This window comes from Parafrankia soli (assembly GCF_001854695.1).
Lineage (GTDB): Bacteria > Actinomycetota > Actinomycetes > Frankiales > Frankiaceae > Parafrankia > Parafrankia soli.
Genome location: NZ_MAXA01000001.1, coordinates 346,027 through 399,968, shown reverse-complemented (window position 1 = coordinate 399,968; position 53,942 = coordinate 346,027). Strand labels below are relative to the sequence as shown.

The following is a 53,942-nucleotide window of genomic DNA, read 5'->3' as shown; positions in this document are numbered from 1 at the left end:
CGAGCGGACGCAGGACCCGCGGGAGTGGAAGCGCCTCGGGCGGCGGATCCGGGAGCTGACCGGTGGGGAGGATCCGGACATCGTGTTCGAGCATCCGGGGCGGGAGACGTTCGGGGCGTCGGTGTTCGTGGCACGTCGCGGCGGGACGGTGGTGACGTGCGCGTCGACGAGCGGGTTCATGCACGAATACGACAACCGGTACCTGTGGATGAACCTCAAGAGCATCATCGGGTCGCATTTCGCGAACTACCGGGAGGCGTGGGAGGCGAACCGGTTGGTGGCGCGGGGGATGGTGCATCCGACGTTGTCGAAGGTGTATCCGTTGGAGCGGACGGGGCAGGYGGCGCTCGATGTGCACCGCAACGCCCATCAGGGGAAGGTCGGGGTGCTGTGCCTGGCGCCGGAGGAGGGGCTGGGGGTTCGTGACGAGGAGACCCGGGCTCGTCACCTCACCGCCATCAACCGCTTCCGCGGCGTGTAGGACCCACTGTCCGGACCGTCCGTTGCCGCAGCTCTCGTCACCCAACGATTGCCCGTCTGGGATGCTGAGGCCCTATGACAGAGCACAGTGACCTCATCCCGATGTCCGGCGAGGGTGACGGTGCCCCCGGCTTCGACCTGGTGCGCCGCGGTTACGACCCACACCAGGTGAATGCGCACGTCAACTGGCTGGTCGAGCAGCTGCGCGAGGCCGAGTCGCACCGCGCCGCCGCCGAGGCGGCCGCCTCGGAGGCCGCCGCCGAGGCGGCGCGGGTTCGCGACGACCTGGCCGCGAACCGACCTGCCTGGGAGGAGTTCGGCGGCCGGATCACCCAGATCCTGCAGCTCGCCGAGGAGGAGGCGGCGACGGTTCGCGCCGAGCGGACCCGCGACGCCGAGTCCCAGCTCGAGGAGGCCCGGCGCATCGTCACCGAGGCCGAGCACACCCGCGACCGCACCCTGCGGGAGGCCGACGAGCAGGCGCAGAGCATCGTCTCCTCGGCCCGCGCCGAGGCGGAGCGCGTCGTCGAGGCGGCCCGGTCGGCCGCGGCCCAGACCGAGGAGGAGTCCGCGCGGCGCCTCGCCGAGCTGGAGCACCAGCGCGACCAGGTCACCGCGCAGCTCGGCGCGCTGCACGACCAGGTGACGGCCCAGCTCGGCGCGCTGCGCGACCGGCTCACCGCGGCGACCGCCCCGATCGAGGCGCCGTCGGCCTCCGAGCCGAGAGCACTGACTCAGGGCGAGAGCACCACCGTCCAGACGGCGGGTTCGTCCCGCGGCTGACGCCGCCGCCGGTGAGGTCAGCGGCGGCAGCCGTCAGCGGCGCCGCCAGGGCCAAAGCAGTCACCAGGGCCAAGCAGTCCACCTGGGCCTCGCCGTGGTGCCGAGGTCTAGCGATGGCGCCAGGGCCGTCGACGTCGGTTCGCGCTGACGTGCCGCCGGGTCCAGCACGGGGTGTGCCAGTGCCGCCGTTCGCCGATGTCGCCGACCGGCCACACCACCCGATGCGGCGTACCCGCGGCTATGAGCTGGTCGCAACCCGGGCACCGGTATGCCTTCGTCGTCGCGGCGCCGGTCACCGGCCGCACGACCCAGTCCTCGTCCCCGCCCGCGCTTTCCCCCGTGCCCGGATTTCCGCCCGCGCCCATGCCGTCGACCGGGCCTCAGTGACCGCCGGAGCCGCCGTCCGGCCCTGAACGGCCGATGACCTCGCCGTCCACGACCCTGACGGTTCTCGGCTCCGCGCCGGTGTCACCCGCCCGCCCGCCACGGCCGACCCGGTGGATCGCCGCGCCGGCCAGCGTACGGGCCACCTTCGCCCGCCGGAGCATGCCCGCCGGGCTCGCCAGCGCCGACGACGCCCCGATGAGCGCGTGGAACGAGCGGTCGCTGCCGCGCCAGTGCTCCCGCAGGATCGGCTCACCCGCCCCGACCACCAGGCGACGGAACGCGAAGGCCACAACGGCCACGTCATCGAGCTGGCCGATCACCGGGATGATGTTCGTCAGCCGGTTCTTCGGTGACACCAGGTAGGCCAGCGCCGCTCCCGCCTCCAGCTTCGCGGACTGCGGCACCCGCGGGTCGGCGACCACCCGGCGCAGCATCACGACCAGGTCGGGCAGGAAGGTCGTCACCTCACGGCCGAATGCGCGCAGCGCGTCCTTGTCCACCGTGGCCATGGGCGTCCTCCTCGGGGCGTACGGGCTGCCGGCACGGGCGCCGACCGCCGGGGGGCGTCCCGGCGCCCGGCGACATCCTAGACACGACCGCCGACCCGCCCCGAAGGGTGATCAACGTCGGCTGCCCGTCCGGTACCCCCCGGAGGGGTCACGAACCCCCTCCAACCGGACCCCCGCCGCCTCAGCGCGAGTGGTCGCGGAAGCCCCGGCCGGTCTTGCGCCCCAGGTAGCCCGCCTTCACGAGGTGCTCGAGCAGGGGGGCCGGGGCATAGCCCGGCTCCCGGAACTCCAGGTACAACGTCCGCTGGATCGCCAGTGTGACGTCGAGACCGACCACGTCCGCCAGCGCGAACGGGCCCATCGGATGTCCGCAGCCCACCGTCATCGCGGTGTCGATGTCGTCGACGCTGGCGTAGTGCGCCTCCAGCATCCGCACGGCGTCGTTGAGGTACGGGAAGAGCAGCGCGTTCACGATGAACCCGGCGCGGTCCGCGCAGACCACCGGGTGCTTGCCGGCGGCCCGGCTGACCGCGAGCACCGTCGCGGTGACATCGGGAGCGGTCAGCACCGTCGGCACGACCTCGATCAGGCGCATCGCGGGCGCCGGGTTGAACCAGTGCATCCCGACGACGTCCCGCGGACGGGTCGTCGCCGTGGCGCACTCGACCACCGGCAGGGAGGACGTCGTGGTCGCGAGCACCGCCCCCGGCTTCATCACCTCGTCGAGCGCGGCGAACAGCGCCCGCTTCACCGAAAGCTCCTCGACGACCGCCTCGACGACGAGATCGCAGCCGGCGAGCGCGTCGAGGTCGGTCGTCCCCGTCACCCGGGCGAGCGCGGCGTCACGCTCCTCGGCGGACAGCCGTCCGCGCTGGACGCCTCGCTCCAACGACTCCACCAGCCTCTTGCGGACGGCCGACACCTTGTCGTCGGACCGCGCGCGGAACACCACGTCGAAACCGGAGCGGGCCAGGACCTCGACGATGCCGCAGGCCATCGTCCCGGTGCCCACGACGCCGACGGAGCGCACCGGCCTGGGTTCGACCCCGGCGACCACGCTCGGGGCGGCGTCGTCGACGACGTGCGGCGAGTCGGCCTCGGCGTAGGTGTAGAAGCCCCGACCGGTCTTGCGGCCCAGCATTCCGGCCGTGACGAGCTGCTTGAGCAGCGGCGCGGGAGCATGCAGGTGATCGCGGGACTGGTGGTACATCGAGTCGAGGATCTCGTACGCGGAGTCGAGCCCGATCAGGTCGAGCAGGGCCAGCGGCCCCATCGGGTGACCGCAGCCGAAGCGCATCGCCGCGTCGATGTCCTCCCGGGTCGCGTAGTGCGCCTCCAGCATCCGCACCGCGTTGTTCAGGTAGCCGAACAGCAGCGCGTTGGCGATGAAACCGGCCCGGTCGCCTGCCCTGACCGCAATCTTCCCGACGCGGCCGACCAGGTCGCGGACCTCGTCAAGGACGACAGGATCCGTGACGACCGTCCCGACCACCTCAACGAGTTCCATCACCGGCGCCGGGTTGAACCAGTGCGTGCCGAGCACCCTGGACGGCCGGTGGGTGCCAGCGGCAAGCTCGGTGACCGACAGTGAGCTGGTGTTGCTGGCGATGATCGTCTCGGCGGGACAGATCTCGTCGAGACGCGCGATGAGCTCCTGCTTGGCGTCCAGCCGCTCGTGGATGGCCTCGATGATCAGCGGACAGTCCGCGACGGCCGTCAGGTCGACGCCGCTGCTGATGCGGCCGAGCAGCTCCTCGCGCTCGGCCGGGGTCAACTTGCCGCGCTCGACCGCCCGATGCGTGGAGTGCTCCAGATGGCCCCGACCGCGGGCCAGCCCGGCCTCGTCCCGTTCGACGCCCACCACGTCGATACCGGCACGGGCCAGCACCTCCGCGATGCCGGCTCCCATGGTGCCGAGCCCGATGACCCCGATCCTCGTCAGCTCACCGAGGGTGCTCTCCTGGCCCATGCCCAGCGCTCCTTCCTCCGGGTGGTCTTTCCCGTGGTCTGGCCGCCTGTCACCGCCGAGTACGCGGCGTGCGGCGTGCGACGTCCCGGGCACCGGTGTGGCGTTGGGACCGGCACCGGCAGTGGAGCGTCCACTCCGCGAGTGCCCGAATCCTCCCAGGTTCTCGACGCATGAGCTTGTGATCGTGATGAAAGCTGCCATGCAGTGCGCGGGGACAGGATGCTACGCGCGCCGCCCCACCCACCGCGACCGCACGAGCCCGCCAACGGACCACGGACGGCGACAGCCAAAAAGGCGTGGCGGCTCAGTGGCAGGGGAGGACTCACCCAGCAGCCACGCGTCGTCCGGGAGGGACGGAACCGGGTCAGAACAGGGTGGGGATGGAAGGCTCGAGGCCGCGCAGGGCGTCGTAGTCGACCACCGAGCAGGCGATGCCGCGGTCGGCGGCCAGCAGGCGTGCCTGCGGCGTGATCGACTGGGCGCACAGAATGCCCCGCACCGGATGCGGAAGGGCCGGATCATCGTCCAGGCGGGAGAGGTAGCGGGTGAGCTGCTCAACCCCGTCGATCTCACCCTTGCGCTTGATCTCCACGGCCACGGTGGAGCCGTCGGCGTCGCGGCAGAGCAGGTCGACCGGGCCGATGCCGGTCTCGTACTCCCGGCGGACCAGCGTCAGGCCCTCGCGGACGGCGTCCGGCCGGTCGGCCAGCAGCACCTGCAGGTGCGCCTCCACGCCGTCCTTGCGCAGGCCGGGGTCGACACCGAGCTCGTGCGTGGAGTCGTGCAGGATCTGCTCGATCGAGATGACGAGCTGTTCCTCGGCCTTGTTGGTGACCCGCCAGACGCCCTCCTCCTCGGCGATGACGCAGGGCGGGCTCATCCAGTTCAGCGGCTTGTAGGCACGTCCGTCGGCGTGGATGGAGACAGAGYCGTCGGCCTTCACCAGGAGCAGCCGGACGGCGCTGGGCAGGTGCGCCTTGAGCCGGCCGATGTAGTCGACGCTGCACCGAGCGATAACGAGCCGCATGTCGCGACCGTACCGTGCCCGGTCACCTCACCTGGCCCGGGTACCCGCGTTCCGCAGGACGAGGTCGTCGAGCAGCCGGCGGCGGCCCGCGTAGCGGGTGGTGAGCCGCTGGGCGTCCTCGGCGGGGAGCCGTCCGAGGCGGCGCGGGTCGGAGTTGTCGGCCATGTCGGCCCGCTTGACGACGACGGCGATGCGGTCGGCGGCGACCCGGGCCAGGTAGGCCTCCTGCGGCTCGCCCTCACGGTGGGAGAGCGCGTCCACCGCGGCGACGACCGCCGGCGGGTACCCGGAGGCGGCGAGGTCGTCGAGCGTGACCTCGCTGTCCTCGACCACGTCGTGCAGGATGGCGGCCATCTGCGCGAGGGACGGGTCCACCCCGGCGGCGGGGGCCGTGCGGCCGACGGTGTCCATCACCCGCAGCGGGTGGCCGATGTACTCGTCGCCCGCCTTGTCGAGCTGGCCGGTGTGGGCCCGGGCCGCCAGCGCCACCGCGTCCTCCAGCGACGGCCGCGGCGGAGGCTGCGGCTGGGGAGTGGGGGCGGCCGCCGGTTCAGGCACTCGCGAGGCCGTTTGAGGTGCGCACGATGTTCACGATGCCACGCATGATGTCGGTCAGCCCGTAGTCCTTCGGTGTGAAGACGGCCGCAACACCGAGCGTCGCCAGGCGTTCCGCGTCCGCGGGCGGAATGATCCCGCCGACCACGACCGGGACGTCCCCGAGACCAGCCGCACGCAGCCCGTCCAGCACCTCGGGCACCAGGTTCATATGCGAACCGGAGAGCACGGACAGCCCGACCACGTGGACGTCCTCCTCCACCGCCGCGGCGACGATCTGCGCCGGCGTGAGACGGATCCCCTGATAGACCACCTCAAAGCCCACATCACGGGCCCGTACCGCGATCTGCTCGGCACCGTTGGAATGCCCGTCCAACCCGGGCTTACCCACCAGCAGCCGCGGCCGGCGACCCAACTCACCGGCGGTCACGGTCACCAGGTCACGCACCTCCCCCAGCCCGGCGCCCGCGGCGGCGGCCGACGGCGCCGCGGACACCCCGGTCGGCGCACGGTACTCACCGAACACCTCACGCAGCACACCCGCCCACTCCCCCGTCGTCACACCGGCACGAGCACACGCCAGCGTCGCCGGCACCAGGTTCGCATCCGTCTTCGCCGCCTCACGCAACCCCAGCAGCGCCTCGTCGACAACGGAGGCATCACGGGCGGCCCGCCACGCCGCGACCTGGACCCGGGCCGCCTCCTCACCCGCCGGGTCCACCGTCTGCACGGCCGCGTCCAGGTCGGCGAGCAGCGGATTCGGCTCGGTCTCGGTGAACCGGTTCACCCCGACAACAACGTCCTCACCAGACTCGATCCGCGCCCGCCGCATCGCCTGCGAGGCCACCAACTGGGACTTCATGTAGCCGCTCTCCACCGCGGCGACAGCCCCACCCATCGCCTGCACCCGGTCGATCTCCTCGGTCGCGGCGGCAACCAGCTCCTCGACCCGCCGGGCCACCACCACCGAGCCCTCGAACAGATCCGGGTACTCCAACAGATCCGTCTCATAGGCCAGGATCTGCTGGATACGCAACGACCACTGCTGATCCCACGGACGCGGCAGACCGAGGGCCTCGTTCCACGCAGGCAGCTGCAACGCGCGGCACCGGGCATCCTTCGACAGCGTGACCCCGAGCGCCTCCAACACAATCCGGATCACGTTGTTCTCCGGCTGCGCCTCGGTCAACCCCAACGAGTTGACCTGCACCCCGTAACGGAACCGGCGGTGACGCGGATCCGTCACCCCGTAACGAGTCCGCAGCAGATCATCCCACAGGGCGACGAACGCCCGCATCTTGCACATCTCCTCCACGAAACGCACCCCGGCGTTCACGAAGAACGACATCCGGGCACACACCTCGCCCATCCGCTCCGCCGGCACCTGACCGGAAGCGACCACCGCGTCGAGCACCGCGATCACCGTGCACAACGAGTACGCCAACTCCTGCACCGKCGTCGCACCCGCCTCCTGCAGGTGATAGCTACAGATGTTGATCGGGTTCCAGCGCGGGATCTCCGTCACCGTGTACGCCACAATGTCCGTGATCAACCGCAACGACGGCCCCGGCGGGAACACATACGTCCCACGCGACAGGTACTCCTTGATGATGTCGTTCTGGKTCGTGCCGGTCAGCTCCTCGGCCGCGACACCCTGCTCCTCCGCCACCACCTGGTACAACGCCAGCAACCACATCGCCGTCGCGTTGATGGTCATGGACGTGTTCATCCGACCCAACGGGATCTGCTCGAACAACGCCCGCATGTCACCCAGATGCGCGACCGGCACACCCACCTTCCCGACCTCACCACGCGCCAGCACATGATCCGGGTCGTACCCGGTCTGCGTCGGCAGATCGAAGGCCACCGACAGACCCGTCTGCCCCTTCGCCAGATTCCGCCGGTACAGAGCGTTACTCTCCGCCGGACTCGAATGACCCGCGTAGGTCCGCACGATCCACGGCCGGTCACGCTCCGACCTGGCCACATCCGTCATCGCCGCCTCCTAGCGCTCCGTGCGACGCCCAGGAACCGGCAGCCGGACGGACGCCGCCCCCGCGCGCAGAGCCACAGGCACGGGCCGTGCGCACGGACCTCGGGGCACATCCGACGCCGGGCCAGGACGGGGATCAATGGCCGCCGATCCTCGCGAGATCCGGCGACGGCAGCAGCGTAGCCGCCGATGCCGGTCAGGCGCCCCCAGTGCGCAGGGCCCGGGCCGGCCGAGAGCTCCACGGAGAGTTACCCGGAACAGGGCTACCCAGACGCTGGACGTCCAGGCGGCTGCCGTTCAGCGGCGGACGTTCAGGCGACGGAAGGGCTCGACGGCGGCGGACGCGGGTGGCGGCGGGCCTCAGGCGGAGGAGCAGGCGCTCGGGCCCCAGATGTTCTTCAGGTCGGCGGGGATCAGGTCGCAGGCCGCGGTGCCGCGGCCGACCAGGGTCCACGGGGCGCTGCCGACGCGCTTCCACACGTGCGGGTCGGGGGCGTCCGTCTCGGCGACCCCACGGATCTCGGTCATACCGACGGCCCAGAACTCGTCGCGTTCCTTGTCGACGCCCTCGACGGCGCCGTAGAACATCCCGTTGGGGATCGTGACGTCCGACGCGACCGGGGCGGCGGCACCGGTCTTCTTGCGCACCTCGTAGGCGGCGAGCCACATCAGCGGCTGGCGCAGGGTCGTGGGCTCGTTGCCCTTGAGCGCCAGCGTCCGCGCCCTGCCGGCGACCCGGCTGGTCTCCCAGGGGACCGAGGGCAGCGGGGGGCTGAGGATCGCGTCGTCGGGCTGCTCGACGGCGACGGCGCCCGGCGTGGCGGAGTCGTCGGAGGCCCAGACGAGCCCGATGACCACCCCGAGCACGACCGCGACCACGAAGGAGGCGGCCACGAGGAGCGGCCGCTGCTGCTGGGTCCAGGCCGCGGCCCCCGGCCGGGCCGCCCGACCACCGGCTGGGTCCACCCCCGCGGGCACCTCCACGTCCAGCATGTCTGTGTCTTACCTCCACCATGCCACGACCCGGCCCGATTATCGGGAAAGCATGCCCTATGCCGGCTCGGCGCCCGCCAACGGGGACTTGCCGATCACTCAGCGTCCACGGACGATCGTCGCCGGTGACGAATCTCACGGGACGAAGCCGCACCCCCGGGGGCGCTCTCTCAGGCTGCGGGCACGCTCAGGACACGGACCCGGTGGGGACTTCAGGCTGCGGGGACGCTCAGGCTGCGGGCGCGGCGGGCGTGGCCGACCGTGCCGTGCCCGCCAGCACCGGGAGGCACGGCAGCGAGCTGGTCGGGCGCGATCTGGACGCGCAGCAGACGTCCAAGGCGGTCGACCGCGAGCAGGCGTCCGAGGGCCGCGGAGGCGTCCACCAGGACGAGCGTGCGGCCGAGGGCGCGGGCCCGGCGGGCGCCCCCGAGCAGCACCCCGACACCCGCGTGGTCGCCCAGCTCCAGCCCGCCGACGTCGACGTGCAGTGGGCCGCGACCGGCGTCGATCGCGTTGTGCAGCAGCATCCGGAGCTCCCCGACGGATCGGACGTCCACCGTCCCCACCAGTCGGAGGGTCTGGTTCCCGCCCTCGCCGGGACAGTCCGCCTCCACCGCCCGCACCGTCGACGACTCGCCCATCGCGGCCTCCGATTCCCCATGCACCGGCAGGCCGAGACTGTCGCGTCGGGCCCGCCGTTGGGCACCTGCACCTGCGCTCGGCTTGCCGCACACAGCTGGACGAGTCCCGCGGACAGCCGATCGCAGTGGGGGGCTACTCGGAACCCACCCATGGCGATGGTCTCACCAATCTCTCCCATATGTTCCATTTGACTGGTGTGACGATCCAGCTCAGGCCCAAAGACCCATCCGAACGTCGGTGTCGGTGCGACGATGGACCTGGCGGGAAACGAACCTGGGACCAGGGCACCGAAGGCCCCCGGGCGCCCCGCGACAGACCAGACGGACCAAGGGGTGATCATGGAGACCACCGCTCTCGGCTTCCTCTATGGACCCACCCTGGTCCTGATCGCCGTCGGTGTGCTGGTCGCCGTCTGCCGGCTGACCTCGACGCCGGACGCGCACACCGATCACGACGCCGACCACGACCCGGACGCGGATGGCGGCGCCGATGGCGGTACCGGTCATCCGGGCGGCGACCGGCGCGCGGATGACTTCGGCCTGCTGGTCGCCGTCGCCACCGTGCCCAGCGAGCGGGCCGAGCGGCTGCGGGCGACCCTCATCGGCAGCGGCGTGCGCGCCACCCTGGCGCCCGCGCGGCCGGTGCCCGCCCCGGTGAGCCCCCGCGGCGACCTGCTCTACCTGGCCGGGGAGCTCCAGCACGTGCTCGTCTTCGCCGCCGACCTGCCCAGGGCCGTGCGCGCGCTCGCCCAGAGCCGCCGCGAGCCCACCGACGGCGCCTGACCCGCCCGCCGACACCCGTACCAGTCCTGGCCCAGGTCCGCCGGTCGGTTGTCGCGGTCAGCTCGGCCGCGGTCGACTCAGGCCGCGGCCACCGAGGACGGCTCGCGGCGGATCTCGGCGCCGAGCGCGGTGAGGTTCTCCACGAAGTGCGCGTACCCGCGGTCGATGTGGTGGACGTCACGGACCACGGTCGTGCCCTCCGCCATCAGGCCTGCCAGCACCAGCGCCGCGCCGGCGCGGACGTCCGAGGCGAGCACGGAGGCGCCGGTCAGCCGCGGGGTGGGCCGGACGACCACGTGATGGCCGTCGGTGCGCAGGTCGGCGCCGAGCGCGTGCAGCTCCCGGCAGAACACGAACCTGCTGTCGAAGACGTTCTCGGTGATCAGCGAGATTCCCTCGCTGACCGCCTCCAGTGCGATCACCTGCGGCAGGAGGTCGGTCGGGAAGCCCGGGTAGGGCAGCGTGACGACGTCGATCGAGCGCGGCCGCCCGTCCGCGCTCACCCGGAAGCCGTCCTCGACGAGCTCGACGACCGCCCCCGCGCCCACGAGCTTCTCCAGGACGATCCCGAGGTGCTCGGCCCGGCCGTGCCGGATGGTCACGTCGCCACCGGTCATCAGCGCGCCGATCGCCCACGTACCCGCGACGATCCGGTCCGGGACGGTGCGGTGCAGCACCGGCCGCAGCCCCTCCACCCCCTCGATGACGAGCGTGGACGTGCCCGCGCCGTCGATCCGGGCGCCCATGGCGGTGAGCAGCGCGCACAGGTCGGCGATCTCCGGCTCCTGGGCCGCGTTGTCGATCACGGTCGTGCCCTTGGCGAGCGCCCCGGCCATCAGCAGGTTCTCGGTGGCCCCGACGCTCGGGAAGTCCAGCCAGATCGAGGCGCCCTGCAGCCGCCCGGAGCAGCGGGCCACCAGTACCCCGGCCTCGACGTCCACCACGGCACCGAGCTTCGTCAGGCCGTTCATGTGGATGTCGAGCGCGCGCGAGCCGATCGCGTCGCCACCGGGCAGCGCCACCCGGGCCTCCCCGCGGCGGGCGACGAGCGGCCCCAGGATGGCCACCGACGCCCGGATCCGGCGGACGAGCTCGGCGTCCGCGGTGGCATCGACCACCTCGGGTATGTCGATGACGATCCGACCCCCGGCCCGGTCACGCTCCGCCCCGGCCCCGAGGCCACGCAGGACGTCGGCCATCACCGAGACGTCAAGGATGTCGGGTACCGCGTCCAACGTGGTGCGGCCGGGCGCGAGCAGGCTCGCCGCCATCAGCTTCAGCACCGAGTTCTTCGCGCCCGGAACGGCGACCTCGCCGACCAGCCTGGTCCCGCCTGTCACGACGAAGCACTCCACGGGCTCCGATGCTAGGTGCTCCGTGGAAGATCTTCAGCGCGGCCTCGGCAAACGGCGCGCCCCGGCCACAACCGGACACCAACGAAGACCTCCGGGGACCACCGACATCCATCCGACGATCTGACCGGATTGCTATGCATGCGGCGCCGAGGCGGAGTCCACGRCAGCACCGGGCGAACCGGCGACGCCCAGCACGCGCACTCCGTCGTGGTGACGCAGGAAAGGCTCCGGCTGGCCGGCGAGCGCGTCGGTGACCCGCACGGCGAACGCGGGCACCGACCGCTGGACGACCTCGTCCACGGTGAGCCAGTCGACCGCCACGGACTCGTCGGTCTGGGAGCTGATCACGGCGGAGACCGCACGGCAGAGGAAGACCATCGCCACGACGCCCATGGRCAGGTTGAGGTAGATGCCGGTAAGGCGAACCGGCTCCACGAGCGCCCCGGTCTCCTCCCGCACCTCGCGGCGAAGCCCGTCCTCGAAGGTCTCACCACGCTCGAGGACTCCGCCCGGAATCTGCCACGCGCCGGTGTCCCGCCGCTGGATGCAGAGCACGCGACCGTCATCTCTGCGTGTCACACCGGCTACGCTTACGGAATGCATGCGCGGAACCTACCAATTGGGTTACGTCGACTTGGATTACCTGGACCTGACCTGGACTTCGGTTTCGGTGCTCCTAGCGCGCCTTGAGTCCCTGCCGCCGGAAACCCACGCCTCGTACGGGACCGAGGCCCGGGCGTTGCTCGAGGATCCGATCGCCACGGATGACGCGCTCGCCGTGATTCTGGGCGACCCGTCCAATCCGAACAGGTGCGATTCAACGCGTTCTATTGCGTGCAGGCCGAGTACTACTCCTCACTCGACGGCGAGCCGGCGAACAGACAGGCGGCTCTCACTTTCGCGCTCGAAGCGGTGCGCCGGCTGTCGTCGATCCCAGGGGTCCTCCATCTGGCGGCCTCGATCATCGCGGATCAGTACGAAGCGGACAGCTCGGGAGCCGAGTACGCGCTGCGAATCGGTGACTACCAGTTGATCCGCGCCCGCATCCAGTACGCGCAACAGGCCGATCTGCTCCGGATAGGACAGAACGAGACGACCACGGAGCTGCGCGGTATCCGGACCCAGATCCTCGAGATCATGGGCCTGCTCGCGGCGGTGATCGCGTTCATCACGACCGCCRCCAACATCGCGGCCGGGCAACCTCCGGGACCGGCGTCGGGCCTCCTCACCTGCGCCGGAGGCGTGACGCTCCTGGTGTTCTGGGGCTTCCACATCCTGGTCATCGGTGGCGGAGACTCCCGACGGCGCCTACTTCCCCTCCTCCTGGGGGCGATACTCCTCGGCGTCGGCCTGGCACTCGCCGGACACTGACCGACGAAGCAGGGGCGAGAGGGGAAGGTGACTGGCGGAGATGCAGGTGACGGTGGCCTCGAGCTGGTCGGCAAAGGCCCACAACGAGGACGCTTGCGGATTTCGAGCGGACGGCGCCTGGGTGGTCGACGGAGCGACAGCCCTCGAAGCCGGACCGCCGATCGAGGGCCTTCCCGCCGCCGCCTGGCTGAGCTCGGTGGCCGACGACTACCTGTGCAGCGTCGACTGGGACGGTGCCGAGCTCGCGGACGTCCTCGCACGGCTGGTCGGACACGTGGCGGCGCGGGCGCGGCTCGCCGGGCTGCCGTACGCGGGCACGTGCCGCTCCACCGGGTTCCCCACCGCAGCGATCTCGGTGGTGCGGCAACGCGGTGACCTGCTGGACCTGTGCCTTCTCGGCGACGTCCCCGTCGTGCTGGCCCCGGCCGGCGGCCGGCCGTCTCCAACCGTGTTCGTGGATCCTCAGTTCGCGACGACCGAGCGGACGATCCTCGATGCCATCCGGGCGGACATCGACCACGGCGACGATCCGGCGGCAGCTTATGGACGGGCACGCGGGACCCTGCTGGAGCGCCGCCGGCGGCGTAACACGTCGCGCGGGTCGTGGATCCTCGGGGACGTCCCGGAGGCCACCCGTCACGCGCACTGCCGCACTCTTCGCCTGACCGGCGGCGAGGACCTGCTGCTGCTCTCGGACGGCTTCGCCCGGCTTGTCGAGCCGTTCGCCCTGGTGGACGGGTACGGGGCTCTCGTTGACGCGGTGCGCCTCGGAGCCGCGGAGGAGCTGGTGCACCGGCTCCGCGAGACCGAACAGGCGGACCCCGAGTGCCGGCGCCATCCGAGGTTCGGGGTCAGTGACGACGCGAGCGTCGTGCATGCCGTGATCTGAAGGTCTTCACGGGCACCGGGACGGCGGCGCCCATACAGTGACGCCATGGCGGTGCACCTGACCCGGATCTACACCCGTACCGGCGACGACGGCACGACGGCGCTGGGTGACATGTCGCGGGTGGCGAAGACGTCGCCACGGCTGGCCGCCTACGCCGACGTCGACGAGGCGAACGCGGCGATCGGGGTGGCGCTGGCGCTGGGCGAACTGGGCCCGGACATCCGCGAGACGCTCGGGCAGGTGCAGAACGACCTGTTCGACGTGGGTGCCGACCTGTGCACCCCGGTGGTCGCCGAGCCGAAGTACCCGCCGTTGCGGATCACCGACAGCTACGTCGACCGTCTTGAGCAGGCCTGCGACCACTACAACGAGAACCTGGCGAAGCTCAGCTCGTTCATCCTGCCCGGTGGCACGCGCGGGGCGGCCCTGCTGCACGTGGCGCGCACGGTGGCGCGCCGGGCCGAGCGGGCCTGCTGGGCGCTGGTCGAGGCGGAGCCGGAGGCGACGAGCCCGTTGCCGGCCCGTTACCTGAACCGCCTGTCCGACCTGCTGTTCATCCTGTCCCGGGTCGCGAACCCGGACGGGGACGTCCTGTGGAAGCCGGGCGCCGGCGGCTGAGCAGAGCCCCGGCGACGGCCTGGGGCCGACGGAGCCTGGGGCTCTGCCGGCCTCTGGAGCCGCCGTCTCGGCTTCGGCGCCGACAGGTGTCAGCGCCGAAGCCGGGGTGTTCCGGCGAACCGCGTCAGGCGATCGTCGCGCTTTCGGCGAGGATGCTGACGCCCTCCTTGGTGACGGAGACGAAGCCCCCGTCGACGGCGGCCGAGATCTCCTGGCCGCCGACCTTCACCCGCACGGTCTGGTCGCGCACGAGCACGGCCAGCATGGGGATGTGTCCCGGCAGGACACCGATGTCGCCGTCGACGGTCCGGGCGACGACCATGTCGGCGTCGCCGGACCACACCTCCTGCTCGGGCGAGACGATCGCCACCCGCATCGGCATTACAGGTTCTCCGCGTTCTTCTCGGCGTCCTCGATCCCGCCGCACATGAAGAACGCCTGCTCGGGCAGGTGGTCGTAGTCGCCCTGGGTGAGCCGGCGGAACGAGTCGATCGTCTCGTCGAGCGGGACGAACTTGCCGGGGATGCCGGTGAACTGCTCGGCGACGAAGAACGGCTGGGACAGGAACCGCTGGATGCGGCGAGCCCGGTTGACGAGGATCTTGTCCTCTTCGGAGAGCTCGTCGATACCGAGGATGGCGATGATGTCCTGCAGGTCCTTGTAGCGCTGCAGGATCCGCTGCACCTCGCGGGCGGTGTCGTAGTGCTCCTGCCCGATGTACCGGGCGTCGAGGATCCGGGAGTTCGAGTCCAGCGGGCTCACGGCCGGGTAGATGCCGAGGTCGGAGATCGCCCGGTCGAGCACCGTGTTGGCGTCGAGGTGGGTGAACGTCGTCGCCGGGGCCGGGTCGGTCAGGTCGTCCGCGGGGACGTAGATCGCCTGCAGCGAGGTGATCGAGTGACCGCGGGTCGAGGTGATCCGCTCCTGCAGGGCGCCCATCTCGTCGGCCAGCGTCGGCTGGTAGCCGACGGCGCTGGGCATCCGGCCGAGCAGCGTCGACACCTCGGAGCCGGCCTGGGTGAACCGGAAGATGTTGTCGATGAACAGGAGCACGTCCTGCTTCTGCACATCCCGGAAGTACTCGGCCATGGTGAGCGCGCCGAGGGCGACCCGGAGCCGGGTGCCGGGCGGCTCGTCCATCTGGCCGAAGACGAGCGCGGTGTCCTCGATGACGCCGGCCTCGGTCATCTCCAGGAACAGGTCGTTGCCCTCACGGGTGCGCTCGCCGACGCCGGCGAACACCGACACGCCACCGAACTCCTTGGCGACCCGGCGGATCATCTCCTGGATGATGACGGTCTTGCCGACGCCGGCGCCGCCCATCAGACCGATCTTGCCGCCTCGCACGTACGGGGCGAGCAGGTCGATGACCTTGATGCCGGTGGTGAACATCTCCGTCTTCGACTCGAGTTGGTCGAAGGCCGGCGCCGAGCGGTGGATCGGCCAGTAGGTCTCGGCGTCGACCTTGTCCACGTCGAGCGGGTTGCCGAGCACGTTGAACACGTGGCCCTTGGTGGCGTTCCCGACCGGGACGGAGATCGGCGCGCCGGTGTCGCGGACCGGAGCCCCGCGCACGAGGCCGTCGGTCTGCTGCATGGAGATGGCGCGGATGGTGTTGTCGCCGATGTGCTGCGCGACCTCAAGGGTCAGGACCGCGGTCTCGCCGTCGATCGTGCGGTCGACGTGCAGCGCGGTGTAGATCTCGGGAAGCTCGTCGGGGGCGAACTCGACGTCGACGACCGGTCCGATGACTCGGGCGACTCGGCCGATCCCCGGAGTCCGGCCCTCCGCCGTGGTCGGCGAGCTGGTGGTGACGGTCATGGCGTCCTCGGTTTCACTGTCGTTGCCCGCCGCCGCGGGCTTCGGCTTGACGTTCGTCGGTGTCGACGCCGGCAGCGGAGTCGATGCCGGCTGTGAGCCCAGTGTCCACACCGGTCCGCCCGCCGCCTAGTGCGTCGGCCCGCCGCGGTGCACGCCGGGGCAGGGGTGGCCGGAAGATCACAGGTCTCCTACGCGCCGGACGCCAGGGCGTTCGCGCCACCCACGATCTCGGAGATCTCCTGGGTGATGGCGTCCTGGCGGGCCCGGTTGGCCGCGCGGGTGTAGGTCTTGATGAGGTCCTCGGCGTTGTCCGTCGCCGACTTCATCGCGCGCTGGCGGGCCGCCGACTCGGAGGCCGCCGACTCCAGCAGCGCCGCGTAGAGACGGCTCTCGACGTACCGCGGGAGCAGCGCGTCGAGGACGGCCTCGGCCGACGGCTCGAACTCGTAGTTCGGCAGCGGCCCACCGGCCGGCGGCTCGTCGTGCTCGCGCAGGACCATCGGGAGCAGGCGGTGCGCCACCGCGTTCTGGGTCATGGCGCTGACGTACTCGGTGAAGACGAGATGGATCTCGTCGACACCGCCCTCCTCGGTGGGCGTGGTGAAGGCCGTGATGAGGGCGTCCGCCACCGCCTTCGCGTCGCTGTAGCTCGGCTGCTCGGAGAAGCCGGTGTAGTCGCCGGCCAGCGCCCGGCCGCGGAAGCGGTAGTACGTCCCCGCCTTGCGGCCGACCGCGTAGAGCAGCGGCTCCTTGCCCTCCTCACGCAGCAGCTCGACCAGCTCCCCGGCGCGCTTGAGCGCGTTGGAGCTGTAGCCGCCGGCGAGGCCGCGGTCGCTGGTGATCACGACCACGGCTGCCCGCGTCGGCTCCGGGCGCTCGGTGGTGAGCGGATGAGCGATCGTCGTCTGCGACGCCACGGCACTGATCACTCGCGTGATCTCCTCCGCGTACGGCCGGGACGCGGCGACCCGCGCCCTGGCCTTGGCGATCCGCGAGGCGGCGATGAGCTCCATCGCCTTGGTGATCTTCTTGGTGGACTGGACCGTCTTGATCCGCCGCCGATATTCGCGAAGCTGGCCCGCCATGGGTCAGTGACCCGCGGTCTCGTCGGACGGCTTGCGGTGGTGGACGGCGATCTCCTCGCGCTCCACCGCGGACGGGTCGAGCGCCTCGGGGACCGCCTCGTTCACCAGCTGCTTGCCGCTCGACAGCGTGAACTGCTCCTTGAACTCGGCGATGGCCGACTCCAGGGAGGAGACGAGGTCGTCGCCGAGCTTCCCGGTGTTCACGATGGTGTCGTAGATGGCGCTGTGGGTTCGCCCGACGAAGTCGAGGAACTCGGCCTCGAAGCGGCGGATGTCCTCCACCGGCACGTCGTCCAGCTTGCCGGTGGTGCCGGCCCAGATCGACACGACCTGGCGCTCGACGGAGAACGGCTTGTTCTGGGGCTGCTTGAGCAGCTCCACCAGCCGGGCGCCGCGGGCGAGCTGGTCGCGGGAGGCCTTGTCCAGGTCGGAGCCGAACGCCGAGAAGGCCTCCAGCTCGCGGTACTGGGCGAGGTCGAGGCGCAGGCGGCCGGCGACGGACTTCATCGCCTTGACCTGCGCGCTGCCGCCCACTCGGGAGACCGAGGTACCGACGTTGATCGCCGGCCGGACGCCCTGGTTGAACAGGTCCGACTCCAGGAAGATCTGGCCGTCGGTGATCGAGATGACGTTCGTCGGGATGTAGGCCGAGATGTCGTTGGCCTTGGTCTCGATGATCGGCAGCCCGGTCAGCGACCCGCCCCCGAGCTCGTCCGAGAGCTTCGCGCAGCGCTCCAGCAGACGGGAGTGCAAGTAGAAGACGTCGCCCGGGTAGGCCTCACGGCCCGGCGGGCGGCGCAGCAGCAGCGAGATCGCGCGGTACGCCTCGGCCTGCTTGGAGAGGTCGTCGAAGACCACCAGCGAGTGCTGGCCGTTGTACATCCAGTACTGCCCGATCGCCGAGCCGGTGTACGGGGCGATGTACTTGAAGCCCGCCGGCTGGTCGGCCGGGGCGGCGACGATCGTGGTGTAGGCCAGCGCGCCGGCCTCCTCGAGGGTGTTCACCACCTCGCGGATGGTCGTCTTCTTCTGGCCGATGGCCACGTAGACGCACTTGACCTGCTTCTTCGGGTCACCGCTCGCCCAGTTGTCACGCTGGTTGATGATCGCGTCGATCGCGACGGTGGTCTTCCCGGTCTGCCGGTCACCGATGATCAGCTGACGCTGACCCCGGCCGATGGCGGTCATCGCGTCGATGGCCTTGATGCCGGTCTGCAGCGGCTCCTTGACGGGCTGGCGCTGCACCACCGACGGGGCCTGCAGCTCGAGCGCCCGGGTGCCGGCCGCGGCGATGTCACCGAGGCCGTCGATCGGGCGCCCGAGCGGGTCGACGACCCGGCCGAGGAAGCCGTCGCCCACCGGGACGGCGAGGATCTCGCCGGTCCGGCGGACCTCCTGGCCCTCCTCGATGTGCTCGGCGTCGCCGAGGATGACGCAGCCGATCTCGCCGACCTCGAGGTTGAGGGCCAGTCCCAGCACGCCGCCGGAGAACTCCAGCAGCTCGTTGGTCATGGTGTGCGGAAGGCCCTCGACCCGCGCGATCCCGTCACCGGTCACGACGACACGGCCGACCTCCTCCCGGTCACCGGAGGTGGCCTGGAAGGAGTCGACGTACTCCCGGAGGGCGTCGCGGATCTCCTCCGGCCGGATGGACAGCTCAGTCATCGCGTTGGTCCTTCATGGCTGGCGTGGATCTGGTCATCGGTCGTCTCTGCCGGTCCGGCGGTCGGACCCGGCTTCAGCTCGCCCATCGCGCTCCGCGGCCTAACGGGTCAGCCCGCGGCGGGCTGCCGCGAGGCGGCGCAGGACGGTGCCGTCCACGACCTCGTCACCGACCCGTACGGCGACACCACCGAGGACAGCGGGGTCGAGATCGATCTGGAGCTGGATCTGCCGGCCGAAGAAGCGGCTGACCGCCACCTTCAGCCGCGCGATCTGGTCGTCGTCGAGCACGGTCGCGGTACGGACGACGGCGACCACCCGCCCGCGGCGGGCGGCCGCGATCCGGCTGAGCTGCTCCAGGCGCCGCTCGATGTCGCCCTGCTCGCGGTCGGCCACCGCCTGCTCGGCCAGCCGCAGGGTCACCGGGTGGGCGCGGCCGGACAGCAGCCGCGTCACCAGTCCCACCTTCGCGGACGTCGGCGCCGCCGGGTCGGTGAGGGCGAGCGAGAGCTGCGGGTTCTGGCCGAGGATCCGGCCGAACCGGAACAGCTCGTCCTCGACCTCGTCGAGGGCGTCGGCCGCCTCCGCCTCCGCCAACGTCGCCTCGACGGCGAGCTCCTCGAGCGCGTACCTGAGGTCGACGGGACGCGACCAGCGACCGGCGACGGCCGCCGAGACGACGGCGAGCGCCCCCTGGCTGATCTGCCCGCCGAGCAGACGGGCCGCGAGGCCCGTCCGCGACTGGGGCGGCGCGCCCGGGTCGGTGAGGGCGCGCCGAACCGTCGGCTCGCCCCCGACGAGGGTGGCGACCGCGCTGAGATCGCCGGCGATCCGACGGACCTCGGGCGCGACCGTACCGGCGGTTGCGCCGATCGGCACCGCCGTCACCTGGTCGAGGACCGACCTGGCGGCGGCGAGCGACTGCCGGCTGGCTCCCTCCACCGTCAGACTCCCGGCCCGGCCGGGACGGCGTCAGGCTGCGGAGCCTCGTCGAGACCCGCGATGAAGTCGTCGACGAGCTGCCGCTGGCGGGTGTCGTTCTCCAGCTCGCGGCCGACAATCCGGGTCGCGAGCTCGAGCGCGATCTCACCGATCTCACGGCGCACGGAGGCCACGACCTGGGCACGTTCCGCGACCAGCGCCGCGTCCGCCCGCTCGCGGATCTCGGCGACCTCCTGCTGCACCTGCGTGCGCAGCTCCTCGACGATCTGCCGCCCCTGTGCCTGGGCGTCCTCGCGGATGCGAGCCGCCTCCGAGCGTGCTTCGGCGAGCTGGGAACGGTACTGCTCGAGCAGGGCCTGTGCCTCGCGCTCCGCCCGTTCGGCGCGGTTGAGACCACCTTCGATACGTTCGGCCCGCTCGGCATAGGTCTTACGGATCTGTGGGTAGATCTTCCAGAAGAAGAATCCGACGAGAAGACCGAAGGCCAGCAGGCCGACGATCAGCTCGGCGAGCGGCGGCACAAGGACGCTGTCCTCGTGTTCCGCGCCTTCTTCGGCGGCGGCTAGAACTAGATTCTGCAGCACAGGGCGCCCCGGATCAGGTGAAGACGAACGGCACGACGAAGCCGATGAGGGCGAGCGCCTCGACGACGGCGAAGCCGATCAGCATGTAACGGAAGGCCACCTGCTCGGCCTCGGGCTGGCGGGCGATGGCCTGGATACCCAGACCGAAGATGATGCCGACGCCGATGCCAGGGCCGAGGGTCGCGATGCCGTAGGCCACCGTGCCGATGTTGCCGCTGATCGCGTCATCAGCGGCGAGCAACGTGGCCGCGGAAAGAGACATCGTAGGGATCCGTCCTTCTGTGGTCGGTGCACCGGGGCTCTCCCACGGTGCGCGTGGGTCGATTCAGGTTCAGGCCCGCGCCACCGCGCCAGCGGCGGTGACCGGCGCACTTGTTTCGTGGCCGTGGATCGGGGAGTGGTCCGCCGCGTGGTCTCCGCCGCCGTGCGAGGAGATCGCGCCGCCGATGTAGGCGGCTGTGAGGACCGTGAAGATGTAGGCCTGCAGCACGTCGATCATCAGCTCGAACAGCGTGAGAGCGATCGCCATCAGGCCGGAGACCAGCCCGAACACGAACTGGGGCTTCGGCAGCAGGTAGTCGGCGCCCAACGCGAAGACCAGCAGCAGCATGTGGCCGGCGAACATGTTGGCGAACAGCCGGATGGCGAGGGTGGCGGGGCGGGCGATCATCGTCGAGACGAACTCGATCGGAGCCAGGATGACCTTCACGAACAGCGGCGCGGTCGGCGCCGGCACCAGCATGTCCTTGAAGTAGGTACCGGCCCCGTGTTCGCGGATACCGACGATGTTGAAGATGAACCAGCTCACCGCGGCCAGGATCATCGGCAGCGCGATCCGCGACGTCGTCGGGAACTGCGCGACCGGAATGACCGCCATGACGTTGGAGAGCAGGATGAAGCAGAAGAGAATTGTCAGGTACGGGGAGAACGTCCTGCCTCGCTCGCCGATGACGTTCTGAGCGATCTGGAGATCGACGAAGTCGTAGATCGACTCGCAGAAGTTCTGGAGCCCGCGCGGCACCAGCGTCGCCTTGCGGAACCCCAGCCAGAGGAAGCCGCCRACGAACAGCGCGACGAACAGAGTCAGCGCGGACCACTTGTTGAAGTAGAAGTCGATCGGGCCCAGGTCGAACTCGAACCAGCTCTTCGGCTTGAAGACATCGGGAGTCGGCCCGTGGAAGCCGTCATCGGCCGCCAAGAGCACCGATCCGCTCGGCACTTCCGATACCTCCAAGATCATTTATGCTGACAAAGTTCGCGATCCCCCCGGGGTCGGATCGACCTCACCCTATACGGGATGGGCCGCCGCTCCGGGCAATCGAAGACACGCGGATGACCGTCGGACGCGACCCGCCCACAGCCCCGGTGGCAAGGGACACGCTGTCCCGGACCCGGCGCGTTCGACGCGGGGACGTCCTGTGTCGAAGGCATCTTCACGACGCTCTTCGACAGGGCAGATGCTATCTGCCCGGGCGCTGGAGAGCACTGGTTGCAGGACTAAGATCTCCGACAGACAGTCGAACGTTCATCTTCCGTTGGGTTTTTGGACATGTTGTCACACTACGTCATCGACACACTGCCCTGAGCACCGTCAGCGGCGGGCTCCGAACCGGTAGATGACCAGATAGAGCGACGCGATGATGCCGACGATGAGCCCGATCGGGAAGAACAGGGCGTCGAAGCCGGCGAGCCGATCGATCCCCAGACCGACCAACCCCCAGAAGCCGCCGCCGGCGATGAGCGTGCCGATGACGCCCCAGGCTTCGCCCGGCGGTGGATTCGGTGACGCGGCCGAGCCCGAGCTTAGTCTTTCTTCCCTTTCACTATTGTCCTTTTTGCCCGAATCTTCGCGATCGGGCCCGTTGGTGCCGTTCGCCATCACGTTGTTCCTAATCCTGGATCACCGCTGATCCGCTGATCCCCGGCCGCCCCGAGGCTCGTCCTCACCGGTCCGGCGGCCTGTCCTCGCCGGTCCCCCGACTGGTCCGCACCGGCCGCCGGCCGATCCGCACCCGGCTCCCGGCTGGGCGCACGGCCACCGGTCATCGCGGTGGCGGCCGCCACGGTCTACGGCTGTTCGCCGGACGCCCGCGGCGGGCGCGCGGCCGCGGATGACGGATTCCCCCGGACGGGGCCGCCGGGGCGAGCGACCCGCGACGGATCGAGCGGAGCGACGCGGGACGGATCGAAGGTCGCCGGATCGTAGAACGGCACGCGCAGCCTGGTGGCGGCCCAGACCTCGGCGCCCACCCAGCACAGTGTCGCGGCCATGATCGACCAGGCGAAGCTGGGCAGGTCGATCGCCGTCGCGTCGCGCAGCGCCACCAGGACGACCCCCAGAGTGGCGACCTTCGCCGCGTAGATCCCGAGCGCGGCCGGCAGCAGCATCGTGGTGGCGCCGCGCCGGGCGACCGCGACCAGGGCCAGCTTGCCGAGCGCGAAGAACGCCGCCACCAGGCCGACCGCGAGGGCTCCGCCCGCGATTCCGGCCGCGCCCCGAATGGCGCCGGTCAGCACAAGGACCACAGCCAGCAGCACCGCCATCGTGCACAACCCGGCGCGCAGCGCCGGGCGAGCCGCGGCGATCATGCGCGCCGGGCCGCGCGCTGGCCCGTCAGAAGAAGGGCGAGCAGCGCGAGCAGCCCCACGCCGACTGTGGCGACGAGGATCGGCAGCGGCGAGTCGGAGAAGGAGGCCGCCACTCCCCCGAAGCCGACGAGCGCGGCCCAGAAGTACATCAGCAGAACCGCCCTGACGTGGGAGTTGCCAATCGAAAGAATTCGATGATGCAGGTGCATCTTGTCCGCCGCGAACGGCGAGCGCCCCGCCTTCGTCCGCCGGATGACCGCGAGCCCGAAGTCGAGCACCGGGACGGCCAGCACCGCCAGCGGGATGGCCAGCGGAATCAGCGACGGAAGCTGTTGGGAGGGTCCAGCGTAACCCCCGTACGCGACCTGACCGGTCACCGAGATCATCGAGGCGGCCGAGAGCAGCCCGATGAGCATCGAGCCGGAATCCCCCATGAACAACCGGGCTGGGTTGAAATTGTGCGGAAGGAAGCCGACACACACCCCGGCGGTGACCGCGGCGAGCAGCGCGGCCGGTGAGGCCCGGTAGAAGCCGTTGGTCACCGCGATCTGGTAGGCGAAATAGAACGTGGCACCGGCCGCGATCGCGGCGACCCCGGCGGCCAGGCCGTCCAGGCCGTCGATGAAGTTCATCGCGTTGACCAGGATGAGCGTGGCGAAGATGGAGAGCGGGACGGCGGTCTCCGGCCCGAAGCTGAGTGTGGTCTCGCTGTTCCGGTCGATCGCGAAGGACCACTGCACGCCGAGCAGGACCATGACGCCGGCGGCCGCGACCTGACCGGCGAGCTTGGTCAGCGAGTCCAGCTCCCAGCGGTCGTCGGCCGCCCCCAGCAGGCAGATCAGCGTGCCGGCGACCAGGACGGCACGAGTCTCCGACCAGTCCTGGGAGACCACGGAGAGGAACGGCAGTTGATCGGCCACCTCGAGGCCCGCATAGAGCCCGGCCAGCATCGCCAGGCCACCGAGCCGCGGGGTGGGCGTCGCGTGCACGTCCCGGGCCCGGGGCCGGGCGACCGCCCCGACACGGAAGGCGACCCAGCGGGCGATCGGCGTCGTGAGGAAGGTGACCGCCGCCGCCACCGCGAAGACGAGCAGATACTCGCGCATCCCTACCTGTTCCGCCGTTTCATCCTGCGCCGTTCCGGGCTCTCATCGTGCGCCAGCCGGCGCGGTCGCCCGCCGCCACCCGCAGCCGCGAACGGGCCGTGGCCCGCGGCCGCCCGGCTATCTCGGATAGGCCGGGTGGCGGTTGACCAGCACGGACACCGCGGCGGAGACGTCGGCCGCCGCGGACGGGTCACGCACCGCACGGGCGATCAGACCGGCGATCTCCTTCATTTCGCCCTCCCGCATGCCCTGCGTCGTCACCGCGGGAGTGCCCACCCGGATGCCGGAGGAGATCGCGGGCGGCTGCGGGTCGTACGGGATGGCGTTCTTGTTGAGCGTGATGCCCGCCGCGTCGCAGCGTGCCTCGGCGTCGCGGCCGGTCACGCCGAGCTCCCGCAGGTCGAGCAGGGTCAGGTGGGTGTCGGTGCCGCCCGCCACCGGCCGGACGCCCTCGGCCGCCAGCCCCTCGGCGAGGGTCTGCGCGTTCGCGATCACCTGGTGGGCGTAGGTGGCGTACTCGGGGGTCGCGGCCTCCTTGAGCGCCACCGCCTTCGCCGCGACAGCGTGCATCAGCGGCCCGCCCTGGCTGAACGGGAACACCGCCTTGTCGATGCGGGCGGCCAGCTCCTCCCGGCAGAGGATCATGCCGCCGCGCGGGCCGCGCAGCACCTTGTGCGTGGTGAAGCTGACGACGTCGGCGTGCGGCACCGGGCTCGGCAGCGCGCCACCGGCGACCAGCCCGATGAAGTGCGCCGCGTCCACCATCAGCCAGGCGCCGACCTCGTCGGCGATCGAGCGGAACGCGGCGAAGTCGATGCGGCGGGGGTAGGCCGTCGCCCCGCAAATGATCATCTTGGGCCGGTGCTGCAGGGCCAGCTCACGGACCTGGTCGTAGTCGATGAGCTCGGTGTCCTCCCGGACCCCGTAGGCCACGACGTCGAACCACCGCCCGGAGAAGTTGACCCGGCTGCCATGCGTCAGGTGCCCGCCGTGCGGCAGCGACATCGCCAGGACGGTGTCCCCCGGTGTGAGCAGGGCGGCGTAGACGGCGAAGTTCGCCTGCGTGCCCGAGTGCGGCTGCAGGTTCGCGTGCTCGGCGCCGAACAGCTCCCGGGCCCGCGCGATGCCGATCTCCTCGGCGCGGTCGACCACCTGGCACCCGCCGTAGTAGCGGCGCCCCGGGTAGCCCTCGGCGTACTTGTTCGACAGCGTGGAGCCGAGCGCCGCGAGCACCGCCGGCGAGGTGAAGTTCTCGCTCGCGATGAGCTGGAGGCCGCCGCGCAGCCGCTCCAACTCGTCGACCACGACGGCGGCGATGTCCGGATCGGTGGCCCGCAGCTGGTCGAAGTCCGGGCCCCAGAACGGAGTACTCACGATGACCCACCTCCCGCCGGCTCGATGCCCAGGATATGACCGGCCGCCCCGGGCCCGCGCGTCGCCCGCCGGCTCAGCCGCCGGCTCGCGCGGGGCCCAGCCGGCGGCCAGCCCGGGACGGCGGCCGGCCCGCGCAGGTCAGCGGGCGGCGCACAGCGGTCCGCGCGCAGGTCAGCGGGCGGCCGGTTCCCGCACGAGGGGCAGCACCGAGCGCAGCGCCGCGAGGTCGACCGCCCCCTCACGGACCACAGTGGGAACCGGCCCCGTGCAGTCCACGATCGTCGACGCGGTGCCCACCGGGGTGGTCCCGCCGTCCAGGTAGACCGCTGCGGCACCGCCGAGCTGCGCCACCGCGTCGATCGCGCTCGTCGCCGGCGGACGTCCGCTGATGTTGGCGCTGGAGACGGCCATCGGCCCCGTGCGCCCGAGCAGCTCGATGGCCACCGGGTGCAGCGGCATGCGGACGGCGACCGTCCCCCGGGCGTCGCCGAGATCCCAGCGCAGGGACGGTGCGTGGTTGACGACCAGCGTCAGCCCACCGGGCCAGAACGCCCGGACGAGATCCCGGATGTGCCCCGTTACCTGCTCGGCCAGGCCGTCGAGGGTCCGCCACGAGCCGACCAGCACGGGCACCGGCATGTTCCGCCCGCGCCCCTTCGCCGCGAGCAGCGCGGTGACGGCGTCCCGGTTGAACGCGTCGGCGCCGATCCCGTAGAGGGTGTCGGTCGGCAGCACGACGAGCTTGCCGCGGCCCACCGCGTCGGTGGCGGCGTCCAGCCCGGCCTTGCGCTGCCCCTCGTCGGAGCAGTCGAAAACCTGCATCACACGTCCTCTCCGGCGCCGCGCGGCGGGCGCGGCCCCGGCGGGTTCCAGCGGGCGGTGACGAACCGGTCCCGCCCAGCGAGATCGGGATGATCCACGATTTCGGACCACGAACCAGCCCACCAGCCCTCGCCGGCGAGCAGCGCGGGCACCGTCTGGCCATGTCCGTCCGCGTGTTCCATGACCAGTAAACCGCCTGGCCGCAAGAGTCCCCCGGCGGCGGCCACGACCGCGCGCGGCCCGTCCAGGCCGTCGGGCCCGCCCCACAGGGCCGCCGGCGGGTCGTGCCGGCCGACCTCGGGCTCGACCCTCGGCCGTTCATGATCGGGCAGATACGGCGGGTTGCTGATGACGACGTCGACCCGTCCCGCGAGGTCCGTCAGGACCGTGCCGACCGGCGCGACCGGCCTGCCCGCGTCTGTTGGCGACCGTGGGATGCCGACGTCGGCCTGGTGCACCCGCACCGGCAGGCCCGTGCGCTCGACGTTGCGGCGCAGCCAGCCGAGCGCCGCCGGCTCCAGCTCCGCCGCGTGCACCTCGGCGTTCGGCACCTCATCGGCCACCGACAGGGCGATCGCCCCCGAACCCGCACAAAGATCAACACAGATTGGACGTCCAGCCACGACCGCGTCGGGCGATCGCAGGGCCGCGATCGCCCACTCGGCCACCCACTCGGTCTCCGGGCGGGGGATGAACACCCCGGGCCCGACGGCGATGTCCAGGTGGCGGAAGCCGGCAAGGCCGGTCAGGTGCTGCAGTGGGACCCGGCTCGCCCGCCGCTCCACCAGCGCGCGCAGCTCGCCGGCCGCGGCCGGTTCGACCCGGGTGACCAGCACGAGCCGGCCGCGCGACACCCCGAGCACGTGCGCCGCCAGCTGCTCGGCGTCGCCGCGGGGGCTGGCGACACCGGCCGCGGCCAGCCGGGCCGTCGCGGCGGCGAGCTCGACGGCGAGCGTGGCGTCCGCGTGGTCGGCCCGCGTCGTGGACGCGGCCGGGCCTGTCACGGCGTGGCCGCCATCCGGGATTCCAGGTCCGCCTCGGCCAGGGCCTCGATCACGGCGTCGAGGTCGCCGTCCAGCACGGCCTCCAGGTTGTGCGCCTTGTAGCCGATGCGGTGGTCGCTGATCCGGTTCTCGGGGAAGTTGTAGGTGCGGACCTTCTCCGAGCGGTCGACCGTGCGCACCTGGCTCGCCCGCGCCGCCGCCGCCGCCGTCTCGGCCTTCTCCCGCGCCGCGGCGAGCAGCCGGGCCCGCAGGATGCGCATCGCCGACTCCTTGTTCTGGAGCTGGCTCTTCTCGTTCTGGCAGGAGACGACCACCCCGGTGGGCAGGTGCGTGATGCGCACCGCCGAGTCGGTGGTGTTGACGCTCTGGCCGCCCGGCCCGGACGAGCGGAACACGTCGATCCGCAGGTCGTTCGGGTCGACTTCGATGTCGACGTCGGCCGCCTCGGGCAGCACCAGCACCCCGGCCGCGGAGGTGTGGATCCGCCCCGCCGACTCGGTCACCGGCACCCGCTGCACCCGGTGCACACCGCCCTCGAACCGCAGCCGGCCGAAGACCCCCTGGCCGGGGGCCGCCGTCCCGCGGGACTTGACGGCCACACTGACGTCCCGGTAGCCGCCCAGGTCGCTGGGGTTCGCGTCCAGGATCTGGGTGCGCCACCCGCGCCGCTCGGCGTAGCGCAGGTACATGCGCAGCAGGTCGCCCGCGAACAGCGCGGACTCCTCACCGCCCGCGCCCGCCTTGACCTCGAGGATGGCGTCCCGGCTGTCGTCGGGGTCGACGGGCACCAGGTAGGCCCGCAGGCGGGCGGCGAGATCGGCCTGGCTCGCCTCTAGGGCCACGACCTCGTCGCGGAAAGACGGGTCCTGCTCGGCGAACTCTCGGGCGGTCTCCAGGTCACCCTCGACGCGCTCCAGCCGCTGCGCGAGGTCGACGGGGGTGGCGAGCTCGGCGTACCGGCGCGTCAGCTCCCGGGCCCGCGCCGGATCGTTGTGGATGTCCGGATCCGCGAGCCGCTTCTCGATGTCGGCGTGCTCGGCGATCATGCCCACGAGCGGGGAGGTCATCAGGGGTTCCTTCAGGTCGTCGGGACGCGAACGGCGCCCGCCCGGGGATCCGGGACGGGCGCCGAGGACGACCTACTTCGCGCCGCCGACCTTCTGGCCCGGCTGCCGGCGACCGAAGCGCCGCTCGAACTTCTCGACCCGGCCACCGACGTCGAGGATCTTCTGCTTGCCGGTGTAGAACGGGTGGCACTGCGAGCAGACCTCGGCGCTGATGGCGCCGTTCTCCTTGGTCGACCGCGTGGTGAACGTGCTGCCGCACGTACAGGTCACCGTGGTCTCGTGGTACTGCGGGTGAATATCAGCCTTCATGATCCCTCTTCCGATGTGGCCGCCGGGTCGCCGCCGCGGGAGCGGACGGCGTGAACCGGAGCCGGTTGTCGCCAGTGTGCCAGACCCGGTGCCCCGGGCCGGACCAGCCAGCCGCCGACGACAACGCCGCCGCCGGGCCCTGATGTTCCCGGGCCCGGCCGGGGCTGCCGCCGGGCGGCGGTCAGTCCTGGGGCGGTGCCGTCTTCGCGATCTGCATCAGGAACTCGTAGTTCGTCCTGGTCTGCTTCAGCCGGTCGAGCAGGAGGTCGAGAGCCTGCTGCGGCTCCCGGGTATGCAGGACCCGCCGGAGCTTGTGCATGATCGCAAGCTCGTCGGGGGCCAGCAGGATGTCCTCCTTGCGGGTGCCGGAGGCGTCGACGTCCACCGCCGGGAAGACCCGCTTGTCGGCGATCTTCCGGTCCAGCTTGAGCTCGGCGTTGCCGGTGCCCTTGAACTCCTCGAAGATCACCGTGTCCATCGTCGAACCGGTCTCGACCAGCGCGGTCGCGATGATCGTCAGGGAGCCGCCGTTCTCGATGTTGCGCGCCGCGCCGAGGAACCGCTTCGGCGGGTAGAGCGCCGTCGAGTCGACACCACCGGACAGGATGCGCCCCGACGCCGGTGCCGCGAGGTTGTAGGCGCGACCCAGCCGGGTGATCGAGTCGAGCAGCACGACCACGTCGTGGCCGAGCTCGACGAGCCGCTTGGCCCGCTCGATGGACAGCTCGGCGACGTTGGTGTGATCGGCCGGCGGGCGGTCGAAGGTCGAGGCGACGACCTCGCCCTTCACCGACCGCTGCATGTCGGTGACCTCCTCGGGCCGCTCGTCGACGAGGACGACCATGAGGTGGCATTCCGGGTTGTTCGTGGTGATTGCGTTCGCGATGGACTGGAGCACCATCGTCTTGCCGGCCTTCGGCGGGCTCACGATGAGCGCGCGCTGGCCCTTGCCGATCGGCATCACCAGGTCGATGACCCGCGTGGTCATCATGTGCGGCTCGGTCTCCAGCCGCAGGCGGTCCTGCGGGTAGAGCGGGGTGAGCTTGTGGAACTCCGGCCGGCCGCGGGCCTCCTCCGGCTCCATCCCGTTGATCGTGTCCAGCCGGACCAGCGCGTTGTACTTGTCACGGCGCTGCTCGCCCTCCTGCGGCGCGCGCACCACCCCGGTGATCGCGTCGCCGCGGCGCAGGCCGTTGCGCCGGACCTGGGCGAGGCTCACGTACACGTCCGTCGGGCCGGTCAGGTAGCCGCTCGTGCGGACGAAGGCGTAGTTGTCCAGCACGTCGAGGATGCCGGCCACCGGCACGAGGACGTCGTCCTCGCGCACCGTCGGCTCGGCGGTCTCGGCCGTGCCGCCCTGCCCGCCGCGGCCACGGTTGCGGCCGCGCTCCCGGAACCGGCCGCGGCGCCGGCCGCCGAACTCGTCGTCGTCCTGGACGCCGCCCTGGGGTGCACGGTCGCCCGGCTGGGTGCGCTCGACCGTCCTGGACCGGTCTGAACCGGCACGGTCGCCGCGGTCGCTGCGGTCGGCACGGTCGCTGCGGTCGGCACGGTCGTTCCGGTCGCGGTCGCCGGCCGGCTGCGAGCGGCCCTGGCGGTCGCTGGAACGGTCCCGGTCGCCGCCGGAGCGGTCCCGGTCACCCGAGCGGTCCCGGTCACCGCCGGAGCGGTCCCGGTCACCCGAGCGGTCCCGGTCACCGCCGGAGCGGTCCCGGTCACCGGAGCGCTCGCGGCGGTCGTCACGACCGCGCGTGGGGGTCTCGGAGCCGTTCGTCCCGGCGCGGACGGAGACGGGCGCCGCGGCGGGCGCGGTCACCGCCGGGCCGTCCGCGGCAGCCGCGGCGGCCTGCGGGCGGGCGGTGTCGTCGGACGACTCCGCACCCCCCGGACCGGTCGGCAGTGTCTGCTGCTCGCCCGCGGGGCTCGTGACGCCACGAGAGGCGCCCCGCCGCCCGCGCACACGGGTCGGGGCCGACGCCGTCTCTGCCGCGGAGCCGGAAACGGAGCCGCCCGTGGTCGCCTCGGCGCCGCTGGAACCGCTCGTCTCCTGGACGGGAGCGACCGAGCCGGCCGCCGCCCGGGGCGCGGAGCTCACCGCGTCCGCGGCGGGAGCCTCCGCGGGCGGAGCGCCCTGCGCGACCGGGGCCACGGAGTCCGGCGCGGACGCGGGCTGGGAGGTCGGCGACGAGGCCGCCGGCACCGATCTGGAGGCCACCTCACCGTTCTGGACGTTCTGGATCGCCGCGATCAGCTGGCCCTTGCGGAGCCTGCCGACCCCGGGGATGCCCATCTGGGAAGCCATGGCCTGCAGCTCGGGCAGGAGCATCGCGGACAGACCGGTACCGGAACGCCGGCGCCGGGGGGCGGAGGACGCGTCAGGCCCGTCCGCGGGGACGTCGACCGACGCGGGCCGGACGGCGTGGTTGCCGTTCGACCGAGTCGTGACGACGGTGTCTACGGACGTCGCGCCGGCCGCGGCGGAACTGTCGATGGGCGAGGCAGGCGCCGCAGACTCACGTGCGCTGTCGGGCAGCACGTCGGTGGTGTCGCTCAAGGTTTTCCTTCCTGGAAGGAACCGGCTTCTCGGGCCGGGCGTAGCGTGTGAACTTTCTTCGCCTGCGCACATGCCGGATGAAGGAGATGTAGCGCCATTCGGACGGCGAGCAACGCGCCCTGAAAGGCGCTGACGGCCGACAGCCGCGAGCGAACCCGATTTCCCGCCGACGGGTGCCGGTACGCCAGCCGAGGCAACGGCGACGAGGTCTGAAGCACCGGGATCCCTGACCAGGACCGGCCACCGTGCGAGGCCAACCGCTGCGGTGAGGCTCCACTGCAGCAAGGCCACCACCGCGTACCAGATCAGGCTGGCGGGGCGAGCACGCGCCGCGGCGCAGCGGGTGCAGTCATCAGACTATCCAGACGGAGACACCTCGGCAACAACCTAGAGACCTCTGGACTTCCCGATGACACCACGAGGGACTCCCTGATGACAGCCTGGAGCCCTCCGCGGGGGTCCGTGCGACCCCTGAACCAGCATCCAGGAACGCAGCGGAGTACCATAATCACTCCGAGGAGTCGACCGCCTCGACTCGAACACCCTCGGTGTCGACAGCCAGCGGGACGACCGAGAAGCCCGGGGCGGCAACGCCGATCGCCGCCGCGGCCTGTCCGCCACCGACCCCGAGCGCCACCACGGACGGCCCGGAACCCGACAGCGCGGCCGGTATGCCCGCGGCGCGCAGCCGCCCGACCAGATCCGCGGAGGCGGGCATGGTGGGAAGGCGGTACGGCTGGTGCATCCGGTCCTCGGTCGCGGTCAGCAGCAGCCGCGAGCGTTCCTCGCCGGCGCCGGCCGCCGGTTCCGCGCCGGACAGCGCGAGCGCGAGCAGCGCCGCGCGGCCGATGTTCACCGCGGCGTCGGCATGCGGGACCTGCTTCGGGAGAGCGCCCCGGGCCTGCTCGGTCGACTGGCGTCGCGATGGGACGAACACCACGGGCCGTAGCTCGCCGAGCGGTGCCACCCGGAGGGACCGCGGCACATCGCCCTCGTACCAGGCAACGGTGAGGCCACCGAGCAGGGCCGCCGCGACGTTGTCCGGATGCCCTTCGATCGCGCTGGCCACCCGCAGCCGCCCGGCCGCACCGAGCGGCCCGCCGGCGAGGGCGTCGACGGCTGTGACTCCGGCCACAATCGCCGCGGCGGACGAACCGAGACCCCGCCCGTGCGGGATCCGGTTCACGCAGCGCAGCGCGAGCCCGGGTTGCGCCCACTCCAGCTCGTCGAAGGTGGCGCGGATCGCCCGGACCACCAGATGTGCCTCGTCCGCGGGGACAGCGTCCGGGCCGACCGCGTCGATGGAGAGCCCGGACGGCGTCAGCCGCACGGACACCTCGTCGTACAGCCCGAGTGCCAGACCCAGCGCGTCGAAGCCCGGACCCAGGTTGGCGCTCGTGGCCGGGACCCGCAGGCGGACCGCGCCCGGCGGGCGGCCTCCGCCCGGCCCGGTGGTGCTCACCGTCACGCTCGCCGACGCACTGACGATCGCGCTCACCCGTGTGCTGACGGAGACATTCGCCGACGCGCTGGCCGTACCGCTTCCCGAGGCGCTGCCGGCGGCACCGGCGGCGAGGCCGTCGGCGGTCGTCACGACCGCTGCAGGCCGAGGGCCCTGGCGGCGCCGGCCACGGTCGGCGGGATGGTCTCGGGCTTCGCCGCGCCGCTGATGGCCCAGTCCGGGTCCTTCAGCCCGTTGCCGGTGACGGTGCAGACGACCCGCTGGCCCGGGCTCAGCCGGCCGTCGGCGTACGTGGCGAGCAGCCCGGCGACGCTGGCGGCACTGGACGGCTCGACGAAGACGCCCTCGCGGCGCGCCAGCAGCCGGTAGGCGGCCAGGATCTGCCGGTCGTTGACCGCGTCGATCAGACCGCCGGAGGCGTCCCGCGCGTCGGTCGCGAAATCCCAGGAGGCCGGGTTGCCGATGCGGATGGCCGTGGCGATGGTCTGCGGCGAGGTCACCACCTCGCCCCGCACGATCGGCGCCGCGCCCGCCGCCTGGAACCCGAACATCCGCGGCCGGCCGGACCGGATCCGGGTGTCCTCCTCGACGTAGCCGCGCCAGTAGGCGGTGATGTTACCCGCGTTCCCAACCGGCAGGCAGTGCACGTCGGGCGCGTGGCCGAGCGCCTCGACGATCTCGAAGGCGGCGGTCTTCTGCCCCTCCAGGCGGTGCGGGTTGACCGAGTTCACCAGCGTGACCGGGAACGTGTCGGCCAGCTCGCGGGCGACCCGGAGGCAGTCGTCGAACGACCCCTCCACCTGGAGCAGGCGCGCGCCGTGCACCAGGGCCTGCGCGAGCTTGCCGAGGGCGATCTTGCCGCTGGGAACCAGCACCGCGCAGGTCAGCCCGGCGCGGGCGGCGTACGCCGCGGCCGAGGCCGAGGTATTGCCGGTGGACGCGCAGATGACGGCCTGGGAGCCCTCTCCCACCGCCCGGCTGATCGCGACCGTCATGCCGCGGTCCTTGAACGAGCCGGTGGGGTTGGCACCTTCGACCTTGAGATGAACATCACATCCGGTCAGCTCGGACAGATGGTCCGCGTGCAGCAGCGGGGTGCCGCCCTCCCGTAGGGTGATCACCGGTGTGTCGGCGGTGACGGGCAGCCGGTCCCGGTACTCCTCGATGATCCCCCGCCAGGCCCGCGACGCGCGCTCGGGGGCACTGCTGCCGGCCGGGTCGCTCGAAACCGGCATCGACGACATCGTGGTCATGACTCAACTCCCTCGACCCGTACCACGCCCGACACCGCACGCACCCCGTCGAGAACCCGCAGGTCCTCGACGGTCGTGGACAGCGCCGCATCCGCGGCCGGATGGGTGACCAGGACGAGGCTGGCGTCGTCGCCGCGGCCGTCCTGACGGACGCTTCTGATGGACACATCGTGCCGGGCGAACGCGCCGGCCACCGCGGCGAGTACCCCGGCCTTGTCCGTGACGTCCAGCTGCACGTGGTAGCTCGTGATCGTGGGGCCCATCGGCAGGATCGGCAGGGCCGCGTAGGCGGACTCACCCGGCCCCTGCCGGCCCGCGACCCGGTTGCGGGCCACCGCGACCACGTCACCGAGAACGGCCGAGGCGGTCGGCGCGCCGCCGGCACCACGACCGTAGAACATGAGCTGCCCGGCGGCCTCGGCCTCGACGAAGACCGCGTTGAACGCCTCGCGCACCCCGGCCAGCGGATGCGAGCGCGGGATCATCGCCGGATGGACCCGCACGCTCACGCCGGGCCGGTCACCGGCACGCTCGGCGATGGCCAGCGCCTTGATCGTGCACCCGAGCTCGCGGGCACTGGCGATGTCGGCGGCGGTGACCGCGCCGATCCCCTCCCGGTAGACGTCATCGATCGTCACCCGGGTGTGGAAGGCGAGCTGGGCGATGATCGCCGCCTTGGCCGCCGCGTCGAACCCGTCGATGTCGGCGGAAGGGTCGGCCTCGGCGTACCCGAGCTCACCGGCCTCGGCCAACGCCTCGGCGAACGAGGCCCCGGTCTCGTCCATGCGGGTCAGGATGTAGTTCGTCGTCCCGTTCACGATGCCGAGGACGCGGCGGATCCGATCCCCGGCGAGGCTCTCGCGCAGCGGGCGCAGCAACGGGATCGCGCCCGCCACCGCCGCCTCGTAGTACAGGTCGACGCCGGCGGCCGCCGCGGCGTCGTGCAGCGTGGAGCCGTGGCTGGCCAGCAGGGCCTTGTTCGCACTGACCACCGACTTGCCCGACCGCAGCGCCGACAGCAGCCAGCTCCGCACCGGCTCGATCCCGCCGACGACCTCGATCACGATGTCGACGTCGTCGCGGGCGACCAGCGCGCCCGCGTCGGTGGTGAGCAGCTCCCGATCCACCGCTGCGGAGCGGATCCGGTCGGGATCGCGGACCGCGATCCCGACGATCTCCAGCGGCGCTCCCACCCGGGCGCCCAGATCCTCGGTGTGCGTGCCCAGCAGCCGCACCACCTCGGTTCCGACGACCCCGCAGCCGAGCATCGCGATCCTCATCGGGCGCCCGAAACCGCGCCCGCCGTCGATCGTCATTCGCCTCTCACATCCGTTCCGGCGCGCTGACGCCCAGCAGCCGAAGGCCGTTCGCCAGGACGGTCCGGGTGGCCTCGGCCAGCAGCAGTCGAGCCGCGGTGATCGCCGTGGGCTCCTCGTCGCCCTGCGGAAGCACGCGGCAGGAGTCGTAGAAGCGGTGGTACGTCCCGGCCAACTCCTCCAGGTACCTCGCGATGCGGTGCGGCGCGCGCAGCTCCGCCGCCGACGCGACCACCCGCGGCAGCTCGCCGAGCGCGCCCAGCAGGTCGACCTCGCGTGGGTGGGTCAGCAGCGACACGTCGACCCCGTCGACGTCGAACGCGGGATCCGCGGAGGTCGCCAGACCCAGGGCGGCGGCGTTCCGGATGAGCGAACTGATCCGGGCGTGGGCGTACTGGACATAGAACACCGGGTTGTCGTTCGTCTGCCGCGCGATCGCGTCCAGGTCGAGGTCGAGAGCGGAGTCCATCGACGCGCGCACCAGCGAGTAGCGGGCCGCGTCGACCCCCACCGCGTCGACAAGGTCGTGCAGGGTCAGGAAGTTACCTGCCCGCTTGGACATCTTCACCGCCACGCCGCCCCGCGACAGCGTCACCATCTGGCCGATGAGCACGTCGAGGTTGTGGTCGGGGTCGTCGCCGAAACAGGCCGAGATCGCCTTCAGCCGGCCGATGTAGCCGTGGTGGTCGGCTCCGAGCAGGTAGCAGAGCCGGTCGAAGCCACGGCGCCGCTTGTCGCGGTAGTAGGCCGCGTCGGCGCAGAAGTAGGTGGGCTGACCGTCTCTCTTGATCAGCGCGCGGTCCTTGTCGTCGCCGAAGTCGGTGGTGCGCAGCCAGACCGCGCCGTCCGCCTCGTAGACGTGGCCCTGGGTGCGCAGCTCGTCGATCGCGGCGGTGAGCTCCCCCGCCTCGTGCAGGCTGCGCTCGGACTTCCACAGGTCGTACTCGACCCCGAACCCCGAAAGCGTCGCGCGGATCTCGGCGAGCATCAGCTCCACACCGTCGCGGGCGCAGACCGCGAGCGCCTTGTCCTGCTCGGCGCCGCCGTCCTGCTCGCCGCCGGAGGCAGCCAGGAGCTGCTCCAGAGCCGGGTTCGCCGCCAGGACCTTCGCGGCGATCTCGGCGACGTAGGCGCCCTGGTAGCCGTCGGCGGGAGCCGGTTGGCCGCGCAGCGCGGCCAGCACCGACGCGCCGAACCGCTCGACCTGCACACCGGCGTCATTGACGTAGTACTCGGTGCCGACCTCGTAGCCCGCCGCGGCGAACACCCGGGAAAGTGCGTCGCCCACCGCCGCCCAGCGCGCGGACGCCAGTGTCACCGGGCCGGTCGGGTTCGCGCTGACGAACTCGAGGTTCACCCGAACGCCCTGGGACACCGCGGCGCGGCCGTAGGACTCGCCGTCCCGGACGATCCGGCGGGCGATGCCGCCCAGAGCCGCACCGGCCAGCCGGATGTTCAGGAAGCCCGGGCCGGCGACCTCCACCTCCGCCACACCCGCCTCGGCCCGCAGGCGGGCGGCGAGCAGCTCGGCCACCTCCCGGGGCCGGCGGCGCGCCGCCTTCGCGAGCTGCAGGGCGACCGGAGACGCGTAGTCTCCGTGCTCGGGCTGCCTCGGTCGCTCGACGGTGACCGAGTCGGGCACGGCCACTTCCAGGTCACCGTTCGCGACGGCAGCCCGAACGGCCGCGACGATGGTGTCGGCGAGCTCGGCGGGGGTCATGTCGCGATGCTATCGGCGCGCGGCGTCCGACCGGTTCCCCCGCGTACCAGCCATCCAGCGGTCATCGGCCCGCCCACCGATGGGACGGCCCAGGTCGCGCGCCTCGAACGACCCGAAAGCCCCGGCTGCCGGCGCTCCCGGAATGCCACGGGGGGACACCTCGCACGAACTCCCGCGCGCCGGACACGCCCCGCCCGACGCACCCGCGGCGGACCGGACTCAGACCGGCTGACCCGCGGCGAGCCTGCTGACCACCCCGATGAGCATGTCCGGGTCGAACGGCTTGGTCAGGTAGTAGTCGACACCCAGCCGGGCACCACGCTTGATGTCCGCCTCCTGGGCGCGCGCGGTCAGCATGATCACCTTGATGTCGGCGGTCACGGGATCGTCGCGCAGCCGCGCCGCGACGTCCCAGCCGTTCACCCTCGGCATCATGATGTCGAGGGTGATCACATGCGGCGCGATCTCATGGACGCGCTCGAGACAGTCCGCGCCGTCGACCGCGGTGTGCACCTCGAAGCCTTCCAGTTCGAGGTTGACGACCACGAGCTGACGGATCACGGCGTCGTCGTCGACGACGAGCACCCGGGGGGCGGTGAAGTACACGGCCGAAGCTTACGGGCACGGCGTTGGACAGTCTGCCGATCCCACCTGGTACGGTATGCCTGCTTGCCCTGGAGCCCCCGTAGCTCAGGGGATAGAGCACCGCCCTCCGGAGGCGGGTGCGCAGGTTCGAATCCTGCCGGGGGCACACGACTTGGGGTGTGGTGTGCTCAGGCTTTTGGCCTGAGCCTTGGCGTCGTGTCATGTTGGTCGGGGGGCGGTGCCCCCCGGGCCCCCCTTCGGCGGGTGGCTTCTCGGCTTGTGGTGGTTGGCCCCGTTCGGGTTGGCTGGATGGGCCCAACTCGGCTTGCGGCGGTTAGCCCGCTTTAGCTGGCTGGATGGGTTCGACTGGCTTGCGGTGGTTGGCCCCGGTTCGGGTTGACTGGATGGGCCCGACTCGGCTTGCGGCGGTTAGCCCGCTTCGGGTGGCTGGATGGGCCCAACTCGACTTGTGGTGGTTGGCCCCGGTTCGGGTTGACTGGATGGGCCTGGCTTACTTTGGTTGGTCCTGGTGGGCCGGCGGGGTGGTCGGCTTGCTTTCCTGTTCGGCCGGGTTGTCGGGGTGTTGCACCTTCTGGCGGATGGCGGCGCCGGCGTTGTCGGCAGGCTGTTGGGCGGATCGGCTTCTTTCCTCAGGTGCGGATCGCGACTGATGGCGGAGAGCCGTATGTGTGGTACCTCACTATCCTCGCCGACCTTTCCGGATGGTCGCGTCCGTCCCGATCTCCACCGCGCGACGCTCGGCCGCGGAGCGCCCTCGAAGCGAGTTGTCTGAGCCACTCCACGCGCCGCTCACGCAACACGCTTCGGAGCGGCCCCCACCCGGCTCGCCGCGATCCGGGTCGCGTCAGAGGCCTCCGATTGTCACGTAGGCGGTGGTGACTATCGCTGCTGCTACGAGCGCGGCGGCTACGGTCTGTGCGGGGGTGTGGCCGTCCAGCTCGTCGTGGTCGTCCGCGGTGCCCGCCGCGTGGGCCTCTGCCAGCCGTGCCTTCCTTGTCTGGACGCGCGCCCAGGCGATGACGGGCACCGCCGCCCAGGTGAAGGCGAGCACCGGGCCGTACACGAACGTGACGACGGTGGCGCAGCTCGCCGCGGCCGCGACATGACCGCTGATTTTCCAGAACCGCGTGATGGCGGTGAGGATGAGCGCTTCGGTGATCATCGCGGCGTACACGGTGACGATGTCCTTCGGTGCGTCCGTCGCACGGAGCAGCACATAGCCGACAGCGACCGACGCGCAGCCGAACAGCATCGGCTGCATCCGTTTGCTGCGCTCCGGCACATGGTGGTCGGACCAGCGGCGCTGGCGGACGCCGAAAAAAACGAAACTCATCGGGACGACCGTGCCGAACAGGACGGCGATGACTCCCGAGAGAACGCCGTGCCCGAGATCTCGCGCATCGTGCTGTGCGACCACCGCCAGCAGCGCGGTGACGAGCACGGTGGGCGCGGCGACCTCGGTGATGCCGAAGGCGAACCGCGTCGCGGGCGTCCGCTCCCCCGAGTTCACCCGCCTGCCCCGGCCGCCCGTGTCCACGGCCGTGCCTGTGGTCGTATCAGCGGACGGGTCCGGCGTCGTTTCTCCGGTCGTGTTCCGGTTCTTCTTTCCGTTATTTCCTCTGGTCGGGCTGCTTGTCGTTGTCGTCGTCACGGGATACCTGTCTGAGTCGGCACTTTTCGACGCGGGACGGATTGCGGCAAGATCGCCGGCGGCCAGGCGACCGGGGGAAGGACAGCCAGACACGGATGGACGGCTCGAACTGTCGATACCGCTCTCCGAACCGGTCGCGCCGGCCGATTCGATGCTAGACGAGTGGCGGCGAGGCACGGGGCAGCTGAGGAGCGCGGGCTGACAGCCCCCGGGTCAGAGTGGCGGATCAAGGCCGGCGGGCCCGGACGTCGAATTCGAACAGGGCCTTGTTTGAGTTCCGCTTGCGAATAACCTCCACCTCGACGTCGGCGTAGCCGAGCTCGTGCAGCATCAACGCATACCAGTCCTGAGCAGGGACACCGTGGCCGTAGAACGTCGAGTTCCCCACGATGTAGGAAACCTGCCCGCCGCGTTTCACCAGTGGTGTGACGGCCTGGAAGTGCAGCCACATGTCGTGGTGGTATTTCCGCACATAGGTCGCCAGCAGCGGCCCGTTCCGGTCGCCGTCGGCCGCGATCCGCGCGCAGACGGCCTCCAGCGCGTCGTCGACCGGGGTGGGCGTGGCCGGCGTCCAGGAGCGCAGGTTGGACGTGGCGCTCCCCCAGGTGCCGCCGATCGCGCGCCAGTCCAGCTCACCGGCGTCGCCGGCGCGGTCGAGGTAGCGCAGCCAGTACATGTACGGCCGGAGCTCGCGGATGTAGGACATCCGGTTCACGTAGGGCGGGCTGGTCAGCACGAGATCGGTTTCGCGCAGGTCCGGCACGACGGAGCGCGAGTCGCCCTCGTGGACGGCGGCGGAGCCCGGCAGCTCGACCCGGGCGGATTCGATCAGGGCTGCCGCCTCGGTGCCGAACAGCGCGATGGTGGCCGCGGCCGCGGCCGGGTCGAAGGATCCGGGCCGGGTCTCGCCGGCGGCGGCCTTGAACGACATGGACTGATGATTGAAGGCCGCGTTGCTGACGGAGATCAGTACCCGGCACAGTGCGATCTGCAGGAGATCACCCGCCGGTCCTGAATATGCGTCGAGCGCCGCCCGGAGTGCGCGCAGCGCGTGCAGCGCCCCGGGGCTCCACCATTTCTCGATCCGGAAGATGTTCGGCTGCCACAACTCGGTGTCACGGCCCATGCGGGCGGCGGCGTCCCCGGCATCGGCGGCCGCGGTGGCCGCGTCCGCAAGGGTCTGCCGCGGGTATTGGCGGACCTTGGCCCGCCCCAACCAGACGAGGAAGGGATTGAGATCGGCGCTCTGGCCATGATGGCCGAGCTCGGCCGCGGCGAGCGGAGTCGTCCCCGTTCCGGAGAACGGGTCGGTGATGACCGAGCCGGCGGGCAGGTGGGAGATACGCCCCCGTACGAGCCGGACTCCGTAGGCGGGCGTGAGCCGCAGCCAGCCATGCCGCCCTACGCCCCGGTTAGCCCGGAATGTCATGTGCTCGTTGCGCGCGTGGGACGTCCGGTCGGCTGTCGTACTCACGTGGCCTCCAGGAGAGGGCCGGCGGCGTGGGGAGAGCCCCGGCTCGGGGCTCCGCAGTATGCGCGAGGGGGCCCGGGACGCTTGCGCGGGGGCACGAACGGTCTGGGGCCGATCTGGCCTGGTCGCTGTCCTGCGCGCGACACCCAAACGATCACCATGCCGCAATGGCATAGCACGATCGGGTGATTTCGGTGGTGCCTTGCCACCTCCGGTGCGTAGTTCCCAAAAGCCCTTCAGAAAGCGACGGACCCTGACGAGGGCCGTCGCGGAGAGGTGTGTCTGGATGCGGCACGCGCTGGTCCTCGGCGGCGGAGGCGTGGCCGGCATCGCCTGGGAGATCGGCCTGTTGGTCGGTCTCGCCGAGGCGGGCGTCGACGTCACCGACGCCGATCTCGTCGTCGGCACCTCGGCGGGCTCCGCCGTGGGGACGATGATCAGCAGTGGCGCGGACCTCGACCTGCTGTACTCCCGGCAGATCGCTCCCGCCGACCCGACCGCCGAACCGACGGTGAATTTCGATTACGGCGAGCTCATGTCAACCCTGGCCCAGGTCACCGCGGGCTCGCGTGGCGCACGCGACGCCCGCGCCCGGATCGGCGCCTACGCGCTCGCGGCCGAGGTCGCCTCGGAGGAGGACCGCTGGCAGATCATCGCCGGGCGGCTGCCCGTCCGCGAATGGCCGCGGCAGCGCCTGGTGGTGACAGCGGTGGACGCCGAAACGGGTGACTGGGTGGCCTTCGACCGCGACTCGGGCGTCCATCTGGTCGACGCGGTCGCGGCCAGTTCCGCGCTCCCCGGTGTGTTCCCGCCGGTGACCGTGGATCACCGCCGGTACGTGGACGGCGGTATGCGTTCCGTGATCAACGCCGATCTCGCGGAAGGCCACGAACGGGTACTGATCGTTGCGCCCATTCTGGGCATGGGCATACCCACCGAGGTACGGCGGCTCGAACGCGCGGGCAGCCGGGTCCTCGTCGTGGCCGCGGACGAGGCGTCGCGGGCCGCCTTCGGCTCGAACATCCTCGATCCCGCGATCCGCGCCGCGTCCGCGCGGGCGGGGCGGAACCAGGCAGCCGCGGTCGCGGACAGCGTCCGCGAGCTGTGGAAGGACTGATCCGAGAGGTCCGCGTACAGATACCCGTACGACAGGTCCCCGTACAGCAGATCCCCGTATGACAGGTCCGCGCACCGGCGCCGGCGGGCCGCCGAGCCCGCCGGCGCCGGCACGGACACGAACCCCGCCGACGCCGGCCGCCGCCGGCCTCAGATGTCCGCGGCGGCGGGGACGACCCGCTCACCCAGGACCCGCAGCGGCTCGACGTCCCAGATGTCGGCGACGCCGCCGATGGCCACCGAGATGCCGAGCTCGGCCAGTTCGCCGAGCTCGTCGAGGATGCGCCCGACGTTCTCGCCCGACTTGCCCGGGTCGAAGCGGTAGTAGCAGGTCTTGACGATCTCGTCGTAGTCGCGGCCCTCGGCGTCGCAGTGCCGGCGCAGGACGTCGAGCTTGTGCGGCAGGTCAGGGCCGGAGAAGAGGTTGCAGGCCTGCCCGTACTTCGCGACCAGGCGCAGCGTCTTCTTCTCCCCACCCCCACCGATCATGATCGGCGGGTGCGGCCGGGTGAGCGCGGCGGGCGAGTTGAGCGGCCGGGCGAGCTGGTAGTGCTTGCCCGTCCAGGGGCTCTCGTCGTCCGACCACATCCGAAGACAGATCTGCAGGGTCTCCTCGAGGCGCTCGAAGCGCTCGGCGACCGGGGGGAACGGGATGCCGAGCCCGACGGACTCCTGCTCGTTCCACGCCGCGCCGATTCCGAGCATCGCCCGGCCCCCGGAGAGCACGTCGAGGGTACTGATGATCTTCGCGAGGATTCCGGGCTCCCGGTAGACGGTGCCGGTCACCAGGGTCAGCAGGGTCGCCCGGCGGGTGTGCGCCGCCAGGAAGCCCAGGGTGGTGTAGGCCTCGAGCATGTCGTTCTCGGGCGGGCCGACCATCTCGATCTGGAAGAAGTGGTCCATCACCGCCAGGTAGTCGAAGCCGGCCTCGTCGACCTCACGGGCGACCTCGGCGAGCGCGCGGCCCAGGTCGGCAGGCCCCTCGGGCCGGGTGAAGTCGGGAATCTGTACACCAAGTCGCACTTCTTTTTCTCCTCCGGGAGCTCACCGCGGGCCGCGTCGCCCGCGACCATGTCCGGTGGACGTCCGCCCCACCCGGCGACGTTCCCGCATCGGCGGGACAGCACGGGCCGGCGGGCACGGCGCGTTCGCGTCGCCACCGTCCCCGGCATCAAACCCCACCCGCCCGCGCAGGCATTCCCCAACGGGCCAGCCCGCGCGCCGCCCACCCGGCCACGTTCCGCCCCCCATGCCTGCCTTGCACACGCCCCACACCCGTGCCCCGCGGCCACGATCCGAGCACACCCACGGCCGCGGGCCGGAGCCGCCGTCGGGCCTCCACGACCTATGGCCCACAGCGACGGGCGAGGTGGTGCGCACAACGCCCACCCAGGCACCCGGCCACGGACCACCACCCGTCGCGACCTGCCAACACCCATGTATGAGAATTCCTCTCATGTCCGGGCTTGTCAGTCGTCGCACCGGTCACGGCCTGTTCCGGCGACGCGACCCGGCGCGGTCCCGGTGGCGGGGTGCCCGGAACCGCCGTAGCCTTTTCTTTCGGGCGGATCGTTCCGACGGCGCGCCTGGGGGTGCCACGGCCCGCGCCCCGGCGCCCCGCGGTGCCGGCGGCCCACCCGCCGCGGGTGCGATCCCCCCACGACCGGGCCGAGACCGGCCCGGGTGTGCTGTGCACGCCCGCGCGCCGGCCGCGCCCATCGAGAGCGGTCCGGCCGCCGAGACCGGCCCAGCCATGTCGGTCACAGCGCCGCTTCCGCGATGCCCGCCCGGGCGCGAGCGCGCGCGTCAGTGCGCCGTCAGCCGGGCCAGGGCGCCAAGGTGGGGAGGAGACCTCTCCTGTACTCGACGCCACCTGGTCCAGCAGCCCGTCACCACCGTGCGCGGCGGGCCGGTTCCCGGCCGGCCGGCCCGGATCCGGCGAGGTGACGCTTGACGATCTCGCCGCCGGCGCCACGCAGGTTCCGCCTGATCCGCCTGGCGCAGATGCTGCTGCTGCTCGCGGCCGTGCTGTTCGTGGCAGTCACGATCACCGGGACGCGGGGAAGTGAACCCGCCGTCGTCGCGCTGCGGTCCTTCGTCACGCTCGTCTCGGGGCTGCTGTGCATCCTGCGTGCCGTCCTGCTGCGCGGTGAGCGGCCGCCCTGGGCGCTGTTCGGCGCGGGGATCATCAGCTACGGCGCGGCCAGCGTCTACTTCAGTCTCGCGGTCAGCGGTCCGGCCGAGGGGGCGGCGGCCGAGGGGGCGGCGGCCGAGGGGGCGGCGGTCGAGGTGTCGGCGGCGGACGTCGGCTGGCTGCTTTTCTACCCGGCCTGCTACGTGGCCGTCATCCTGCTGCTGCGCCAGCGGGTGCTGCGGTTCCACGCGAGCGTGTGGCTCGACGCGCTGGTCGGTGTGCTCGGGGTGGCCGCGCTCAGCAGCGGCATCGGCGCGCGCCTCACCACGGACGGCCCCGCGGACATCTCCTCCGTCGTGGTCGGCCTGGTGTACCCGCTCGCCGACCTGCTCCTCGTCCTGCTGGTGGTGACGGTCTTCGGGCTGCTGCGCTGGCATCCCGGCCGGGTGTGGTGGCTGCTCGGCGGCGGGCTCGTCGGCTTCGCCCTCGCCGACTCGTGCGTGTTCGTGCTGATGGCGGACGGCGACTACGCGCCGGGCGGCCTGCTGGACATCGTCTGGGTGCTCTCCCTGTTGGCCCCGGCGTTCGCCGCCTGGCAGCGCCAGCCCTGGCGGAAGCCCGCGCGGATGTCCGGCTGGAGCGTGATCGCGGTACCGCTGGTGCTGACCGTCCTCGCGCTGGCGCTGCTGGTCATCGGGTCCATGATGGATCTTCCGCTGCTCACCGTGGTGCTCGCGGCGGCGACGGTCCTCACCGCGCTGGCCCGGGCGGCGATGACCTTCGTCGAGGTCCAGCAGCTCGCCGAGAGCAAGGTGCTCGCCCGCACCGACGACCTCACCGGCCTGACGAACCGGCGCGGGTTCATCGAGCGCCTGTCCACGCTCGAGGGGAACATCGCCGACGGGGACTCGTTCGCGCTGCTCCTGCTCGACCTCGACCGGTTCAAGGAGATCAACGACTCGCTGGGCCACCATGTGGGCGACGCGCTGCTCGTCGAGGTCGGGTCCCGCATCGCGGGGGCGCTGCGGCCCGGCGACCTGCACGCCCGGCTCGGCGGGGACGAGTTCGCCGTCCTGCTGGAGCACGCCGACGCCGACACCGCCCGGCGGGTGGCCGACCGCGTCCTGGTGGCGCTGTCCGGCGCCTTCGAGGTCGGCGGGATGACCCTGCACGTCGGCGCGAGCATCGGCGCGGCGCTCTACCCGGACCACGCCGCCGACGCACAGACCCTGCTGCAGCGAGCCGACGTCGCCATGTACGGCGCGAAGTCCGGCCGGACCGGGGTGGAGTACTACCGCCCCGGCGCCGAGGTGAACACGCTGCTGCGGCTGGACATGATCGAGTCGCTGCGCGCCGCGCTGGGCACCGGTCAGCTCGAGGTCCACTACCAGATCAAGGTCGAGCTCGACTCGGGCAGGTCGCACGGCGTCGAGGCCCTCGTACGGTGGCGCCATCCCACCCGCGGCCTGCTGACGCCCGAGTCGTTCGTGCCGCTGGCCGAGCAGGCCGGCCTGATGCGGATGCTCACGATCGAGGTGCTCGAGACCTCGCTCGCCCAGTGCCGGCGGTGGCGCGAGGCCGGCCTGGAGGTCGCCGTCGCGGTGAACCTCTCCGCCTCCGACCTGCTCGACCGCGCGTTCCCCGACCAGGTGCGCGGGCTGCTCGCCCAGTACGGGCTGCTGCCGTCCGCGCTCGAGCTGGAGATCACCGAGACGACGCTGATGCTGGACCGGGTACGCACCGCGGCGGTGCTCGGCGAGCTGCGCGAGCTCGGCGTGCAGATCGCCGTCGACGACTACGGCACGGGCTACTCCTCGCTGGCGTACCTCCAGGAGCTTCCGGTCGACATGCTGAAAATGGACAAGTCGTTCGTGACGAGACTCGAGGACGGATCCGGGCTGCGCCGCGCGAAGGCGGAGGCGATCGTCCGGTCGACGGTCGGACTCGCGCACGCCCTGGGCCTGCGGATCGTGGTCGAGGGCGTGGAGAGCGCGAGCGCGCTCGACAAGTTGCGGAACTACGGCTGCGACGTCGCCCAGGGCTACTTCCTGGGGCGCCCGCGGCCCGCGGACGAGGTCACGGCGATGCTGTCGTCACCGGTCGTCCGGGCAGCGGTCGACGCGGCCGCCACCGAGGCGACGACAAAGGCGACGACGGAGGCCACGACGACAGCGCAGGCGGCGGCGGAGGTGGCAGCTGAGGTGGTCGATGTGTCCTCGGCGGAGGCTGCGGGCGAGACGGTCGCGGTGGCCCAGGCTGAAGCCCTTGCCCAGGCGGAGGCGGTCGCACAGGCGGAGGCTGCCGCCACGGCGGAGGCCGCGGCCAGGATCGCGGCCGAGATCGACGATCACGATGACGGCGGCACCGGCGCGCGAACCCCCGCGGGCCAGCTGTGGGGCTGACCCCGCCGCTACCCGAACCCCCCCGGTCGGGCTGGGATCATCCCCTGCTCGAGCCATACCTGGAGCGGGCAGCCGCCTACGGACCGGTGGCGGCGGGCGGGGGGCTCACCCCCCCGGCGCTGATCGGCGCCTACCGCCGCGGGGCCTTCCCCTGGCCGGCGGACGACCTCGCCGAGGCGGCCGAACTGCGCGGAGCACTGCGCGCGGCGGCCGCGCGCGGCGTCATCCCGCTCATCGGCCACGTGCCCGAACGCACCGCCGGTGCGGCTGGTGCGGCTGGTGCGGCCGCCGCCGGCGCGGCTGGTGCCGCCGGTGACGGCCCGGGTGACGACGTGGACCCGCCCTGGTGGTGCCCGGACCCGCGGACCGTCCTCGCGCCGGGCGAGATGCGGATCCGGCGCTCACTCATCATCCGGATGCGCAACAGCACCTGGACCAGCACGCTCAACGAGTGCTTCGTGGACGTCGTCCGGGCCTGCCGCCGCGACGGGCCGCACCAGTGGATCACCGAGCAGCTGATCGAGGGCTACGCCAGGCTCCACGCCCTCGGCTGGGCACACAGCGTCGAGATCTGGGACGGCGACGCGCTCGTCGGCGGGATGTACGGCGTCCAGGTCGGACAGGTCTTCATGGGCGAGTCCATGTTCCACCGGGCCTCGGACGCCTCGAAGGTCGCGCTGGTCGACTTCCTCGACCGTTTCGGCCGGGCCGGCGGCGCGCTGCTGGACGTCCAGCTGACGACGGCGCACCTGACGACACTCGGGGCCCGGGAGGTGCCGCGCGCGGAGTTCCTCGCGACGCTGCGGGCCGTCCGGGACGACGAGGCGCGGATGGTCTGCGACCGGCTGCCCGTCTCCCGCCTCGCGCCGCCGCGCAAGCCGGGCCCCGCCGAGACCCGCCCGCCGAGACGCCCACCGGCGCCGCCCGGGGAGCCCGCCGACCCGGGCCGGGCCGCGCGGTGACGGCCGAGCCCGGAGGTCGGGGCTCTGGCAGGGCGCTAAAACACTAGATCTTGCGCAGGAGCATGGCGAGGTTCCAGGTGACAACCTCACGAGCGCCGGGGACACGCAGGATGGCCTTCGCCCAGTCCGGCAGGTAGCGCGGCATCGCGTCGACGACGACCACGTCGGAGCGCTGGCGGGCCCAGGCGAGGGTGCCCGCGACGGACACCGGGAACAGCGTCTGGCCGAACCGGTTCTTCGGCGGGCGGCCCTGCCGCTTCTCGAAGCGGTCGGCGGCGCGGTCACCACCGAGGTAGTGCCACGGCGCCGTCTCGTGCCCGCCCCACGGCGAGAGCCAGTTCGTGTAGCTGAGGAAGATCAGCCCGCCGGGGCGGGTCACCCGCACCAGCTCCGAGCACATCCGCCACGGGTCGGGTACGTGCTCAAGCACGTTCGAGCTGTAGCAGAGGTCGATCGAGTCGCTCCGGAACGGCAGCTCGAGCGCGCTCCCGCGGATCCGGCCGGGCACATCGAGACCACCGGCCTCCATCTCGGAGACGTTGGGCTCGACCCAGTAGTACCTGGCGCCCGCGTCGAGGAACGCGGACCGGAAGTAACCGGGGCCGCCGCCGACATCCAGCACCAGCTGGCCGGACAGCGTCGTGTACCGGCGGAGCTGGCGGACGGAGTCGGCCGCGATGAGCGAGTAGAAACCGGCCGGGTCGACCGGCTCCTTGCGGTGCGCGCGGAACAGCGTGACCGACCGGGAGAGACCGAAGCCGGAGTACGGCAGGTCGCGCACGGCGGGCCGGTCCCCCGACGCCCGCCTGCTGGACGTCGACGCGCTCGACGTCGACGTGTTCGGAGCTGGCGTGCTCGAAGCCGGCGCACTCGACGTCGGGCGGCTCGAGGCGGACGCGGTCTCGGACATGCCGGGGACGATAACACTGTGCCCCCACAGGGTTGTCCGCCCGTGGCGGCGCCCGGCGCAGCCGGCCCCCGATCAGAGCAGCCGGCCCACCGGCCTCGCCCGATCGGCCGGCGCAGAGCGGGGGAATCTTCGCCATCGGTGGAAAAAGCCCCTTCTCCGAGCTAATGTGCAGACATAGATCTTCACCGTGCGCCACGATCTTCACAATAAGATTCACGGCACACCGGGCGACACTCCGTCGTTTCTTTCGTTTCCCGTGACCCGGAGAGAATGTTTCCGGCGATCCTGAAAGGCCGGTGACGGCGATGGCGCCGATGCCCGCATGCCCGACCTGCGACCGGAAGTAGGAAGCCGGTGTCGCAGACCTCGGAATCCCTGCCCCCGTCCAGCGAACCGGTCCGCAGGCCAATGATCGACGTCCCGGCACCACCCACCACAGTCCAGACGGCATCTGTAACAACACCGCTCTCTCCGCAACAGATCTCCCCGCAACCGCTCTCCCCGCACCTGGCCGACCCCGCGGCGCCGGCCGCCCGCGAGGCGCCGCCCGGGCCCGCACCCGGGGCCGGAACCGGAACCCCCAGTCACACCGGGACTCCCCCGGCCGGGCGCCCGCAGGCCCACGCCGGCGCAGGCATCCGCCACGTCCTGGCCCGGCCCTACGGCGTCATGGCGGAGATGGACCACATGCGCCGCCAGTCGCCGTTCTACGACTCGCGGGTGGACGAGATCGACGGCCGGCGCATTCGCATCGGCGACCGTTGGCTGATCGATTTCGCGTCCTGCAACTATCTCGGATTCGATCTCGACCGAGAGATCATCGAATCCGTTCCGGAGTATCTGGATCTCTGGGGAACCCACCCGAGCTGGTCACGCATCATCGCTAATCCACGACTGTTCGTGGAGATCGAGGAGACGCTGGCGGACCTTCTCGGCGCGCCGGACACGCTGTTACTCCCGACCATCAGCCATATCCACCTGTCGGTGCTGCCCGCACTCGTCGGCCAGGGCACCCTGTTCGTCGAGCTGCACGCGCACAGCTCGGTGCATGACKGCGCCACGATGGCGCTGGGCCGCGGCGCCACCGTCCGGCGCTTCCGGGAGGACCGGCTCGATCGGCTGGAACGCCGGCTGCGGGTATGTACCACCTATCCCCGGGTCGTGGCGATCGACGGGGTGAACAGCATGACGGGCAACGGCCCGCCGCTGGCAGAACTGCTCGAGCTGGTCCGGGCGTACGAGGCCGTCCTGTACGTCGACGACGCCCACGGCTTCGGGGTCATCGGCGAGCGCGCGCCGGACGAGCCCACCCCGTACGGCCTGCGCGGCAACGGGATCGTGCGGCACCTGGGGCAGAGCTACGACGACCTGATCCTGGTCGGCGGGTTCTCGAAGTCCTACTCCTCGCTGCTCGCGTTCGCGACATGCCCGACCGAGCTCAAGGACTTCCTGAAGACGATGGCCAACCCGTACATCTTCTCCGGCCCGCCCCCGGTCGCCTCGCTGGCGACCGCGCAGGTCGGGCTGCGGGTGAACGCCGAGCGGGGCGAGCGGGCGCGGGTGGCCCTGTACGGCCTCACCGCCCGCCTGCTGGCGGGGATCCGCGCGCTCGGGCTGACCACGCTGAACACCTCCGGCTACCCGATCATCGAGATCCCGCTGACCGACCCGGCGCGGGCCGACGCGCTCGGCGCTTTCCTCTACGAGCGCGGGATCTACGTGACGGTGGCACCGTTCCCGCTGGTGCCCCGGGAGCAGGTCGGGGTGCGGATCCAGGTGACCGCGGCCAACACCGACGCCGAGATCGACACCCTCCTGGACGTCCTCGACGCGGCGGCGCGGCGCTTCCCCCTCGCCCGGATCAGCTGACCGCCCGGGCGCGGCTGGCCCGACGGATACGTCCCGGGCCAGCCGCGTCCGTCACGTCAGACGCGGCTGGCCCGGCCGTCAGATCGGGCAGCCGCCGCGCCGTCAAATCAGGCGGAGCTGGCGGCCGGCTGACCGGCGACGTGCGGCGGCGGCTGTGCCCTGCGCGGCCCGCGTGCGCTTGTCGAGATGACGTCCGTCGATGGCGGAGAGGAACGCCGACGGGCCGGTGTCGGCCAGGTCGCCGCCGCGCCGGCGCCGGGCGGCATGGGTGAGGACGAGCTGGCGGCGGGCCCGGGTCATCCCGACGAAGAGCAGCCGCCGTTCCTCCGCCTCGGCGTCGGCCGACGGGCTCGACCCACCCCAGCGCAGCGGCAGCAGGCCGTCCTCGCAGCCGACGATGATGACGAGGCCGAACTCCAGCCCCTTGGACGCGTGCAGCGTGAGCAGGGAGATGCGGTCCGCCCGCGGGTCGAGCCCGTCCACCTCCGTCGCCAGGGTCACCGAGGTGAGGAACGCGCCGAGATCGTCCCCGGCGACCGCGGCCGCCGGGGCGAGCAGCTCCGCGGCGCGTCGGATCTCCGCCTCGCTCGGCAGCCGTCCCGCCGGGACCCCGCCGGGCTGAGCGACACCGGGCGCGAGGGCGGCAGCGGTGCCGAGCTCGGTGCCGGCGGCCGCGGCGAGGTCGGTGAGCCGCGCGGCCGCGTCCCGCAGCAGCGCGGTGACCGTACGGGGCGCGGTGTCACGGCGATCGCGCAGCAGGGCGAGCACCGCGGCGACGGCCGGGACGTCCGCGAGCGGGGTGTGGGCATGCTGGCGGAACGGGAACCCGCGGCGCACCAGCGCGTCCATCACCGGCTCGGCCTGGCGCGCCGTCCGGTAGAGCACCGCGATGTCGGCGAACGACAGCCGGCCCCGCTCCGAGCCGTCCACGCCCGAGTCGAGGGAGTGGAACGAGGTGCCGCCGAGGGCCTCCTCGATCAGGTCGGCCACAGCGATGGCCTCCTCGGCCTCGCTCGCGCACTGCCGGACGACGACGGGGCCGTCCTCGTCCAGGCCGGTCACCGCGCGCAGCTCGCGGCCGGGCACGAAGGTGGTGGGCGCGATGGCGTCCAGCGCGGCGCTGACGATGGTGGGCGTCGAGCGGTAGTTGCGGGTGAGCGAGACCCGCCGGGCGCCGGGACGGTCCTGCTCGAAGCGCAGGAAGAAGCCGACCTCGGCGCCGCGGAAGCTGTAGATCGCCTGGTCGGGGTCGCCGATCGCGCACAGGTCGGCCGCGGGCGGGCAGAGCTCGCGCAGCAGGCCGTACTGCACCTCGTCGATGTCCTGGAACTCGTCGACCCAGACGTGCCGCCAGCGCCGCTGGTACTCGGCCGCCAGGTCCGGGTTCGACCGCAGCAGCCCCAACGGCAGCGTGAGCAGGTCGTCGAGGTCGACCATGTTGCGATCACGCAGTGCGGCGTCGTAGCGGGCGAGCACCCCGGCGAGCGCGTGGTCCCGGTAGGTGCGCCCCAGGGCGCGCTGCCGCTTGAGCTCGGCCAGCTCCGCCGCGGCACGGCGCCGCGCCTCGGGACCGTCGGTCCCGTGCATCGCCTCGTCGATCAGCTCCCCACGGATGGCGTCGTCGGCCACCTGCACCCGTGGCGCCCGCGCGAGCGCCACATGCTGCTCCCGGATGATCAGCAGGCCGAGGCCGTGGAACGTCGTCGCCAGCGCGCCGGCACCGGGCCTCCCCGTGTCTCCTGGTGCCTCATCCACGGCCGCACCGCTCGTGGACGCCGCATCTGTGGGCGTGCCGTCCGCGGGTGTGCTCTCAGCACGTGTCCCGGCCGGGCCTGGCGCAAGCAGAACATCGAGCCGTTCTCGCAGCTCGCCGGCAGCGCGGCGGGTGAACGTGACCGCCAGGCACTGCTCGGCGGGCACGCCGAGCTCACGGACCCGGTGCGCGATGGCGTGCACGAGCGTGCGGGTCTTCCCGGTGCCGGGGCCGGCGAGGACCAGCAGCGGCCCGCCGACGTGCTCGGCCGCGCGCCGCTGGTCGGGATCAAGCCCGTCGAGCACCGACGGCGGGCCGCTGCGCTCCACCGCGTCATCGCCCGGGAACAGGTCGCCGGCTTCGGTGACCTTGGCGACGTCGGTAGCTCCGGCAGCTCCGGCGGCCTGGGGGACCTCGGCTGCTTCGGCGGCACCGGGCGCGAGCGCGGTGCCGCCCCGGCCGGCGCCGCGGCCCCGGCGGATGCCGGCCTGCGGCGCCGTCGCGAGGCCGGGGGTGCCGAGGTCGAACAGCGTGCCCGCGTCGGCGGTGAGCTCGTCGGGCTGGAAGAGCCGGATGACGCCGTACTCGCCGTCGAAGCCGGCCTGGCGGATCACCTCGCCCCGGCGCAGCCGTCCGATGCCCTCGACCAGCGTCGGCGAGCCCACCTCCGCGATCGCGTCCAGCGGGACGTCCGAGAGGATGCCGAGTTCGGGGCCGAGCCGGGAGACGAGGGTGCTGACCTGCGTCGCCACCGACTTGCTCTTCGGCCCGACTCCGAGGATCTCGCCGACGATCTCGGGCAGGGCCACCAGCGACGTGACGTCACCCGCCGTGTCGGGTCGGTGCACTTCCGTGCGATCGGCGAGCGTGTCCACCCGGTTGAGTACGCCCACCGTGAGCGGACGCCCGCACTCGGGGCAGATGCCGCCGACCGCGCGGGTCTGCTCCGGCGTCAGCGCCACCCCGCACTTGCGGTGGCCGTCGTGGTGGTACTTCCCCTCCTCGGGGAAGAACTCGACGGTGCCACCGAACCCGTCGCCGGTGCGCAGCGCACTGAGGATCGAGAAGTAGTCGGGCTCGCAGGTGAAGGCGGTGGCCTCCCGCCCGAGCATCGGCGGGGAGTGCGCGTCGGAGTTGCTGACCAGCCGGTAGCGGTCCAGCCCGGAGATCCGCCAGAACATCTCCGGGTCCGCCGACAGGCCCGTCTCCAGCGCGAAGACGTGCTCGGCGAGGTCGGCGTAGCAGTCCTCGACGGCGTCGAACCCGGATTTTGAGCCCAACACGGCGAACCAGGGCGTCCACACGTGCGCGGGGATCAGGTAACAGCCCTCGCCGGCACCGAGCGTGATCTCGAGCAGGTCACGGGAGTCCAGGCCGAGGATGGGCCGTCCGTCTGCGGAGAGATTGCCGATTCGGGCCAGTGCGGACGTGATCCGACCGGCCGATTCGCGATCGGGCGCGTAGAGGAGGTGATGAACCTTCCTTGTACGGTCGCCTCGCTTGTAGATGGTGGAGATCTCCGTAGAGATCATGAATCGGGTCGCGGTGCGGCACGACGCGGGCAGCGTCGCGAGCACGTCACGCTCCAGGTCGGGACGCAGCCGGAACAGTCCCGGCTCCGCCGGCACCAGCTTGGTCGCGAGCTCCTGCGACCAGGCCGGATGGGTGAAGTCGCCGGTCCCGACGACGCGGATGCCTTTTCGGGCCGCCCACCACGCCAGATGCTCCAGGTCGCAGTCGCGGCTACAGGCCCGCGAGTACCTGGAGTGCACGTGGGTGTCGGCAAAGAACCGTGACCTCACGGATGCGTATGTTGTCGCATCCGGGCCCCGGGGCCGGTCACGGCACGCCGGAGAGCACGCCGGATCCCACGAACAAGCGGCCCGGGCGGGGCGCGTCGGGCCGGGCTGCCCCGGTTCCGGGGGCCATCGCCCCGGATCGCCACACCCCCTGGGCCAACTGTGCATGCGGATGAGCACCGATATCCGCGGGTCGCGACCGCGTCGTCCGCATTCGTCCGGGAGGCTTGCACGAGTTCCGGTACC

General features: G+C 71.8%; 46 protein-coding genes and 1 tRNA gene. 11 read left to right on the top strand and 36 right to left on the bottom strand.

Annotated elements, in window-relative coordinates:
- The coding region (locus tag BBK14_RS01655) for a zinc-binding dehydrogenase (RefSeq protein WP_157904190.1) at window positions 1–481 on the top strand (481 nt) is incomplete at its 5' end.
- Window positions 482–555: 74 nt separating this feature from the next.
- The gene (locus tag BBK14_RS01650) at window positions 556–1,263 is read left to right on the top strand and encodes an ATP synthase F0 subunit B (RefSeq protein ID WP_071059422.1); all 708 of its coding nucleotides are present in this window, start codon (window positions 556–558) and stop codon (window positions 1,261–1,263) included.
- 380 nt (window positions 1,264–1,643) lie between these two features.
- Here BBK14_RS01650 and BBK14_RS01645 read toward each other — a convergent pair whose 3' ends face one another.
- From BBK14_RS01645 to BBK14_RS01615, 7 genes are all read right to left on the bottom strand, one after another.
- Window positions 1,644–2,159 carry a YkvA family protein gene (locus tag BBK14_RS01645; RefSeq protein ID WP_071059421.1) on the bottom strand — a complete coding sequence of 172 codons (516 nt, stop codon included), beginning with the start codon at window positions 2,157–2,159 and terminating at the stop codon, window positions 1,644–1,646.
- 181 nt (window positions 2,160–2,340) lie between these two features.
- On the bottom strand, window positions 2,341–4,128 hold the full coding sequence (locus BBK14_RS01640) for a 3-hydroxyacyl-CoA dehydrogenase family protein (RefSeq protein ID WP_071059420.1): 1,788 nt from the start codon (window positions 4,126–4,128) through the stop codon (window positions 2,341–2,343).
- A 364-nt stretch (window positions 4,129–4,492) separates the two neighbouring features.
- A complete protein-coding gene (gene nucS, locus BBK14_RS01635; RefSeq protein ID WP_071059419.1) occupies window positions 4,493–5,155 on the bottom strand; it encodes an endonuclease NucS in 663 nt (220 codons plus the stop codon).
- A gap of 27 nt (window positions 5,156–5,182) precedes the next feature.
- A complete protein-coding gene (locus BBK14_RS01630) occupies window positions 5,183–5,713 on the bottom strand; it encodes an HD domain-containing protein (protein ID WP_071059418.1) in 531 nt (176 codons plus the stop codon).
- Window positions 5,706–7,706 (bottom strand): protein meaA, encoded by a 2,001-nt coding sequence (locus BBK14_RS01625; protein WP_071059417.1) that lies wholly within the window; start codon window positions 7,704–7,706, stop codon window positions 5,706–5,708. Before BBK14_RS01625 ends, BBK14_RS01630 begins: the two co-directional genes overlap by 8 nt.
- A 357-nt stretch (window positions 7,707–8,063) precedes the next feature.
- Window positions 8,064–8,696 carry a hypothetical protein gene (locus tag BBK14_RS36460; protein WP_071059416.1) on the bottom strand — a complete coding sequence of 211 codons (633 nt, stop codon included), beginning with the start codon at window positions 8,694–8,696 and terminating at the stop codon, window positions 8,064–8,066.
- A gap of 212 nt (window positions 8,697–8,908) precedes the next feature.
- Window positions 8,909–9,337, bottom strand: a complete 429-nt coding sequence (locus BBK14_RS01615) for an STAS domain-containing protein (RefSeq protein WP_071059415.1) — start codon at window positions 9,335–9,337, stop codon at window positions 8,909–8,911.
- A gap of 339 nt (window positions 9,338–9,676) precedes the next feature.
- On the opposite strand from BBK14_RS01615, the gene BBK14_RS01610 reads away from it, so the two are divergent.
- Entirely contained in the window at window positions 9,677–10,120 is a 444-nt protein-coding gene (locus BBK14_RS01610) for a hypothetical protein (protein WP_071059467.1), read from the top strand.
- A gap of 77 nt (window positions 10,121–10,197) precedes the next feature.
- On the opposite strand, the gene murA is transcribed toward BBK14_RS01610, so the two are convergent.
- Together murA and BBK14_RS01600 are read right to left on the bottom strand one after the other, a co-directional pair.
- Entirely contained in the window at window positions 10,198–11,460 is a 1,263-nt protein-coding gene (murA, locus tag BBK14_RS01605) for a UDP-N-acetylglucosamine 1-carboxyvinyltransferase (RefSeq protein ID WP_071059466.1), read from the bottom strand.
- Between the two features lie 147 nt (window positions 11,461–11,607).
- Window positions 11,608–12,078 (bottom strand): NUDIX hydrolase, encoded by a 471-nt coding sequence (locus BBK14_RS01600; RefSeq protein ID WP_071059414.1) that lies wholly within the window; start codon window positions 12,076–12,078, stop codon window positions 11,608–11,610.
- Between the two features lie 207 nt (window positions 12,079–12,285).
- Between BBK14_RS01600 and BBK14_RS01595 the strand changes: the two genes are divergently transcribed.
- Genes BBK14_RS01595 through BBK14_RS01585 form a run of 3 tightly spaced genes read left to right on the top strand, consistent with a single transcriptional unit; the run spans window position 12,286 to window position 14,353 of the window.
- Window positions 12,286–12,846 (top strand): hypothetical protein, encoded by a 561-nt coding sequence (locus tag BBK14_RS01595; protein ID WP_241831030.1) that lies wholly within the window; start codon window positions 12,286–12,288, stop codon window positions 12,844–12,846.
- A gap of 40 nt (window positions 12,847–12,886) precedes the next feature.
- Window positions 12,887–13,735, top strand: coding sequence for a hypothetical protein (locus BBK14_RS01590; RefSeq protein WP_071059413.1), 849 nt, complete (start codon window positions 12,887–12,889; stop codon window positions 13,733–13,735).
- A gap of 45 nt (window positions 13,736–13,780) precedes the next feature.
- Complete coding sequence (locus BBK14_RS01585) at window positions 13,781–14,353, top strand: cob(I)yrinic acid a,c-diamide adenosyltransferase (RefSeq protein ID WP_071059412.1); 573 nt, start codon at window positions 13,781–13,783, stop codon at window positions 14,351–14,353.
- Between the two features lie 124 nt (window positions 14,354–14,477).
- On the opposite strand, the gene BBK14_RS01580 is transcribed toward BBK14_RS01585, so the two are convergent.
- The 22 genes from BBK14_RS01580 to BBK14_RS01475 form a co-directional block, all read right to left on the bottom strand.
- Window positions 14,478–14,735: a F0F1 ATP synthase subunit epsilon gene (locus BBK14_RS01580; RefSeq protein ID WP_018502335.1), complete on the bottom strand. Its 258-nt coding sequence runs from the start codon at window positions 14,733–14,735 to the stop codon at window positions 14,478–14,480.
- Window positions 14,735–16,174: a F0F1 ATP synthase subunit beta gene (gene atpD, locus BBK14_RS01575; RefSeq protein WP_020458662.1), complete on the bottom strand. Its 1,440-nt coding sequence runs from the start codon at window positions 16,172–16,174 to the stop codon at window positions 14,735–14,737. The genes BBK14_RS01580 and atpD overlap by 1 nt, the downstream gene beginning before the upstream one ends.
- 188 nt (window positions 16,175–16,362) lie before the next feature.
- On the bottom strand, window positions 16,363–17,259 hold the full coding sequence (locus tag BBK14_RS01570) for a F0F1 ATP synthase subunit gamma (protein ID WP_071059411.1): 897 nt from the start codon (window positions 17,257–17,259) through the stop codon (window positions 16,363–16,365).
- Between the two features lie 3 nt (window positions 17,260–17,262).
- Window positions 17,263–18,924: a F0F1 ATP synthase subunit alpha gene (atpA, locus tag BBK14_RS01565; RefSeq protein WP_071059410.1), complete on the bottom strand. Its 1,662-nt coding sequence runs from the start codon at window positions 18,922–18,924 to the stop codon at window positions 17,263–17,265.
- Window positions 18,925–19,023: 99 nt separating this feature from the next.
- Window positions 19,024–19,863, bottom strand: coding sequence for a F0F1 ATP synthase subunit delta (locus tag BBK14_RS01560; RefSeq protein WP_071059409.1), 840 nt, complete (start codon window positions 19,861–19,863; stop codon window positions 19,024–19,026).
- A gap of 2 nt (window positions 19,864–19,865) precedes the next feature.
- On the bottom strand, window positions 19,866–20,447 hold the full coding sequence (locus BBK14_RS01555; protein WP_020458658.1) for a F0F1 ATP synthase subunit B: 582 nt from the start codon (window positions 20,445–20,447) through the stop codon (window positions 19,866–19,868).
- A gap of 13 nt (window positions 20,448–20,460) precedes the next feature.
- Window positions 20,461–20,709: an ATP synthase subunit c family protein gene (locus BBK14_RS01550; RefSeq protein ID WP_020458657.1), complete on the bottom strand. Its 249-nt coding sequence runs from the start codon at window positions 20,707–20,709 to the stop codon at window positions 20,461–20,463.
- A gap of 69 nt (window positions 20,710–20,778) precedes the next feature.
- Entirely contained in the window at window positions 20,779–21,666 is an 888-nt protein-coding gene (gene atpB / locus BBK14_RS01545) for a F0F1 ATP synthase subunit A (RefSeq protein ID WP_071059408.1), read from the bottom strand.
- 372 nt (window positions 21,667–22,038) lie between these two features.
- Window positions 22,039–22,326 (bottom strand): AtpZ/AtpI family protein, encoded by a 288-nt coding sequence (locus BBK14_RS39370; protein WP_020458654.1) that lies wholly within the window; start codon window positions 22,324–22,326, stop codon window positions 22,039–22,041.
- Window positions 22,327–22,514: 188 nt separating this feature from the next.
- Window positions 22,515–23,036, bottom strand: coding sequence for a Cg1360 family ATP-synthase-associated protein (locus BBK14_RS01535; RefSeq protein ID WP_071059407.1), 522 nt, complete (start codon window positions 23,034–23,036; stop codon window positions 22,515–22,517).
- On the bottom strand, window positions 23,033–24,142 hold the full coding sequence (locus tag BBK14_RS01530) for an MraY family glycosyltransferase (RefSeq protein ID WP_071059406.1): 1,110 nt from the start codon (window positions 24,140–24,142) through the stop codon (window positions 23,033–23,035). The genes BBK14_RS01535 and BBK14_RS01530 overlap by 4 nt, the downstream gene beginning before the upstream one ends.
- Before the next feature lie 117 nt (window positions 24,143–24,259).
- Window positions 24,260–25,516: a serine hydroxymethyltransferase gene (locus BBK14_RS01525; protein WP_071059405.1), complete on the bottom strand. Its 1,257-nt coding sequence runs from the start codon at window positions 25,514–25,516 to the stop codon at window positions 24,260–24,262.
- Between the two features lie 171 nt (window positions 25,517–25,687).
- Window positions 25,688–26,338 carry an L-threonylcarbamoyladenylate synthase gene (locus BBK14_RS01520; RefSeq protein WP_071059404.1) on the bottom strand — a complete coding sequence of 217 codons (651 nt, stop codon included), beginning with the start codon at window positions 26,336–26,338 and terminating at the stop codon, window positions 25,688–25,690.
- Window positions 26,338–27,342 carry a peptide chain release factor N(5)-glutamine methyltransferase gene (gene prmC, locus BBK14_RS01515; protein ID WP_071059403.1) on the bottom strand — a complete coding sequence of 335 codons (1,005 nt, stop codon included), beginning with the start codon at window positions 27,340–27,342 and terminating at the stop codon, window positions 26,338–26,340. Before prmC ends, BBK14_RS01520 begins: the two co-directional genes overlap by 1 nt.
- Entirely contained in the window at window positions 27,339–28,409 is a 1,071-nt protein-coding gene (gene prfA, locus BBK14_RS01510; protein ID WP_071059402.1) for a peptide chain release factor 1, read from the bottom strand. Before prfA ends, prmC begins: the two co-directional genes overlap by 4 nt.
- 72 nt (window positions 28,410–28,481) lie before the next feature.
- A complete protein-coding gene (rpmE, locus tag BBK14_RS01505; RefSeq protein WP_018502318.1) occupies window positions 28,482–28,718 on the bottom strand; it encodes a 50S ribosomal protein L31 in 237 nt (78 codons plus the stop codon).
- Between the two features lie 181 nt (window positions 28,719–28,899).
- Complete coding sequence (rho, locus tag BBK14_RS01500; protein WP_071059401.1) at window positions 28,900–31,272, bottom strand: transcription termination factor Rho; 2,373 nt, start codon at window positions 31,270–31,272, stop codon at window positions 28,900–28,902.
- Window positions 31,273–31,780: 508 nt separating this feature from the next.
- Window positions 31,781–32,734 carry a homoserine kinase gene (gene thrB / locus BBK14_RS01495; protein WP_071059465.1) on the bottom strand — a complete coding sequence of 318 codons (954 nt, stop codon included), beginning with the start codon at window positions 32,732–32,734 and terminating at the stop codon, window positions 31,781–31,783.
- A 128-nt stretch (window positions 32,735–32,862) separates the two neighbouring features.
- On the bottom strand, window positions 32,863–33,987 hold the full coding sequence (thrC, locus tag BBK14_RS01490) for a threonine synthase (RefSeq protein ID WP_020458645.1): 1,125 nt from the start codon (window positions 33,985–33,987) through the stop codon (window positions 32,863–32,865).
- A complete protein-coding gene (locus BBK14_RS01485; protein ID WP_083390627.1) occupies window positions 33,984–35,303 on the bottom strand; it encodes a homoserine dehydrogenase in 1,320 nt (439 codons plus the stop codon). The genes thrC and BBK14_RS01485 overlap by 4 nt, the downstream gene beginning before the upstream one ends.
- A 7-nt stretch (window positions 35,304–35,310) precedes the next feature.
- Entirely contained in the window at window positions 35,311–37,023 is a 1,713-nt protein-coding gene (argS, locus tag BBK14_RS01480) for an arginine--tRNA ligase (RefSeq protein ID WP_071059400.1), read from the bottom strand.
- A gap of 219 nt (window positions 37,024–37,242) precedes the next feature.
- Window positions 37,243–37,629 carry a response regulator transcription factor gene (locus BBK14_RS01475; protein ID WP_018502312.1) on the bottom strand — a complete coding sequence of 129 codons (387 nt, stop codon included), beginning with the start codon at window positions 37,627–37,629 and terminating at the stop codon, window positions 37,243–37,245.
- 73 nt (window positions 37,630–37,702) lie between these two features.
- Between BBK14_RS01475 and BBK14_RS01470 the strand changes: the two genes are divergently transcribed.
- A tRNA-Arg gene (locus BBK14_RS01470) sits at window positions 37,703–37,774 on the top strand.
- A 699-nt stretch (window positions 37,775–38,473) separates the two neighbouring features.
- Here BBK14_RS01470 and BBK14_RS01465 read toward each other — a convergent pair.
- Window positions 38,474–39,166, bottom strand: a complete 693-nt coding sequence (locus BBK14_RS01465) for a hypothetical protein (RefSeq protein ID WP_235013939.1) — start codon at window positions 39,164–39,166, stop codon at window positions 38,474–38,476.
- A gap of 340 nt (window positions 39,167–39,506) precedes the next feature.
- Complete coding sequence (locus tag BBK14_RS01460; RefSeq protein WP_071059398.1) at window positions 39,507–40,709, bottom strand: DNA methyltransferase; 1,203 nt, start codon at window positions 40,707–40,709, stop codon at window positions 39,507–39,509.
- 328 nt (window positions 40,710–41,037) lie between these two features.
- Here BBK14_RS01460 and BBK14_RS01455 point away from each other — a divergent pair, with 328 nt between their 5' ends.
- On the top strand, window positions 41,038–41,868 hold the full coding sequence (locus BBK14_RS01455) for a patatin-like phospholipase family protein (protein ID WP_071059397.1): 831 nt from the start codon (window positions 41,038–41,040) through the stop codon (window positions 41,866–41,868).
- Window positions 41,869–42,017: 149 nt separating this feature from the next.
- On the opposite strand, the gene BBK14_RS01450 is transcribed toward BBK14_RS01455, so the two are convergent.
- Complete coding sequence (locus BBK14_RS01450; protein WP_020458637.1) at window positions 42,018–42,890, bottom strand: LLM class F420-dependent oxidoreductase; 873 nt, start codon at window positions 42,888–42,890, stop codon at window positions 42,018–42,020.
- A gap of 927 nt (window positions 42,891–43,817) precedes the next feature.
- On the opposite strand from BBK14_RS01450, the gene BBK14_RS01445 reads away from it, so the two are divergent.
- Both BBK14_RS01445 and aat read left to right on the top strand, forming a co-directional pair.
- Entirely contained in the window at window positions 43,818–46,403 is a 2,586-nt protein-coding gene (locus BBK14_RS01445) for a putative bifunctional diguanylate cyclase/phosphodiesterase (protein ID WP_420849114.1), read from the top strand.
- Window positions 46,394–47,365 (top strand): leucyl/phenylalanyl-tRNA--protein transferase, encoded by a 972-nt coding sequence (gene aat, locus BBK14_RS01440; protein WP_071059396.1) that lies wholly within the window; start codon window positions 46,394–46,396, stop codon window positions 47,363–47,365. The genes BBK14_RS01445 and aat overlap by 10 nt, the downstream gene beginning before the upstream one ends.
- A gap of 43 nt (window positions 47,366–47,408) precedes the next feature.
- Here the strand turns inward: aat and BBK14_RS01435 are convergent, their stop codons facing one another.
- Window positions 47,409–48,146: a class I SAM-dependent methyltransferase gene (locus BBK14_RS01435; protein WP_071059395.1), complete on the bottom strand. Its 738-nt coding sequence runs from the start codon at window positions 48,144–48,146 to the stop codon at window positions 47,409–47,411.
- Window positions 48,147–48,962: 816 nt separating this feature from the next.
- Here BBK14_RS01435 and BBK14_RS01430 point away from each other — a divergent pair.
- Window positions 48,963–50,144 (top strand): aminotransferase class I/II-fold pyridoxal phosphate-dependent enzyme, encoded by a 1,182-nt coding sequence (locus BBK14_RS01430; RefSeq protein WP_338045408.1) that lies wholly within the window; start codon window positions 48,963–48,965, stop codon window positions 50,142–50,144.
- A gap of 102 nt (window positions 50,145–50,246) precedes the next feature.
- Here the strand turns inward: BBK14_RS01430 and BBK14_RS01425 are convergent, their stop codons facing one another.
- Window positions 50,247–53,699 carry a UvrD-helicase domain-containing protein gene (locus BBK14_RS01425; RefSeq protein WP_071059393.1) on the bottom strand — a complete coding sequence of 1,151 codons (3,453 nt, stop codon included), beginning with the start codon at window positions 53,697–53,699 and terminating at the stop codon, window positions 50,247–50,249.
- Between the last annotated feature and the right edge of the window lie 243 nt (window positions 53,700–53,942).

Coding starts and splice junctions, on each gene's coding strand:
- BBK14_RS01520 (WP_071059404.1), bottom strand. CDS start 26,338: ATGCAGGTTTTCGACTGCTCCGACGAGGGGCAGCGCAAGGCCGGGCTG.
- argS (WP_071059400.1), bottom strand. CDS start 37,023: ATGACCCCCGCCGAGCTCGCCGACACCATCGTCGCGGCCGTTCGGGCT.
- BBK14_RS39370 (WP_020458654.1), bottom strand. CDS start 22,326: ATGGCGAACGGCACCAACGGGCCCGATCGCGAAGATTCGGGCAAAAAG.
- BBK14_RS01640 (WP_071059420.1), bottom strand. CDS start 4,128: ATGGGCCAGGAGAGCACCCTCGGTGAGCTGACGAGGATCGGGGTCATC.
- BBK14_RS01585 (WP_071059412.1), top strand. CDS start 13,781: ATGGCGGTGCACCTGACCCGGATCTACACCCGTACCGGCGACGACGGC.
- BBK14_RS01610 (WP_071059467.1), top strand. CDS start 9,677: ATGGAGACCACCGCTCTCGGCTTCCTCTATGGACCCACCCTGGTCCTG.
- BBK14_RS01650 (WP_071059422.1), top strand. CDS start 556: ATGACAGAGCACAGTGACCTCATCCCGATGTCCGGCGAGGGTGACGGT.
- BBK14_RS01580 (WP_018502335.1), bottom strand. CDS start 14,735: ATGCCGATGCGGGTGGCGATCGTCTCGCCCGAGCAGGAGGTGTGGTCC.
- BBK14_RS01615 (WP_071059415.1), bottom strand. CDS start 9,337: ATGGGCGAGTCGTCGACGGTGCGGGCGGTGGAGGCGGACTGTCCCGGC.
- prfA (WP_071059402.1), bottom strand. CDS start 28,409: ATGACCTCCCCGCTCGTGGGCATGATCGCCGAGCACGCCGACATCGAG.
- BBK14_RS36460 (WP_071059416.1), bottom strand. CDS start 8,696: ATGCTGGACGTGGAGGTGCCCGCGGGGGTGGACCCAGCCGGTGGTCGG.
- rpmE (WP_018502318.1), bottom strand. CDS start 28,718: ATGAAGGCTGATATTCACCCGCAGTACCACGAGACCACGGTGACCTGT.
- thrC (WP_020458645.1), bottom strand. CDS start 33,987: ATGACCACGATGTCGTCGATGCCGGTTTCGAGCGACCCGGCCGGCAGC.
- BBK14_RS01485 (WP_083390627.1), bottom strand. CDS start 35,303: ATGACGATCGACGGCGGGCGCGGTTTCGGGCGCCCGATGAGGATCGCG.
- BBK14_RS01645 (WP_071059421.1), bottom strand. CDS start 2,159: ATGGCCACGGTGGACAAGGACGCGCTGCGCGCATTCGGCCGTGAGGTG.
- BBK14_RS01590 (WP_071059413.1), top strand. CDS start 12,887: ATGCAGGTGACGGTGGCCTCGAGCTGGTCGGCAAAGGCCCACAACGAG.
- BBK14_RS01570 (WP_071059411.1), bottom strand. CDS start 17,259: ATGGCGGGCCAGCTTCGCGAATATCGGCGGCGGATCAAGACGGTCCAG.
- atpD (WP_020458662.1), bottom strand. CDS start 16,174: ATGACCGTCACCACCAGCTCGCCGACCACGGCGGAGGGCCGGACTCCG.
- BBK14_RS01460 (WP_071059398.1), bottom strand. CDS start 40,709: ATGACATTCCGGGCTAACCGGGGCGTAGGGCGGCATGGCTGGCTGCGG.
- BBK14_RS01455 (WP_071059397.1), top strand. CDS start 41,038: ATGCGGCACGCGCTGGTCCTCGGCGGCGGAGGCGTGGCCGGCATCGCC.
- BBK14_RS01550 (WP_020458657.1), bottom strand. CDS start 20,709: ATGTCTCTTTCCGCGGCCACGTTGCTCGCCGCTGATGACGCGATCAGC.
- atpA (WP_071059410.1), bottom strand. CDS start 18,924: ATGACTGAGCTGTCCATCCGGCCGGAGGAGATCCGCGACGCCCTCCGG.
- BBK14_RS01530 (WP_071059406.1), bottom strand. CDS start 24,142: ATGCGCGAGTATCTGCTCGTCTTCGCGGTGGCGGCGGCGGTCACCTTC.
- BBK14_RS01535 (WP_071059407.1), bottom strand. CDS start 23,036: ATGATCGCCGCGGCTCGCCCGGCGCTGCGCGCCGGGTTGTGCACGATG.